Raw genomic sequence first — 55,475 nt, 5'->3', positions numbered from 1 at the left:
CGAGCGTCCGATCATCTTCCGGGTGACGCGTGATTTCGACGGCCGCAGTTTTGCCACGCGCAGGGTCATGGCGCTGCAGGGTGGGCAGCCGATCCTGGTGCTCGCGGCCTCGTTCCAGCATCAGGAGGAAGGGCTGCACCATCAGGACGTGATGCCGGACGTGCCGCCGCCCGAGGCGCTGGGATCGGAGTCCGAGGTGCAAAAGGAGTTGGCGGACGCGCTACCCGACCCGGTCCGCCGCTTTCTTGCCCAGCCGCGACCCATCGAGATGCGTCCGGTGGCGCCGGGCGATTGGCTGCGATCCGAGCCGCGGCCGCCGGTGCAGAACAGCTGGTTCCGGACGGTGGCTCCCCTGCCCGACGACCCGGCACTTCACCGCGCCGTCCTCGCCTATGCCAGCGACATGCTGCTGCTTGGCACGTCGATGATGCCGCACTCCGTGCGGCTGGGCGATCCGCGGATGCAGACCGCAAGCCTCGACCACGCGTTGTGGCTGCACGAGCCGTTCCGCTTCGACGACTGGCTGCTCTACTCGACGGACAGCCCCTGGGCCGGCAACGGCCGCGGGTTCACGCGCGGCCGGATCTTTACCCGTGACGGCCGGCTCATCGCCAGCACCGCGCAGGAGGGGCTGATCCGAAAGCGAAGCTGAGCGGCCAGTGGCGGAACGGGTATGGGCCCTAGGCGCCCGCCCGTTCCGCAAACTGCCATGCGTTTTCGGCCAGAGCCGCCGAATGGGCCGGGTCCTCCGGATGGCTGACGACAGCCAGGCGGAACAGCGTATAGGCAAGGTGCCAGTCGAGCGCAGTGCCCGCCTCCCGACCGCTCGCCCGGCAATAGCGGTCAACCACTTCGTCCGAAGTCGGGATGCCGTTCTCGGCGTCGGCGATCTCGTCCAACGACGGATGCGCTTCCGTTCCGCTCACCCAGCGCGCGAGAACATAGGCGAGATCGATGCGGGGATCTCCCAACCCCGCCTTGTCCCAGTCGAGCACCACTTCCACCGCGGCGCCTTCCCGCGCGAACATCAGGTTCTGGAGGCGGAAGTCGCCGTGGACGATTGCGGCCGGGGTGGGCTCAGGCAGCGCCTGCGGCAGCCAGGCCGCGAGCCGCGCAAGCGTCGGGGTTACGGTCGCGGCGTGCCTGCCGATCCAGTCTGCGACCTTCCAGTCGAGATCGCACTCGGTGTATCCGGCGGCGTCCAGCGCCAAGGGTGCAGGGTCGATCGCATGAAGCGCCGCAAGGGCATCGATCCAGGCATTGAAGTGCTCGCGCCGATGCGCCGCCGTCATGCCCGGGATCGTCTCGTCCCAGAGCGTGCGGCCTTCCGCCAGTTCCATCACGTAAAAGGGGCTGCCGATCACCTCAGGGTCGCTGCAGAGCGCCAGCGTTCGGGGAACGGGGTAGCCGGTCGGTCGCAGTGCCTGGAGCAGGCGGTACTCGCGGTCCAGCGGATGGCGCTCCTCGCCGCCGGGATGTGCCGGCCGGCGGCGAAGCACATAGCCGCGTTCGGGGGTGTCGAGGCGGTAGGTCGGGTTGCGTCGCCCCCCGGCGAACCGAACATAGGCGAGCGGTCCTTCAAAACCCTCGACCGTGTCCCGCAACCAGCGTTCCAGCGCCACGCCGTCAAGATCGTCGGCCGGGCGCGTCCCCAGCAACTGGGACGTGTCCTGGTTGCTCATGCCGAGCGCCCGTCAACGTCGCCGCAGCCCGGACGAATTCCGGGCGCGGGTGGCGTACCATAGGCCATTGCACTCTCCCCAATCATGGACGCAGTCGTTCTGCCGCGCCCACCGAGATTCATACGCACGCAGAGACAGGTCGTTCCGCCTGAGCAACGTCCGGGTTGTACCGCGTCCTAGCCCTGCCCATTTCCGACAACGACACCAAGGAGCCCCTGCCGATGATTCATCTCCACTATTGGCCTACCCCGAACGGTCACAAGGTCACGCTGTTCCTGGAGGAAGCGGAAGTGCCCTACACCATTCATCCGGTGAACATCGGCAAGGGAGAGCAGTTCGACCCGGACTTCCTGAAGATCGCGCCCAACAATCGTATGCCCGCGATCATCGATGACGAGCCGGCCGGCGGCGGCGAGTCGATCAGCGTCTTCGAATCCGGCGCGATCCTGCTGTACCTGGCGGAGAAGACCGGCCGCTTCCTCGGGCCGGACGTGCGTACGCGGGTCGAGCAGACGCAGTGGCTGATGTGGCAGATGGGCGGGCTTGGGCCGATGCTGGGCCAGAACCACCATTTCAACCGCTACGCACCCGAGAAAATCCCCTACGCGATCGACCGCTATGTCAAGGAAACCAGCCGCTTGTACGGCGTCCTTGATCGACGGCTGGACGGCCGCGAGTTCATCGCCGGCGACTATTCGATCGCCGACATGGCCGCCTATCCGTGGATCGTGCCGCATGAGGCGCAGGGCCAGAACCTGGCCGATTTCCCAAACGTCGAGCGCTGGTTCGAGGCGATCCGCAATCGTCCGGCGACCCAGCGCGCCTATGCGCTGGCGGAAACGGTGAACCCGGCCGCCGGCGAGATGAGTGAGGAGGCGCGTCGCCACCTGTTCGGCCAGTCCCCCGCACGCCCCTGATCAGGAGCAGCGCCGCCGAGACAATTTGCGACACTTTTTCGGTCGTTCGACACACCGATGCGACAGGGCGGAGCCATAAGGGCAACAGTCGCCGAGGCATGATGCCCCGGCAGGAAAAACAGAGGCTTTCGCATGAAGAAGTTTGTAATTGCGGCGGCGCTCGGCGCCTCCATGTTGGCCGGGGCTGCGTACGCTGCACCCCAGGATTCCGCAGCGCCCCGCCGCGCCAATCCGATGGCGATGATGGACGCCGACAAGGACGGCGTGATCACCCGCGCCGAAGCGCTTGCCGCGGCCGACCGCCAGTTCAACCGCATGGACCAGAACAAGGACGGCAAGCTCGAGGCGAGCGAGATGCGCCGTCCGCATCATCGCGGCCGCGGCGGCGCCGAGCGCGCAGCACCAACGGCGCCCACCGCGACGGATGGAAGGGCGACTGCCGGCAAGCGCATGCACCACCGCGGTGGTAAGGGTGGCCGAATGCTTGAGCGCGTCGACACCAACAAGGATGGTGTGATCAGCCGCGAGGAGTTCCGCGCAGCCGCGGCGGCGCGCTTTGAGCGGATGGACGCCAACCGCGACGGTCGCATCGACGCTGCCGAGCAGAGCGCCATGCGCGAGCGGATGAAGGCACGCGGCGCGCGCCACGCCCAGTCGGCAGCCCCGACGGGCACCAGCGCCAAATAACTCTCCCTGCCGGGCGGGCGTCCCCCCGCCCGGCATTCTCCCGCAGTTGTCGTCATGACGCGGGAGTGTGATAGGTCCCCGCCATGGCCGACATTCCCCATCTGCTGCTGGTCGACGACGAACGGTCGATCCGCGAGCCGCTCTCCCAGTATCTCACCAAACAGGGCTTCCGCGTGACCCAGGCGGGCGACGCCGAGGGCGCTCGCGCGCGCCTGGCCGCCTATGCGATCGACCTGGTCGTGCTCGACATCATGATGCCGGGCGAGGACGGCCTGTCGCTGTGCCGGCACATCCGCGAGACCAGCGAGACCCCCGTCATTCTCCTGACCGCCCGCGCCGAAGAGACCGACCGCATCGTCGGGCTTGAGATGGGCGCCGACGACTATGTCGTGAAGCCGTTTTCCCCGCGGGAACTCGCCGCACGGATCAAGGTCGTGCTGCGGCGGATGGCATCGGGCGGCGTGCGCCAGCATGCCCCGGAAAGCGGTTCGTTCGCCTTTGCCGGCTGGGTGCTCAAGAGCGGCGAACGCAGCCTCGTCGATCGCGAAGGCGTTTCCGTGCCCTTGTCGACGGGCGAGTACAATCTGCTCCACGCCCTGGTGACGCGGCCGCGCCAGGTGCTCACCCGCGACCAGTTGCTGGACCTGACCCAGGGACGCGAAGCGGCAGCGTTCGACCGCGCCATCGACAATCAGATCAGCCGCCTGCGCAAGAAGATCGAGACCGACGCCAAGAATCCCGAGATCATCAAGACCGTGTGGGGCGGCGGCTACACGCTGGCCAGCGAGGTAACGCGGCTTTGAGTAGGCTGTGGCCGCGCAGCCTGTCGGGGCAGATCGCACTGCTGGTCGCGATCGCGCTGTTCGTGGCGCAGGCGATCAACTTCGGCCTGCTGCTGCGGGAGCGGCGCGCCGTCCGCTTTGCGCAGGTGACGGTTCCCGCGGTTACCCGCATGGTGGACGCCGCCGAACGGCTGCGCAGCGGGCGACCGGCAACAGCGCACCAGCGCGCACGCGAGCGTCTTCGCTCGGTGCGACTGATGCCGTACGCCCCTCCGGCCCTCTCGACGATCGGCGACGACGAGTTCGAGAACGCCGTCCGCGCCGCTTTTGCCGATGCCGGCTTGCAGGTCGGGCAGATACAGACTGCGATCCGGCCGATCGACCCCGACAATCCCGCCCTCGCCCGGATGGACAGAGTCCATGCCGAGCGTTTGCGTCGGTTCGGGGCGATCCTGACGGTGGCCGCGGAGATCCCGGCCCAGGGGTGGCTGGTGCTGGAGACGCCGTGGCCCAACACCAACCAGCCACTCATCTGGCAACTGATTGCGCAGACGTTGATCCTTTACGGCTTCGTGCTGCTGCCGGTGCTGTGGATCGGGCGTCGCATTTCCAAGCCGCTGCGCGCGCTGGCGCAAGCCGCGCACGACTATCGCCCAGGATCGGCGGCCAATACCGTCGAGGAATCCGGGCCCGGCGACGTGCAGGCGGTGATCGCGGCGTTCAACGGGATGAGCATCCGCGTCAGCGGCATGCTCGAGGAAAAGGACCGGATGCTGGGCGCCATCGGCCATGACCTGCGCACGCCACTCGCAGCGCTGCGGGTCCGGATCGAGTCGGTCGAGGACGATTCCGATCGGGCGAAGATGGCCGAGACCATCGACGAGATGAACCGCACGCTGGAGGACATCCTGTCCCTCGCGCGTCTGGGACGTCCCAGCGAGGCGGAGACACAGGTCGATCTTGCGGCCCTGGTCGACGCGGTGGTCGAGGACTTCCGCGACCTGGGCGCAGACGTCACCTTCGAGGAATCGGAACGCCAGCGCATCCGCATCCGCCCGACGCTGATGCGGCGCGCGATCCGTAACCTGATCGAGAACGCGATCAAATATGCCGGGGGGGCGGAGGTACGGCTGGTTGCGGATGCGGCGCATATCCGCATCGAAGTCGCCGATCGCGGCCCCGGTATCCCGCACGAGCAGATCGCATTGGTGTTCCAGCCCTTCACCCGCCTTGAGACCTCCCGCAATCGGGAGACGGGCGGCATCGGACTGGGGCTGGCGCTCGCACAGGCAATCGTGCGGGACGCGGGCGGTGAGATCGCGCTCGCCAATCGCCAAGACGGCGGGCTGCTCGCGACCATCACCCTGCCGCGGGGGTGAGGCACGCCGCGGTGGCTATCCTTTCGCTTGCGGAACCAGCGCCGCTGCTGCGTACTTCTTCGCACATCCTTTCCGTGACAGGCGCCGCTGGATGATCAAGGTCGCAAGCTACAACATGCGAAAAGCCATCGGCACCGACCGCCGCCGGCGGCCGGAGCGCACGCTGGAAGTGCTGAACGAGATCGACGCCGATGTGATCGCGCTACAAGAGTGCGACCGCCGACTTGGCCAGCGCATGGGCGTCATTCCCGAGCACATGCTGGAAGAGCATACCGACTGGCGGGCAGTGCCGGTCGCGGCCCGTGCGCGGAGCATGGGCTGGCACGGCAACGCCCTGCTGGTGCGGAAGTCCGCGCAGGTGATCGACTGCGAGCGTGTGGAACTGCCCGCATTGGAACCGCGCGGCGCAGTATCCGCCGACGTCCGGACTGGCGGACTGCTGTTGCGCGTGGTCGGCATGCATCTGGACCTTTCCGGCCTTTGGCGACGCAAGCAGGCGGCCGCGGTCCTGAGCCATTGCGAGAGCGCCGCCCACCGGATGCCGACGGTGCTGATGGGCGACCTCAACGAATGGAGCGCCGCCTCTGGCTGTCTTCGCGACTTCGCAAGACACCATAGTTTCGCCGCTACCGGCCCCAGTTTCCACGCGCGCCGGCCGGTGGGGCGGCTGGACCGGATCATGGTCTCGCCCGAGCTCAAGATCGTGGATGCCGGCGTTCACGCGAGCGCGGCCGCGCGCACCGCATCCGATCACCTGCCGATCTGGGCGATCCTCGACCGAGCCTGAACTTTGCCTCTCCCTTGCCCGCGCGGCCCACCCCGCCTAAGCAAGCGGCGACCGCAAACCATAGGGGCTTGGCCATGCAATTCCTGAAAACCCTGTTCTGGGCGCTGCTCGTCGGGGTCGTGGTGGCCTTCAGCCTCAACAACATGACGATGGTGCCAGTACGGCTGTGGGGCAGCGTGGTGGCGGACGTGAACCTGCCGCTGCTGCTCGTCATCACCTTCCTGGCCGGCTTCCTGCCGGCTTATCTCTCGCTCGTCACCGTGCGCTGGCGGATGCGCCAGCGGATCGCCGCGACCGAGCGTGCGCTCGCCGATCTGCGTGCGGCGCAGGCGGCAGCCCCTGCCAAGCTCGCACCCGGCGATCTGCCGCTAGCGCCCGCAGCGCCGGTGGCCCCGGCACCGGCCGCGCCGGTGCCGGTTGAGACGCCCATCCAGACCGGGGGCACTTCCCCGACCGACAATGCGCTGGGCGAGCACCCCGTCCTGCCGACCTCGCTCTCCCAGGACCGTGCATGACTTCTCCGATCTACGTCGCGCTTGATACCCCGGAACTGGAACGCGCCAAGGCGCTGGCAAAGCGCGTGCATCGCCACGTCGGCGGCATCAAGCTGGGCCTGGAATTCTTCATGGCCAACGGCCGGCACGGCGTCCGCGAGATGGCGGAGATCGGCCTGCCGATCTTCCTGGACCTGAAGTTCCACGACATTCCCAACACGGTCGCCAAGGCGATCCAGGCGCTGGGCCCGCTCAATCCGGCGATCCTGACGGTGCACGCGGCCGGCGGGCGAGCGATGCTGGAAGACGCCAAGGCCGCCGCACCATCCGGCACCAAGGTGGTGGCGGTGACGATGCTGACCAGCCTGGACAGCGACGACCTGCGCTCGATCGGGCTGTCACCCGACCCCCATGAGCAGGTCGTGCGGCTGACCGAGCTCGCCAAGTCAGCGGGGGTCGACGGAATCGTCTGTTCGGGCGAGGAAGTTCGCGCTGCCCGCGCAGCCTGGCGCGACGGCTTCTTCGTCGTCCCGGGCGTGCGGCCTGCGCAGGGCAAGGTCGGCGACCAGAAGCGGGTCGTCACCCCGCGTGCGGCGCTCGATGGCGGCGCCTCGATCCTGGTGATCGGGCGTCCGATCACCCAGGCCGAGGACCCCGACGAGGCGGCACGCGCGATCGGCGGGACGCTCTAGGCGCTGCCCACGCACGATTGACTCTGCATGGGGGCGGCGCGCACACTGCCCCCATGTTGCTCGTCGTCCTGGCGCTTCTCGGGAGCCCGCAGAACTGCACGGAGGTGCAGCAGCAATGCCGTGCCTGCACCGTCGTTGCCGGGCGGCAGCAATGTTCCAACATCGGCATCGCGTGCCAGCCGGTGAAGCGGATCTGCCGCCCGGCCGACAAGACGGCCAAGCAAGAACCGGCGAAGGCGCGCCGGGAGCGTCCGGGGCAGCGCTGATCCGCTATTCGTGACGCAGGGCGTCGATCGGGTTGAGCGCAGCCGCCCGGCGTGCGGGGAAATAGCCGAATATGACGCCGATCGCGGCCGAAACGGCAAAGGCGGTCAGGTTGATCATGGGCTCGAAGGTCCATCCAAGCGTCATGAACGGCGCGATTACCGCCACCGCGATCTGAGCCAGGACCAGGCCGACCAGGCCACCGACGCAGGAAAGCACGACGGCCTCCACCAGGAACTGCATCTGCACCTCCTCCGCCAGGGCCCCGATGGCGAGCCGGATGCCGATTTCGCGCGTCCGCTCCGCCACCGACACCAGCATGATGTTCATGATGCCGATGCCGCCCACTCCCAGGCTGATGGCCGCCACCGCCGTCACGATGGCGGTCAGGAGCGTGGTCGTGCCCGCCAGCGCGTCCGATATCTGCTTGGGATCGAGGATGTTGAAGTTGTCGTCCTGACCCGGCACCAGGTTCCGCCGCTCGCGCAGAAGGCCGCTAAGTGATGCGGAGACGCGGTCCCTATCGAAGGCGGGATCGACCCCGACCAGCATGGCCTGGAAATTCGCGTCGCCGCGGAACCGCCGGCCGACCGTCTTGGGCGGCATGATGACGAAATCATCCTGATCACCGCCTCCAAAACCCGCCTGGCCCTTGCTGATGAGCAGGCCGACGACCTCGCAGGAAAAGCTGCCGGTGCGGAAGCGCTGTCCCACCGGGCTTTCGTCCCCGAACAGCTTGGTCCGCACGGTGTTGCCGATGATGCACACCGCTTTCCCGCCCTCTTCCTCGGCAGGGGTGAACATGCGGCCGTCCTCGAACGGCCAGGGCTGCACCGCGAAATAGGCGTGGTTCATGCCGAAGATGCTGGTCGACCAGTTGTTGCCACCACGAATGACGGTGGCTCTCGCCTGCGCCTGTCCGGCGACCGCCGTGACGCCCGCGACCTGGCGTTCGATGGCAAGGATATCCTGAGGGCGGAAGTCGGGAGGTCGTTGTCCGCCGCCGCCGCGGCCGAAGCCGGCACCCGGATGGACATGCAGCACGTTGGTGCCGAGGTTGGATATCTGCAGCTGCACCGCCGCAGATCCCGACTTGCCAAGCGTCACCATCGTCACGACCGCAGCAACGCCAATCACGATACCGATCGTGGTCAGGAAGGATCGCAATTTATGGCGGCGAAGGGAGCGAAACGCGAGGACGAGAGACGTCCCCGTCATCAACGGGTGCTGGTGAAAATGGCGGCTTGCGAGTCGAGCAGAACCATCGCGAGAGAATGCCCGCGATCGATCTCGCCGCCAAGATGGGGACCCGGCACTGCCTTTTCCCTCGCGCCGTCTAGCGTGCCAGTCTATCGCGCGGCCATGTCTCCTAGCGCCAAGATCTGCGGCCTCTCCACCCCTGCCACGCTGGACGCCGCCGTCGCGAGCGGGGCGAGCCATGTCGGCTTCGTCTTCTTCGCCCCCTCGCCCCGGAACGTCGGGTTGGAACTAGCGGCCGGGCTGGCAGCACGGGTGCCCGGACATGTACAGCGCGTCGGCGTGTTCGTGGATCCCGACGACGCGCTGCTCGACGCCGCTATATCGGCCGGGCGACTCGACTCGATCCAGCTTCACAAGACAGCGCCCGAGCGGGTGGCAGCAATCCGCAGCCGGCACCGTCGAGAAACCTGGGCCGCCGTGGCGGTGAAGACGCGCACGGACCTCATGGCGGCAGGACAATATGCCGGTGCCGCAGACCAGATCCTCTATGATGCCAAGACGCCGGAGGGTGCGGCGCTGCCGGGCGGCATGGGGCTGCGGTTCGACTGGACGCTGCTGGAAGGCTTTGCCCACCCGCTTCCCTGGGCCCTGTCGGGCGGGCTGGACCCGGCGAATGTCAGCGAGGCGATCGCGCGGACGGGCGCGCGCCTGGTCGATGTTTCCTCGGGCGTCGAAAGCGAGCCGGGGGTGAAGGACAGGGACAAGATCGCCGCCTTCCTGTCGGCAGTGGCGCGCGGCTGACGCTGCGCAGATCACAAAGGGGTTGAGGGCATTCCTGCCCCTGCTAAAGCCTGCGCCATGAACGCGCCCAACACCTACCGCGCCCAACCCGACGAACGCGGCCATTTCGGCCAGTTCGGCGGGCGGTATGTCGCCGAAACGCTGATGCCGCTGATCCTGGATCTGGAGCGCGAATATCGCGCGGCCAAGGCGGATCCGGCATTCCAGGCCCAGTTCGACGACCTGCTCGAGCATTATGTCGGGCGGCCGAGCCCGCTCTACTATGCCGAACGGCTCACAGAGACGCTGCGGGAGAACGCGGAGCCCGGCATGGGCGCACAGGTCTGGTTCAAGCGCGACGAGCTCAACCACACGGGCGCGCACAAGATCAACAATTGCATCGGCCAGATCCTGCTAGCGATGCGGATGGGCAAGACCCGCATCATCGCGGAAACCGGCGCAGGCCAGCATGGCGTCGCGACCGCGACCGTGTGCGCGCGCTTCGGCCTGCCCTGCACCATCTTCATGGGCGCCAAGGACGCCGAACGGCAGCAGCCCAACGTGTTCCGCATGAAGCTGCTTGGCGCGGAAGTGCGTCCGGTCGCAAGCGGCGCGGCAACGCTGAAGGACGCGATGAACGAGGCGCTTCGCGACTGGGTCGCGAACGTCCACGACACCTTCTACATCATCGGCACCGCCGCCGGCCCCCACCCCTATCCGGAGCTCGTTCGCGACTTCCAGTCGGTGATCGGGCGCGAGGCGCGTGCGCAGATGCTGTCGCGCATCAACCGCCTGCCCGACCTGCTGGTGGCAGCGATCGGCGGCGGCTCCAACGCGATCGGGCTGTTCCACCCGTTTCTCGACGACGCCGAAGTCGCGATGCTGGGCATCGAGGCGGCGGGCCACGGCCTGAACAAACAGCATGCCGCCAGCCTTGCGGGCGGCGCGCCGGGCATCCTGCATGGCAACAAGACCTACCTGCTGCAGGACGAGGACGGCCAGATCGCCGAGGCACACTCGATTTCCGCCGGGCTCGACTATCCCGGCATCGGCCCGGAGCATAGCTGGCTGCACGAGATCGGGCGCGTGCAATATGAGGCGGTGACGGACGTGGAAGCGCTCGATGCCTTCCAGCTGCTGTGCCGGACGGAGGGCATCATCCCCGCGCTCGAACCTTCGCACGCAATCGCAGCGGTGTCGCGCAAGGCACGGGAAATGCGCGAAGACCAGATCATCCTCGCCAATCTGTGCGGACGCGGCGACAAGGACATCTTCACCGTCGCAGAGGCGCTGGGAGTGGGGATTTGAGCCGGATCTCCGATACTTTCGCGCGGTGCCGCGACGAGGGTCGCGCTGCGCTGGTGACCTTCGTCACCGCCGGTGACCCGACCCCACAGGCGACGCCGGCGATCCTGGATGCGCTGGTCGCGGGTGGTGCCGACGTGATCGAGCTGGGCATGCCCTTCACCGATCCGATGGCGGACGGTCCGGCGATCCAGCTGGCGAATATCCGCAGCCTGGAAGCGGGTACGCGGACCGCCGACATCCTGACGATCGCGGGCGACTTCCGCGCGCGGCACCCGGGCGTGCCGCTGGTGCTGATGGGCTATGCCAACCCGATGGTCCGCCGCGGTGCCGAATGGTTTGCTGAAGCCGCAGCGGAAGCAGGGGTCGACGGGGTCATCTGCGTCGACATTCCGCCCGAGGAAGACGACAGCCTCGGCGTCGCCTTGCGCGCGCATGGGGTCGCCCCGATCCGTCTTGCGACGCCGACCACCGATGTGGCTCGCCTCCCCACGGTCCTGGATGGCGCGGATGGCTTCCTCTATTATGTCTCCGTTGCCGGCATCACCGGCAAGCAGCAGGCGGCCCAGACCTCGATCGAAGAGGCAGTGACGCGGCTGAAGCAATCGACCGAGCTGCCGATCGCGGTAGGCTTTGGTGTTCGTACGCCCGAACAGGCGGCCGCAATCGGCCGCGTTGCCGATGGCGTGGTGGTGGGATCGGCGATCGTCGAGATCGTCGGCGTTGGCGGCACGGATGCCGCCGAGCCTGTCCGCACCTATGTTCAGTCGCTCGCCGCCGCGCTGGCGAGCGCCCGGAAGGAACTTGCATGAGCTGGATTACCCGCGTTCGCAACGCGCTCCCCTTCGTCGCCCCGCGCCAGGTGCCCGATAATCTGTGGCACAAGTGCAAGGGTTGCGGTCAGATGGTCTTCACCAAGGAATTGGAGGAGAACCAGTATGTCTGCCCGATGTGCGACCATCACGAGCGCATCGGCCCGAAGGAGCGGTTCGCCTATCTGTTCGACGAGGACAGCTGCGAGGTGTTGCCGAGCCCGACTGTGCCCGAGGACCCGCTCAAGTTCCGCGATTCCAAGCGCTATGCCGACCGGCTGAAGGCCGCTCGCGCCAGCACCGGCGACAGTGATGCGTGGATCAACGCGCTCGGCACTATCGACGGTCACAAGGCCGTCGTGGGCGTGCAGAATTTCGGCTTCATGGGTGGCTCGATGGGCCAGGCCGTCGGCGAGGCGTTCATCGCCGGTGTCGAGAAGGCGATCGAGCAGAACTGCCCGTTCATCGTCTTCACCGCCTCCGGCGGCGCGCGCATGCAGGAGGGCATCCTGAGCCTGATGCAGATGCCGCGCACCACCGTGGCGATCGAGATGCTGCACGATGCGGGCCTGCCGTACATCGTCGTGCTGACCGACCCGACCTCGGGCGGCGTGATGGCAGCCTATGCGATGCTGGGCGACGTCCAGATCGCCGAGCCGCGCGCGACACTCGCCTTCACCGGCCGCCGCGTGATCGAGAGCACGATCCGCGAGAAGCTGCCGGACGATTTCCAGACGTCCGAATATTACCGCGACCACGGGCTTATCGACATGGTCACCCATCGCAAGGAACTGCGCAACACGCTGGCCGAGCTGATCGACTTCCTTTGCGCAGGCAACAAGCAGGCGGCGTGAGCTGCCCGGCACCGGCGCCTTCGCGGGGCCGGTGCCACTTCGCCCGCGACGGCACGGGCACACGGCGCTAAGGGCGCTGCCATGCCCGACCATGCCACCTCCGCCGACCCCGCCGTACAGCTGCAGCTCGACCGCCTGATGGCGCTCGGGCCCGGGGCCGATGTGCTGGGGCTCGACCGGATCACGCGGCTGCTGGCGCGGGTCGGAGACCCGCAGCTGCGGCTGCCGCCGGTGATCCATGTCGCGGGCACCAACGGCAAGGGTTCGACCTGTGCCTTCCTGCGCGCGGCGCTGGAGGCAGCGGGCAAGACCGCACATGTTTACACGAGCCCGCACCTGGTGCGCTTCAACGAGCGCATTCGCGTGGCGGGGCGCCTGATTAGCGACTCCGATTTGGCCGCCCTGCTCGCCGAAGTGCTGGACGCAGGTGCCGACATCGGCGCGAGCTTCTTTGAGGTGACCACCGCCGTCGCCTTCCTTGCCTTCGCCCGGACCCCTGCCGACGCGTGCATCATCGAGGTGGGCCTTGGCGGACGGCTCGACGCCACCAACGTCATCCCCGCTCCCGCCGCCACGGCCATCGCGCAGCTGGGCATCGATCACCAGGCGTTCCTTGGCGACACGGCGGAGGCGATTGCGCGGGAGAAGGCCGGTATCGCCAAGCCGGGCGTGCCGCTGGTGACCATGGCCTATTCCCCGACAGTCGCCGATGCCGTTTCCGCGGTAGCGGAGGCTGTAGGCGCGCCCTTGTTTCCGTGCGGGCACGATTGGTCTTTCACGGTCGAAGGCGGCCTGCTGCACTATTCCGATGCACGGGGCGGGATCTCCACGCCGCTCCCGGCGCTGGCCGGCCCGCACCAACCCACCAACCTGGCGCTCGCCATCGCGACGCTGCGTCACCAGGACGTGCTGCCTGTTCCGGATGCTGCCTATGCCGCAGCCGCACGCGATGCCCGCTGGCCGGCCCGGATGCAGCAGCTGGGCGACGGCCCCCTTCTGAGGCTGTTGCCGGCAGGCACCGAGCTCTGGCTGGACGGGGGCCATAATCCGGCCGCCGCCGATGCCATCGCCGACACTATCGAGCGGGCGGCGCTTGGCCGGCCCGTCCACCTGGTATTCGGCATGCTCGCCAACAAGGACGTCGTGGGGCTGCTGGCACCCTTTGCGCCCTTCACGGCCAGCCTGACCGCGGTACCCGTGCCGGGCCACGCCGATCACAGCCCGGCCGAACTGGCAGACGCGGCGAATCGCCTGGGCATCGCCGACACGGCGACAGCGCCCGAGGTGCCCACGGCGCTTCGAACGCTGGCCGCGCGCCTACAGAGCGGCGAGCCGGCAGTGGTGCTGGTGCTCGGCTCCCTCTATCTCGCCGGCACCGTTCTGGAGGGCAACGGCGAGCTGCCGGATTAGCGCGCCTTATTGAGATTGACTTGCATTAGTAGAGTTGCGACCCTGCTGCGACATTCCGCGGCAGGAGACTCGCATGACCACCGCCCAGCCTCGTCTGCTCTCGCTTTCCGAGATGCTGCCGCATGAACGGCCGCCTCAGCACCACCGCCTGTTGCTGCTGTACGGCATTCGCCGCACCGGCGCGCACGGGCTGAACGACGCAGCCACCGGTCATGCGTTCATGACGGCGTTCGGCAGCCACTTTCGGCGACCGCTGTTGCTGCTGCGTGCACTGATGGCGGAGCTGTCGAGCACCTCGGCCAACGCGATCCAGATCGCACCCTGCTGCTGCCCGCGCATGACTTCAGGAGAGGCGGCGCTGCTCGAGATCGTCTCATCGGTGGAGGACCAGCCGGAGCGCGCGACCTTGCTGCTCGCCGACCTGCTGGGAGTGCGGCATGCGGGCGGCCCGACTGCGACCGCCCACCTGCTCGCGCTGGCGTTTCGAGAGGGCGGGCAGCCGCTCGCCTAGGTAGCGGCCGGCTCCACGCCTTTTTCCGCGCCCGGCTGTCGGACCGTCTGGACCACGAAGCCCCGCTGCCACAGCAGCGCCAGCAAGAGCATGCCGGGGAGCGCGACGACCATGGTGAGCAGCCAGAAGCCGACCCAGCCGAGCGCGTCGGCGGCGATGCCGGCCGGAGCCGCCAGCCAAGTGCGACCCACTGCCGCAAACGACGACAGCAGCGCGAACTGGGTGGCGGTGTAGGCGAGGTTCGACAGGCCCGAGAGATACGTCACAAAGACGGTCAGGCCGATGCCGCTGGTCACCTGTTCGGTCGCAACCGCGATCGTCAGCCACGTCACGGAGTGGCCGTGCATCGCCAGAATCGCGAAGGTCAGGTTGCTGAGCATCATCAGGATGCCGGAGACGATCAGCGCGCGCCCCATGCCCAGCCACGCCATGAACGGGGCGGCGATAGCGGTGCCGACGATCAAGCCCCAGAAACCGACCACCTTGTTGATCGCGATGAACTCGGTGTCCGAAAAGCCGAGTTCCACGATCATCGGATTGAGCATTGCTTGTCCCATCGCGTCACCGAGCTTGTAGATCAGCACGAACAAGAGGATCAGCACGGCGCCGCGCCGCTGGAGGAACTCGCGGAAGGGGCCGATGACGGTGTCGCGAAGCCAATGCGCATGCCGTGCGGCGCGCGCCACGGTGGCGTCGTGACGACCGGGCCCGGCATAGAGCGCGCCGAGCATTGCCGGGACTACGCAGAAGGCGGTCAACCCGTACCCGAGTGCCCAGCCCAGCCCCCATCCCTCCGGCGAGGCGATGGCAATGGTCCCGACGCCGGCGATCAGGTTTCCGACGCGATAGCCGAACTGGTTGTTCGCGGTTCCGTAGGGCAGTTCCTCGTCCGACAGGATTTCGATGCGATAGGCATCGATGACGATATCCTGCGTAGCGGAGAGAAAGGCCGTGACGATCGCCCAGAAGGCGAAGATCCCCAGGTGCAGTTCCGGCTGGCTGGCGCCCAGCATCCACACGGACACGAACAGCAGCGCCTGGATGAAGAACAGCCAGGCGCGGCGCTGCCCGAACAGACCGGTCAGCACGGGCAGGCGCAGACGGTCGATGAGCGGCGCCCACAGGAACTTGAGCGTATAGGGTGTCGTCAGACCGATCGCGAAGCCGATGGTCTTCTTGTCGATGCCGACCTTGGCCAGCCAGAAACCCATGGTGCCGAGCAGCAGCGTCAGCGGAAAACCGCTCGCAATGCCCAGAAGGAACGCCACCAGCGGTTTGGGCCGAACATAGGGCGCCATCGCTGCCACACGGCGCCTGCCCCCCGTGCGCCCGCTCGCGACTTCACCCATTTCACATCCCTTGAAACGCCGCCCCGCAGCAAAGATCCGCACCCTAGCGTCGTCACCGCGGTTTTGAAGGGCACAGTTGCTTGGCTTAGGCTCGCTTGAGTTTGAGCGGGCGCAAAGTACGATTAGGCTCGTGTTCATCTGTGTTTCAGGATAGGCGGATATTCACGACGTCGCCCGAAAGGGCCTCGACCGTGACCCGTCGTCCCGCGTGTCTTACGGACAGCAAGCCAAGCACGCGGGACGTCGGGACTTCCCCTACAAGCTGATCTTTTCGCGAACGCATGCGATCGCCGCTGATGCCCCCGGTTCTTGCGAGAGCACGAAAGGGAGCGATCAGGCCGTCTTTGCAAACAGGCTGAGGCTTCCGGGCAGCTTGCGCGGGGTCTTTCCTCCGAGCATTGTTTCCAGCACCTCGATCGCGGCGAGCAGGTCCCGCTGCGGATAGGGTTTGGCAAGGCATCCTGCCGCGACTTCACGGGCGCCCTCCGGACAGGATCCGGTCACGAACAGCACCGGCACGCCGCGGCCATGGGCGGCGCGCGCCACGTCGATGCCACTGCCGTCGCTCAATGCCACGTCCACGAGGACGAGATCGACCGCGACGTCGCTGTTCACGACGGCGAGGCCTTCGCTCACCAGGTCGGTGGTGGCGACGATCTCATACCCGGAGTCTGCCAGCAGGTGTTCGGCATCGAACGCGACCAACGGCTCATCCTCGACCACGAGGATGCGCTGGATCCGCCTATTCTTCTTGCCAAACAACATCCGCCCCTCGCTTCCCTCGCCTCAGGCTCTGCCCTATAGCGTAGTAACACCCGAACCGATCGAACGATCACCGCCGTCGCAAGATTTCGTCGCGCAGGCGTAACAGGATAGCATTTTCCCATCGTGTCGACGTCCAAGACCAATGAACCGCAGCGAATCGCAAAGCTGCTTGCCCGCGCCGGCGTGGCCTCGCGCCGCGATGTCGAGCGGCTGATCGAAGCTGGCCGCGTGGCGCTGAACGGCGTGCCGCTGGATACCCCGGCCACGCTGCTCCACTCGCTGCACGGCATCACCGTCGACGGGGAGCCCGTGCAGGCGGCCGCCCCCACGCGGCTGTTCCGCTATCACAAGCCGCCGGGGGTGCTGACCGCGGCCCGCGATCCCATGGGCCGGCCCACGATCTACGACCGGATGCCGGCCGAGCTGCCACGGCTGATCCCGGTGGGGCGCCTCGACCTCAACACCGAAGGGCTGCTGCTGCTCACCACCGATGGTGAGCTCAAGCGCCAGCTGGAGCTTCCCGCAACCGGGGTCGAGCGGACCTATCGTGCGCGCGCCTATGGCGACGTCACCCAGGCGCAGCTCGAGGACCTGATGCTCGGCGTCGAGATCGAGGGCGTGCGCTACAGCCCGATCAACGCCAACATGGAACGGCGCACCGGCGCCAACATGTGGATCGAGATGACCCTGACCGAGGGCAAGAACCGCGAAGTGCGGCGCGTGCTCGAATATCTGGGCCTCCAGGTGTCGCGCCTGATCCGCACCCGCTACGGCCCGTTCCACCTGGAGGACTTGCCGATCGCGTCGGTGGACGAGATCCGCCAGCATGACCTGGTCGAATTCCGCAAGACGCTGGGCGGCCGACCGACCAGCCGCCCCGCGCCCGAGGGTGCGGACCCGGCTGCGCTGAAGGCTTGGCGCCGCGAGCCATCGCGCGACCGCACGGCACCGCGCCCGCGCCCGACTCCGGTCGGCTTCGAGGAGCGGCCACGCCGCGAGGTGCAGCCGCATCCGCAGGCGTTCCGCCGTACCCGTCCGGAAACCGACGAAGCAGCCGAGACGCCGCGTCGCAGCGGTTTTGGCAAGCGTCCGGATGCTGCCGGCCCGCGACGCCGGGACGGCGTGACGGGCCGCGCGGAAGGCCTCGGCCGCAAGGACGCCGCGCCGGGTCGCCGGGATGAGGCCGGCGCTGTTCGCAGCCCCCGCGGCCTGCGTGCCGCCGCCTTTGCCGAGCGCTCTGGCCGCAAGGCACCGCCGGAGCGCGGCGAGCGTCCCGCCGATGTCGGACGCGGCGACAAGCCGCGCCGGACGCTTTCCCCCACTGCCGGGGGCGATCGCCCTGTCCGCGACGACCGCCGCACCCCGCGTGGGGATCGGCCGGATCGTCCGCAGCGCAGCGAGGGCGCCCGCAAGGGATTTTCACGCGGGGACTCCGCCCCCTATGCACGCAGCGAGGGACCACGCGGTCCCCGCGCCGAAGGTGGACGCCCGCCTCGCGGCGACAGCGCCCGCCCTGCCCGGGCGGACGGGGCGCGCCCCGCGCGTGGCGATGGTCCGCGCAGCCCGCGCGTTGATGGGCCACGCGCGCCACGGGGCGACGCTCCCTGGGCTCCGCGCACCGATGCCGGTCGCGCGCCCCGTGCGGATGGCCCTCGCGGACCGCGCAACGACGGCCCGCGCGCGCCTCGACATGACGGTCCGCGCGCGCCGCGCAGCGATGGCCACCGGCCGCCGCGCGGCGACGGGCCCGCTCGTCCGCCCCGGGGTGGAAAACCGTCCGGACCGCCGAAGGGCCGCCGCTGATGCGCGTCATTGCGGGCCAGTGGCGCGGGCGTCCGCTCGCCGCGCCCAAGGGCGATGCGACCCGGCCCACGGCCGACCGCACGCGTGAGGCGCTGTTCTCGATGCTGCTGAGCCGCGTCGGCAGCTTCGAAGGGCTGGCCGTGGCCGATCTGTTCGCGGGGTCGGGTGCGCTGGGGCTGGAGGCGCTTTCGCGCGGCGCCGCGTCGTGCCTGTTCGTGGAGCAGGACCGTCACGCACTCGACTCGCTTCGCGCCAATGTCGAGAAGCTCGGCGCGCGCGGCGTGCAGGTGCGCGCACAGTCGGTGCTGGCGCTCGGACCCACGTCGACGCCGCTCGACCTGGTCATGATGGACCCGCCCTACGACAGCGGTGCCGGCTGGGTGGCGGCCGACAAGCTCGCCCGGCTTGGCTGGATCGGTCCTGCAACCTGGGTCAGCATCGAAACCGGTCGCGGCGAGACCGCCAATGCCGCCGGCTTTGTGATCGATGCGGAGCGGATCTACGGCAAGGCAAAGCTCACTTTGCTGCGGCGCGCGGAACCAGCCATAGACCCCCAAGACTGAACAGGCCAGCGACGGCGAGGTAGAGCCCCACCGGGGTGAGCCCGCCGTGCTGCGCCAGCGCCTCTGACGCGAGCGGGGTCACGGCACCGCCGATCACCCCGCCGACGTTGAACGCCATCGACGCCCCGGTGTAGCGGACGCGCGCCGGGAACAACGAAGGCAGCCACGCACCGAGCGGGCCATAGACGAAGCCCATCGCGAACAGCGCGATCGAAAGCCATCCGGTAATCGCGGGGATCGTGCCGCCACCCATCAGCGGCTGCATCAGCAGGCCGGCGGCGACGACGCCGGCGCAACCGAACACCAGCACGCGGCGGGTGCTGCTGCGGTCGGCCCACCACCCCGCAAGCGCGATGCCCGCGGCCATGAACAGGATCGCGAACAGCTGCATCGAGAGGAAGGTGTCGCGGGCGATGTTCAGCCGGGTGGTGCCGTGACCCAGCGCAAAGGCGGTGGCGACGTAATAGAGCGCGAAGCAGGCGACCGCACCGAAGGTACCGGCAAGCGTCGCGCGCAGGTGGTTGCGGAACAGCTCGGCGAGCGGGACGGACGCCGGTGCCTCATGCTCCAGCGCAGCGCGGAACTCGGGAGTCTCGGTGAGCTTCAGGCGAACCCAAAGGCCAAGGCCGACCAGCAGCGCGCTTGCGAGGAACGGCAGACGCCAGCCCCAGCTGCGGAACGCCGCCTCGTCGAGGCCAAGTCCCAGCAGCAGGAACAGGCCATTCGCGGCGAGGAAGCCGACCGGCGCACCGAGCTGCGGCACCGATCCAAAGCGGCCGGCCCATCCCTTTGGCGCATTCTCGACCGCCAGTAGCGCCGCCCCGCCCCATTCGCCGCCGAGGCCGAGGCCCTGGGCGAAGCGGAGAACGCACAGCAGCAGCGGTGCGAGGAGGCCGACCTGCGCATAGGTGGGCAGGAATGCAATCGCGAGCGTGGAACCGCCCATCAGCATCAACGAAGCCACCAGCGTCGACTTGCGTCCGAGCCGATCGCCGAAATGGCCGAATAACGCCGCGCCCAGCGGTCGCGCAAAGAAAGCGAGTCCGAGGCTGGCGTAGCTCAACATCAGCCGTGCCGACTCGGATTCGGCCGGGAAAAACAGGGTCGGGAACACCAGCGCCGCCGCGGTCGCGTAAATGTAGAAATCGTAGAATTCGACCGACGTACCGACCAGACTGGCGAGCAGGACGCGGCGGCTGGAGGGGCCGCCCTCTGCAGGAAGGACTGCGGCCGGGATTGGCACGGCGGCGGAAGAATGGGCGCTCATGGCGGCTGGTTGGCCGGGCCGTTGCGCTAGGTCAACGCCGGGCTGCATCTTTGCCGGGCTGCATCTTTATTCCGGAAGAAGCCTATTTGGCGCAGGATCGTGTCGGAGCCCGACTTGGTGGCTCACCCCGGCTGCGACCGCTGGCGGGGTGGTTCAAGCCTTGCCCCGGCGGGCTTCGTTCCCTAGCTGTTCGCGGATGAACGTGCCCCAGATGACCCCCTCGCCCCAGGATCCGCCGTACCTGCGGGGGCTGAATGAGCCGCAGCGCGATGCCGTGCTGACGACCGAGGGCCCGGTGCTGGTGCTGGCTGGCGCGGGCACGGGCAAGACGGCGGCACTGACCGCGCGGCTGGCGCACCTGCTCTATACGCGTAAGGCGTGGCCGTCCGAGATCCTGTCGGTAACCTTCACCAACAAGGCCGCGCGCGAGATGCGCGAACGCGTCGGCCGGCTGGTCGGCGACGCGGTGGAGGGGATGCCGTGGCTCGGCACCTTCCACGCGATCGGCGCCAAGATGCTGCGCCGCCATGCCGAGCTGGTCGGCTTGCAGTCCAACTTCACCATTCTGGACACCGACGACCAGTTGCGCCTGCTCAAGCAGCTGATCGTGGCGGCGAACATCGACGAGAAGCGGTTTCCCGCCCGGCAGTTGGCGGGCGTCATCGACAGCTGGAAGAACAAGGGGCTGACGCCCGCGGACGTCGACGCCGGCGAGAGCGAGCGCTTCGCGAACGGGCGCGGCGGCGAGCTGTACCAGCAGTATCAGGACCGACTGAAGGCAGTGAACGCCTGCGACTTCGGCGACCTGCTGCTTCATGTGCTGACGATCCTGCGCACCCACCGGGACGTGCTGGAGCAATATCAGCAGCGGTTCCGCTACATCATGGTGGACGAGTATCAGGACACCAACTCCGTCCAGTATCTGTGGCTGCGGCTGCTGGCGCAGGAGCGCAAGAACCTGTGCTGCGTGGGCGATGACGACCAGTCGATCTATTCCTGGCGCGGTGCGCAGGTGGAAAACATCCTGCGGTTCGAACGCGACTTCCCCGGCGCCAAGGTGATCCGGCTGGAGCAGAACTACCGGTCGACCCCGCACATCCTGGGTGCAGCCGGGGGCGTGATCGCCAACAACAGCGGCCGCCTGGGCAAGCAGCTGTGGACCGAGCTCGACGCGGGCGAGAAGGTGCGCGTCATCGGCGTCTGGGATGGCCCGGAGGAAGCCCGGCGGGTCGCGGACGAGATCGAGGGCTGCCGGCGCATCGGCAAGTCCTACAACGACGTCGCCATCCTGGTGCGCGCGCAGCACCAGACCCGCGAGTTCGAGGACCGGTTCATCGCGATCGGCCTCCCCTATCGCATTGTCGGCGGCCAGCGCTTCTACGAGCGGATGGAGATCCGCGACGCCATCGCCTATCTGCGCATCGTCAACCAACCGGCGGACGACCTGGCGTTCGAGCGGATCGTCAACGTCCCCAAGCGGGGGCTGGGCGACAAGGCGGTGGCGACCGTCCACCGCTATGCCCGCGCGACGGGCAGCCCGCTGATGACCGCAGCGGCTCGCATCCTCGATACCGATGAGTTGACCGGGGCCGCGCGCAAGTCGCTGGGCCGGCTGGTCGGCGACATCGCCCGTTGGCGCGACATGGCCCGCGACCTTCCCCATCCGGAGCTCGCCCGCCAGCTGCTGGACGAAAGCGGCTACACCGCGATGTGGCAGGCCGAGAAATCGGCCGAGGCTGCCGGCCGGCTGGAGAACCTCAACGAACTCGTCCGCGCCATGGAAGAATATGACAGCCTGGGCGCATTCCTGGAGCACGTCAGCCTGGTCATGGACAATGAGGCCGGCGCGCAGGAGCCGCAGGTCACCATCATGACGATCCACGCCGCCAAGGGCCTGGAATTCGACACCGTATTCCTCGCCGGCTGGGAGGAAGGATTGTTCCCGTCGCAGCGTTCGCTCGACGAGGGCGGGCTCGCGAGCCTGGAGGAGGAACGCCGCCTCGCCTATGTCGCGATCACGCGCGCGCGGCGGCTCGCGGTGATCCTGCATGCGGCCAACCGGCGCATCTATGGCCAGTGGACCTCCTCGCTGCCCAGCCGGTTCGTCGGCGAGCTGCCGCCCGAGCACATCGACCAGGAAACCACCATGGCCGGGGGCGAGAGCCTGTGGCGCGCCAACTGGTCGGAACGGGCCGATCCGTTTTCCGACGTCAGCCGAGGCACCGGCCGCGGCCCGGGATGGCAGCGTGCGGCAAGCAGCGGATCGAGCTTCACCCGGGACGCGCCGCGCGTGATCGAGAGCCGGGCGAGCGCGGTTAGTCTGGGCAACAAGGGCCGCAGCGACGTGAGCCTGGGCCTGCGCGTGTTCCACCAGAAGTTCGGCTATGGCACCATCGCCGCGATCGAGGGCAATAAGCTGGAGATCGATTTCGAGACTGCGGGTCGCAAACGGGTGCTCGACAGCTTCGTCACGATCGGCTGACGCGCAGGGCGACGCGAAAGACCCGTCTGCACGGCCGGTCGCGCGGGGAATGTGAACCAGCGCGGGTTCCTTGCGTTCAGGGGGCTGTTGCGATGCAACAAAACCGCCCGTTCATCGCCTGGAGCACGCATGCGACACCCGACCCGCCGTGAGATGATTGCCACCGCCGGCCTCGCCGCTCTTTTCGCCGGCCCGATGGCGGCAATGGCCCGCAAGGCGAAAGGACCGGGCGTGCCATTCTCCTGGGAAGCGTTGCAGGAGCGTGCCGCTGCGCTGGCGCGGCAGCCCTACAAGGCACCCGAGCGCGTGGCTGCGGCGGCAGCGATCGACTATGACGCGGTGGGATCGATCCGGTACCGGCCGGAAGAGACGCTTACCGGCGGCATCCGCCTGTTTCCGCTCGGCCGCTATGCACCGATGCCGGTCAAGATCAACATCGTCGAGAATGGCCAGGCCCATGCCGTCCCGTTCTCCCGTGACCTGTTCCAGGCGGTATCCGGCCATGCGCCGCCGCTTGGCATCGCCGGGTTCCGCGCGATGGTCCCGGGCAGGGAAAGCGACTGGATGGCATTCCAGGGCGCGTCCTATTTCCGCACGGCAGGGTCGCAGGACCAGTATGGCCTGTCCGCACGCGGCATCGCGATCAACACCGGCATCCCCGGTCGGGAGGAGTTTCCCGACTTCACCGAGTTCTGGATCGAGCGGACCGGCGCCGACGCCTATACCGTCTACGCGCTGCTGGACGGCCCCAGCGTCACCGGCGCCTATCGCATCGCCAGCCGCCACCAGAACGGCGTGCAGCAGGACGTGTCGGCGGTGCTTCACCTGCGCCGCGACGTCGAACGACTGGGCATCGCCCCGGCCACGAGCATGTTCTGGTACGGCGAAGGAAATCGCGGGGCCGCGGTCGACTGGCGCCCGGAAATCCATGACTCCGACGGGCTCGCTCTGCTGACCGGCAGCGGCGAGCGGATCTGGCGGCCGCTCGTCAACCCGCCGACGGAGACGCTCGACAGCTTTGCCGACAACAATCCACGCGGTTTCGGCCTTCTCCAGCGCGACCGCGACTTCGACCATTATCAGGACGACGGCGCCTTCTACGATCGACGGCCGAACCTGTGGGTAGAGCCCCGCGGGCAATGGGGCCGTGGCAGCGTGATGCTGTTCGCCTTCCCCACCGCCGCCGAGACGGTCGATAACATCGTTTCCTTCTGGGTGCCCGCAGAAGCGCCCAAGGCGGGCCAGAGGCTGCAGTTCGAATATGGCCTGCGCTGGGGGTCCGACGATCCGACGCTCGCCCAGCCCACCGCGCATGTGGTCGATAGCTGGACCGGGGTCGCCGGCCGGCCGGGCGACGCGCCGACCCCGGGCGCACGCAAGCTGGTCGTCGATTTCGAGGGCACGGCACTGGCGGGGCTCGATCGGTCGAGCGGCGTGTCCGCGGCGATCGACGTTACCCGTGGCAAGCTGATCGCCAGCGCCGCCTATCCGGTGGTCGGCCAGCGCAACCGCTGGCGCGTGACGGCGGATATCGCGCCGGAGGGTAAGGGCCCGGCCGACGTGCGGCTATTCCTGAAGCGCGGCAATCGCGCGCTGACCGAGACGCTGCTGTTCCCGGTGTTCCACGGGTGAAGCAGGCCGTACGCCTCCCGCATGAGGCCCCGATCGACATGCCGGTCCAGCGGTTCGATGGGCCGCCACCACCCCGCCGCGTCCCGGAACCCTGGTCGGGCCCCGACCAGGACCAGGGCGACGTCCTCGCGCGCCGGATCATCCTCGTCCTGCTGACGGCGATGCTGGCGACTGCCGCCTCGACGGCGCTCAAGGAGTCGCTCGTCGCCGACGGCTGGAGCATCACCGATGTGGTCCTGCTCGGCATCTTCTTCCCGCTGTTCGCACTCCTCTCGTTCGGCTTCATCAACGCCGCCGTCGGGTTTCTGCTGCTGATCACAGGCCTTCGTCCGGGTTTCATGCCGACCCCGCGCTGGGCCTCGCCGCTGAAGGGGCGAACCGCGATCCTGATGCCGGTCCACAACGAGGATGTGGACGCGGTCTATGGCCGCATCGCGCGCATGGCGGAGGGGATCGCCCAGGCCGGCATGGCGCCGGGCTTCGACTTCTTCATTCTGAGCGACTCCTCGCCCGAAGCCGAGGCGGAGGAGGTTGCCGCCTGGGAGAAGCTCGCGCGGCGGCTCGATTGCGCCGTCTATTACCGCCGCAGGGCCGAGAACATCGGCCGCAAGCCGGGCAACGTCGCAGAATGGATTCGGCGGTTCGGCGGTGCGTACGATTATATGCTGATGCTGGATGCAGACAGCCTGATGGGCGGCGACACCATCATCGGCATGGCCCAGGTGCTCGACCGGCGCCCGGCCGTGGCGCTGCTCCAGACGGTGCCGATGGTGATCGGCGCAAACACCCTGTTCCAGCGCTGGATGCAATTCGCCAGCCGGCTTTACGGCCCGATCTCCACCGCCGGCCTGGTGTGGTGGTCTGGCTCGGAGGCTACCTTCTGGGGTCATAACGCAATGATCCGGATCGAGGCATTTGCAGCCTGCTGCGGCCTCCCCGACTTGCCCGGCGGCCCCCCGTTCGGCGGCACGATCATGAGCCACGACATGGTCGAGGCCGCGTTGCTGCGGCGGCGGGGCTGGCGCGTGCACATGGTCCTGACGGACGAGACGTTCGAGGAATATCCCCCGACGCTGATCGACGCCGCCGTGCGCGACCGCCGTTGGGCGCAGGGCAACATCCAGCACCTGCGGCTGCTCGCGTCGTCGGGCTTCCACTGGATCAACCGGCTGCAGCTCCTGCTCGGCGCATCCGCCTATATCGCCTCGCCCCTGTGGCTGCTCCTCATCCTGACCTCCATCGTGCAGGCGTTGGTCGGCGAACCAAGCCTGCTCAACAGCGGCACTTCGGGCGCGGTGCTGGTGGTCACGTTGCTGCTGCTGTTCGGCCCCAAGCTGCTGAGCGTGATCTGGGCGGTGGCAGACCGGGAACGGCGGGTCGCGCTGGGCGGATGGCGCACGATCCTGCCCTCGGTGCTGCTCGACGTGCCGCTGTCGATGCTGGCGGCGCCTGCAATTGCACTCACCCAGACAATCGATCTCATCGGGATCGCGGCCGGCAAGCGTTCCGGCTGGGATCCGCAGAGCCGCGAGCGGGACGGCCTGCCGCTTCGGGAGATCCTGCCACGGTATCGCTGGCATCTGCTGCTGGGCGCCGTGCTGCTGCTGCTCTCGCCGCTGATGCCGGTCACGGCGCTGTGGCTGCTGCCAGTGACGGTCGGGCTACTGACGTCGCCGCTGCTGGTGCAGTGGACCGCGAGCGCACGGGCGGGCCGTTGGGCCGTGCGCCATGCGATCTTTGCCCCGCGCCGCCGTGAGCTAGGCACCGCGCCGCTTCCGGCCCAGCGAGCAGAGGCAGCGTAAGGCGGAACGCTGCACCATTCCGGCCGCTCGCGCGTTGCTGCAGGGATCACAGGGAGGCGGTTATGGAAATCACGACGTTGCCGAGTGGCCAGGTGCCGCCGACGGACAAGGACTGCATCAGCATCGTCGAGCGGGACGATGGCCTGTTCGAGCTTACCGGCGCGGCGCTGGTCGCGTGCCCCAACGGCGGCGAAGCGCAGTCGGTCGCCCTGATCGGACTGCCGCCTTTCAAGTCGCGCGAGGAAGCGGAAAACGTCGGGCTGGCCTGGGCGGCACAGCAGTGCGTCGACCACCTGTACGTGACCGACGTCGAGTATAGCATCGCCCGCTAAAGGCGGGCCGTCGTCTCGCGCAGCGCTCCACCAGGGGCGCCGCGCGAGCTTCCGATTAGCGGAAGAAGAGGAGATAGAGGATCAGCACTACCGGCAGCGGCACACCCAGCACCCACAGCAAACAACCGCGCTTCATCTGCGACATCCTATTTTGTTACGCGCAAACAACGTCCGGTATGCTGGATGGTTTCCGGACGTATCCGTAGACTTCTTGTCAGGACCATTACCAGTGAGGCCGAGGAAACATTCCAGCCAGAAGGAGTTATGACCCCGCCGCCAGCGTATCGGCGGCGATGAGGAGTATCTTTCATGCACAAGTTGCTCGCTGGCGCCATTGGCGCAGCTCTGGTGATGATCGCCCCGGCGGCCTCCGCACAGGCGCGGCACGATCCCGGCCCCCGTGCCAAGGCACAACAACAGCAGAGCCGCACCACCGTTCACCGGGTCACGCGGACCACCACCACGACCCGCGACAACCGCTACGGCAACTGGAACAACCGCTGGGGTGCTCGGCCGGGCCAGCCGGCAGCCGCATATCGCGGCCGACAGAATGACTGGTATCGCCACGCCCGCGCATGCCAGCAGCGCTACAGCAGCTACAACCCGCGCACCGACAGCTACACCGTCCGACGCGGCGTGACGCGCCGCTGCACGCTCTAGGCGACGACTGGAGCCGGGGCACAGGCTCCGGCTCCGCCCAATCGGAACCGCCCGGCCCGCCCGCCCGTTGGCGCCGCGAACATCAGGAGAGCCGCATGCCGACCCCGCAGGAGATCCAGACCCGCTTCTGGAAGGCACTCAAGTCCGACCGTACACTGATGCTGGGCATCGACGGGGTCGGCGACGGCCACGCACAGCCGATGACCGGCCAGACGGACGGCGATGTGGAGCACGGCCCGATCTGGTTCTTCACCACCAAGGACAACACGCTGGTGAAGGAAATGCGCGAGGGCACGCGCGCCACTGCGCACTTCGTTTCCAAGAACCATGAGGTCTTTGCCAGCATCCACGGCAACCTGGTCGTGGAAGAGAACCGGGCCATGATCGACCGCCTCTGGAACCGCTTTGCGGCAGCCTGGTACGAGGGTGGCAAGGATGACCCGAAGCTGGAGCTGATCCGATTGGATGCCGAGCATGCCAAGATCTGGCTGGATGAATCGAGCCTGTTCGCCGGCATCAAGATCCTGCTCGGCGTCGACCCCAAGGCGGACTACGCCGACAAGGTCGCCGACGTAACGCTCGGCTGAACCCGCACCCGGACCTGTCTCTCAACACCCCAGGAGTTGCCGATGCCGACCATCGAGACCCGTGACGGTACCAAGCTTTATGTGAAGGATTGGGGAAGCGGGCCCGCGGTCGTGCTGATCCACGGGTGGCCGCTGTCGTCGGACAGCTGGGACGCGCAGGCATTCGCACTCGCCAATGCCGGCTACCGTGTGATCGCCTATGATCGACGCGGCTTCGGCCGCTCCGAACAGCCATGGTCGGGGTATGACTATGACACGCTCTCGGACGATCTGGCGGACGTGATGGAGGCGTGCGGTGTCACCGCCGGTGCAACGCTGGTCGGCTTCTCGATGGGCGGCGGTGAGGTCGCACGGTACATGTCCCGGCACCGCGGCAAGGGCGTGGCCAAGGCGGCGCTCGTCGGATCGGTGGTGCCGTTCCTGCTCAAGACCGACGACAATCCGCACGGCGTTCCGCAGACGACGCTGGAAGACATGGCGACCCAGATGCAGGAGGACCGGCCGAAGTTCATGGCGAACTTCCTCGACCAGTTCTTTGGCGTGGGCTTCATCACCAGCCCCGTCAGCGAGGAGCGGCTGCACTGGGCCTGGAACCTGACCCAGCAAGCGGGGCTGAAGCCCACCCTCGCCTGCGCGGAGGCGTTCGCGTTTACCGATTTCCGCCCCGATCTGGCCGCGTTCACCGTGCCGACGCTAGTCATCCATGGCACGTCCGACGACACCGTTCCGATAGAGGCCACCGGCCGGGCCGCCGCCGCCGCAATCCCGGGCGCAAAGCTGATCGAGTATGACGGTGCGCCGCACGGCCTGTTCGCGACGGACCAGGACCGGCTGACCGAAGATCTGCTCGCGTTCCTGGGCACCCCTTCTATTGCGCCCGGCGGTACGACGACCCTTTGAACACTTGGCGCGGCGGCACCTTCCGCCGCGCCTCTTCCAGAACCGAGCGAAGCATGATTGCCGATGGCGCGACCCGCGCATAGAGCTCAGGCCATGGCTCCTGCCCCACACCCGTTCACAATCCACAACTTCCGCGCCTATTTCCTGGCCCGTCTTTCCACGACACTGGCGCAGATGGCGATGGTGATCGTAATCGGCTGGCAGGTCTATGACCTGGCCCGACGGACGATGGACGTAAAGGAATCGGCCTTCTACTTGGGGCTGATCGGCGTGGCGCAATTCCTGCCGCTGCTCGCCTTGTCGCTGGTGGCGGGCTGGGTCGCGGATCGGGTGGACCGGCGCTGGATCGCGCGCGGATCGGTCGCGATCGAGGCGGGCTGTGCCATCACGCTGGCGATCGCGAGCTATCACGACCACGTCACCCTGCCGATGCTGTTCTTCGTCGCGGCGCTGCTCGGCGTCGCGCGCGCATTCGCCGGCCCATCGCTTCAGGCGCTCGCACCCAATCTGGTGCCCAAGGCGGTGCTGCCGACCGCCATCGCCATGAGCGCGATCGCATGGCAGGCGGGCACGGTCCTGGGCCCGACGATGGGCGGCTATCTTTATGCCGCCAACCACTGGCTCCCCTACACAGTTTCCGCAGGCCTCCTCTGCTTCTCGTTCCTGATGCTGTCGCTGATCGGGCGCGTGCAGCACACCGCGGTCCGCAGTGTCGCCAACCCGTTCCGCCAGATGCTGGAGGGGCTGTCCTATGTCCGCCAGAACCGGCTGGTCCTGGGCGCGATTTCACTCGACCTGTTCGCGGTGCTGCTCGGCGGCGCGACCGCGATGCTGCCGGTCTATGCGCGCGACATCCTGCAGGTCGGCGCCGGCGGCCTGGGCCACCTGCGCGCGGCGCCGGCGCTTGGCGCGATCGCGGTTGCAATGTGGTTCTCGTGGCGACCGCTCACCACCAATGTCGGGGTCAAGATGCTGGTCGCGGTGGCGGTGTTCGGCCTCGCCACGGTAGCGTTCGGCCTCAGCGCCCCGATCATGCTTCCGATCTTCGGCGCGGCCGCCGTGGGCCATGACACCGCCCCGGCAGTGCTGCTGGCGCTGGCTGCGCTGTTCGTGCTGGGTGCCGCCGACATGGTGTCGGTCTATGTCCGCCAGTCGCTGATCCAGCTTTACACCCCCGACGACATGCGCGGCCGCGTGGGTGCGGTCTCCACGCTGTTCATTTCCGGGTCGAATGAGCTGGGGGAAGCGGAGTCTGGCTTCCTCGCTGCCGCCATCGGACCGATCGCGGCGGTTGTGGCCGGCGGCATCGGCGCCATATTGGTAACCGCATTGTGGGCGCGCATCTTTCCGGAACTTCGCAGGGCACGCACCTTCGATCCGCCGGAGACGCTCGAATTCACACCCGTCAAGGAGAAGGCAGTATGAAGGCCAACACGATCCTGGAGACGATCGGCAACACGCCGCACATCCGCGTCCAGCGGCTGTTCGGGGACGCCGAAGTGTGGATCAAGTCGGAGCGGTCGAACCCGGCCGGATCCATCAAGGATCGCATCGCGCTCGCGATGGTCGAAGCGGCCGAGGCATCGGGCGACCTCAAGCCCGGCGGCACGATCATCGAGCCGACCAGCGGCAACACCGGCGTCGGCCTGGCGATGGTCGCCGCGGTCAAGGGCTACAAGCTGGTCCTGGTCATGCCGGAAAGCATGTCGATCGAGCGCCGTCGCCTGATGCTCGCCTATGGCGCGACCTTCGACCTTACCCCGCGCGAAAAGGGCATGAAGGGCGCGATCGAGCGGGCGCATGAGCTCGCGGAGCAGACCCCGGGCGCCTGGATCCCGCAGCAGTTCGAGAATCCGGCGAACATCGACGTCCATGTCCGCACTACCGCACAGGAAATCCTGAGCGATTTTGCGGACACGCCGATCGACGTTCTGATTACCGGCGTCGGGACCGGCGGCCACATCACCGGCGTTGCCGAAACGCTCAAGAAGCAGTGGCCGCAGCTGAAGGTCTATGCGGTGGAGCCTGAGCTTTCGCCCGTGATTTCGGGTGGCCAGCCAGGCCCGCACCCCATCCAGGGCATCGGCGCGGGCTTCATCCCCGCCAACCTCCACACCCAGGCGATCGACGGCGTGATCAAGATCGACGCTGCCGTGGCCAAGGACATGGCGCGCCGTGCCGCCTCGGAAGAAGGCATGCTCGTCGGCATCTCGTCGGGCGCGACGCTCGCCGCGATCCTTCAGAAGCTGCCGGACCTGCCGAGCGGCGCGCGCGTGCTGGGATTCAACTACGACACCGGCGAGCGGTACCTGTCGGTGCCGGACTTCCTCCCGGAAAGCTGAGCCATCTCCACGCGTGTGTTCAGCGGCGCCGGTGCGCCTGATTCCTCAGGTGTGCGCGATGCGCCGCTGAGCACGGGGTCGCGTGTGCTCGACGGGATGCTGGGGATCGCGGCGCTTGCTGCGATCCTCGCCCCGGCATGGGTGGTGACCCACGCCCCGGCGATGCTCCCGCAGGAATCGCGGGCCGACTTGCAGCACGGCGCGAGGGCACGGGTACTGCCGCTGGCCGAACTGCCGACCGTCGAGCCGATCCGGTTTCAGGACATGACGCCCGATGAGGCGCGGGCGTTCAATGCCGGCATCCCGTTCGCCGGAGGGCCCAACCCCGCTTCCCGGGGGTTCCGCTTCGCAGGGTCGGAAGAAGATCGCGCCCGTGCGAGCGACTGCCTGGCGGCAGCCGTCCTCTATGAGGCGGGGGACGACCCGGAGGGGCAGCGCGCGGTGGCGCAGGTCGTGCTAAACCGCGTTCGCCATCCCGCATTTCCCAAGACCGTGTGCGGCGTCGTCTTCCAGGGATCGGAACGGAGCACCGGCTGCCAGTTCACCTTCACCTGTGACGGGGCGCTCAAGCGCTGGTACGCCGATCCCTATTGGGAGCGCGCCCGCAAGGTTGCGGACGCAGCACTGGCAGGGGCTGTCTACAAGCCGGTGGGGCACGCGACCCATTACCACACCGAATGGGTGGTGCCGTATTGGAGCTCCAGCCTCGACAAGATCACAGCGGTGCATACGCACCTGTTTTTCCGCTGGACGGGCTGGTGGGGGACGCCGCCGGCTTTCCGGTTCTCCGCCACGGGCACTGAGCCGCGGGTGACGCAGCTCGCCACGCATTTCGATGCGCACAAGCTGCCCGAGGCGCTCGCAGCCGAGGCGCAGGCGGTGGCGATGCAGAAGGCGATGGCGTTGCCGGAGTCGGCACTGCGCGCCTCTGTCGACGATCCCGACACCTTCCTGATCCATGTCGATCCCAAGGACGCCGCAACCTTCCCGTTGCTCGCCGAGCGGGCGTGCGGGGCGCGGCCCTATTGCAAGTTCATGGGCTGGACGGACGCGCGTGCCCTGCCCGCCAGTGCGCGAAACGCGCTGCCCCCGCAGCAACTCGCGTCGATGTCGTTCAGCTACCTGCGCGATCGCTCTCGCAACCTAGAGCGGGCACTGTGGAACTGCACGGAGTTCGAGCGGCCGAAGCCTCAGTGCATGCGCCGCACGCCGCAGCCGATCGCTGCTCCAACGCCCGTCGCGGTCGCGGAGGACGGGCCCGCTCCCCTTAGCGGTGTGCGGCGAAAGCCGGCCGCGAACCCGCCTGCTGCAGCGGCAGCGCCGATTGCCTCGACCGCGTCCTGAGCGGTTCTCGAGGCTCGCCTATCCGCCGCAGACGGCGCGACCGCGCGGATCGCGCAGGGCTGCGGTTTCGGAAACAACGTCGCTCATCCGTTCGACGCGCAGGCCGCTGAACGTGCCACGGGCGCTGCAGCGCTGGGCGCATTGCGGCGGCAGCTTGGCGGGGAAGATGATCCGCTCGCCCTCGATCCGCACTTCGACCTCGCACGCGTTGCCGAAGTTGACCTTGAGGCGATCGCCTGTGCGCTTCGCAGTTCCGCTCGCGCTGCAACCGAGGCGGCCGCCGTTGAGGACAAAGGCGCCGATTCTGAGGTCCTCCCCTTGCGGGACGAGGCAGAGCCGGTCGCCGCCGCGCTGGTAGAGGCCGGTGATCGAATCATCCTTCGGATCCCGCACCAGGCCGCGTTCGATCGCGACGGTCTCCAGATCCGGCGCCACGGTGTTTTGCGGATCGCCCTCGCTCGAGCAGGCAGCGAGCGCCAGCGCGAGCACGGCAACCGCGGCCTTCATTCGACGGCGACCAGGTGACCGTCCTCGATCCGGCGGAAGAAGCAGCTGCGCGCACCGGTGTGACACGCGGGGCCGGCAGGCTCGACGCGGAGCCAGAGTGCGTCCTGGTCGCAGTCGATGCGCACTTCCACCACCCGCATCACATGGCCGGAGGTTTCACCCTTTTTCCAAAGCCTGCCACGGCTCCGCGACCAGAAGGTCGCCTCTCCGCTCTCCAGCGTCGCCGCCAGCGCCTCTGCGTTCATGTGCGCGACCATCAGCGGTTCGCCGGTCCCGGCATCGGTGACGACCGCCGTGACGAGGCCCGCCGCATCATATTTGGGGTTCAGGGTGAGGCCGGTGTCGCGCGCGTCCATGGGGGTCGCTTACCGGCCGTCCGGAAGCCGGGCAATCGGCCTGGACGCACAATCTTCGTACAAAAGGGCGACAAGCGCGATTCCGATGCCTATATGGCGCTCGCATCTCAGCGAACCCCGTGGGGCCGATGTTTAGCACCAATCCATTCGACGATGACAAGCTGCGCGAAGAGTGCGGCATCTTTGGCGTTTCCGGCGCAGAGGGCGCGGCAGCACTGGTGGCCCTGGGCCTCCACGCGCTGCAGCACCGGGGGCAGGAAGCAGCCGGCATCTCCAGCTTCGACGGGGTGCAGTTCCACACGCACCGCGCAATGGGGCATGTCGCCGGCAACTTCGACCGGCCCGAGATCATCGAGGCGCTGCCCGGGCAAACCGCGGCCGGCCACGTCCGCTACTCCACTTCGGGCGAGACGGCGCTGCGCAACGTGCAGCCGCTCTATGCCGAGTTGGCGAGCGGTGGCTTCGCGATCGCGCATAACGGCAACATTTCCAACGCCCTGCGGCTCCGCAAGGACCTGGTGCGCAGCGGTTCGATCTTCCAGTCGACGTCCGATACCGAGGTGATCATCCACCTGGTCGCGACCTCGAACTACCGGACCCTGCTCGACCGCTTCATCGACGCGCTCAAGCAGGTCGAGGGCGCCTACTCCCTGATCTGCATGACGCCTGAAGGCATGATCGCCTGCCGCGACCCGCTGGGCATCCGCCCGCTGGTGATGGGCAATCTGGGCGACTCGGTGATCTTCGCTTCGGAAACGGTCGCACTGGACGTCGTCGGCGCGGAGTATGTCCGCGACGTCGAGCCGGGCGAGCTGGTGATCGTCAAGGGTACCGAGGTGCGCTCGATTCGCCCTTTCACCCCGAACGCGGCACGGCCCTGCATCTTCGAATATGTCTATTTCTCGCGGCCGGATTCCATCTCCGGTGGCAACTCCGTCTATTCGGTTCGCAAGGCAATCGGCGCGGAACTCGCGATCGAAAGCCCGGTCGATGCCGACCTGGTGATCCCGGTTCCGGATTCGGGCGTCCCCGCGGCGATCGGCTATGCGCAGCAGTCGGGCATTCCGTTCGAGCTGGGGATCATCCGCTCGCATTATGTCGGCCGCACCTTCATCCAGCCGGGGGACAAGGTCCGCCACCTCGGCGTGAAGCTGAAGCACAACGCGAACCGCAAGCTGATCGAAGGCAAGCGGATCGTGCTGATCGACGACTCGATCGTGCGCGGCACCACGTCGCTGAAGATCGTGCAGATGATGCGCGATGCCGGCGCTGCCGAAGTGCACATGCGCATCGCCAGCCCGCCGACGCGCCACAGCTGCTTCTATGGCGTCGACACGCCGGAACGGGCCAAGCTGCTGGCGGCAAAGCTCGATCTCGGCGGGATGACGGAATATATCCAGGCGGACAGCCTGGCGTTCGTGTCGATCGACGGCCTCTACAAGGCTCTGGGCGAAGCCGAGCGTGCGCCGGTACGGCCGAAATACTGCGACGCCTGCTTCACGGGCGACTATCCGACGCCGCTGACCGATCAGGACGAGACCCGCACGGTCGACCAGCTTGCGATGCTGGAGGAACGCGTCGGCTGATCGCCGACGCACCCTGCCCCTCCCCCGAACATTCTAGGACCTCCGATGACCGACAAGCCCCTTGCCGACCAGCTCGCGCTCGTGACGGGGGCGAGCCGGGGAATCGGGGCGGCGACGGCGCTGGCCCTCGCCGCAAAGGGCGCACATGTGGTGCTGGCCGCCCGCACGCCCGGCGGGCTCGAGGAGGTCGAGGAGGCCATCTACACGGCCGGCGGCAGTGCCACGATCGCACCGCTGGACCTTTCCGAACCGGACGGGGTTCCGCGACTGGCGGCGGCGATCGGCGAGCGCTGGAAGGCACTCGACATGCTGGTGCTGAACGCGGCGATGCTGGGATCCCTGGGGCCGGTGAATGCGATCGACTTCAAGGAAATGTCGAAGCTGTTCACGCTCAACGTGACGGCTCAGGCGGCGATGCTCGCAGGCTTCGGACCGATGCTGCGGCAGGCGAAAAACGCGCGCGTGGTGGGCCTCACCTCCAGCGTCGCACGCAAGCCGCGCGCCTATTGGGGGCTGTACGGGTCATCCAAGGCAGCGTTCGAGAACCTGCTCACCGCGTTTGGCGAAGAAGTCCGCCAGCTTACCGCCATCCGCACTGCGATCGTCGATCCGGGCGCCACCCGTACCAAGATGCGCGCGCGTGCCTATCCCGGGGAGGCGCCCGAGAGCGTCAAGCCGCCCGAGGTGGTTGCCGAGCGTATTGCGGCGCTGATGGTGTCGGGGTTCGAGACCGGGCACTTCGAACGCGTCGATTGAGCTTCGTGCTCCCGCTCTGCGCGGGAGTTCGGACCGCGATCTAGGCGTCCTTCACCAAGGTGACCTGGGCGACGTGGATGCCGCCACCGCGGAAGCCGCCCTCGCAGTACATTAGATAGTAGCGCCACAGGTTGGCGAACCCCGGCGGGAAGTTGCCCGGCAGGCTTCCCGCAGCCTGCGCCGCGTCGAAGGCAACGCGCCAGCGGCGCAGCGTCTCGGCATAATGCTGTCCAAAGCGGTGCTCGTCCTGCCAGCGTAAGCCCCGCGCCTCCGCCAGTGCGCGGAACCGCTCGGTCGACAGCAGCAGCCCGCCCGGGAAGATATACGCCTGGATGAAGTCGACGTTGCGGGCATAGGCGTCGAACATCGCGTCATCGATCGCGATATACTGGAGCGCGGCGCGGCCGCCGGGTTTCAGGCGCGCGGCGATCACGTCGAGATAGGCCGGCCAATATTCCTGGCCGACGGCTTCGACCATCTCGATACTGGCCACCGCGTCATAGCTGCCGGCCGCGTCGCGATAATCGGTGAGCGACACTTCGACGCCATCGAGCCCGGCTTGGGCGATCCGCTGCTCCACCAGCCGTTTCTGTTCCGACGACAGGGTGAGGCCGTGCACCCGGCGCCCGGCGCGGGCGGCGCGCTCTGCAAAGGAACCCCAGCCGCAGCCGATTTCGAGAATGTGGTCACCCGGCGCTGTGCCGGTCCGGTCGAGAATCGCCTGGAGCTTGCGGTCCTGTGCGACCTCCAGCGGCTCGCCTTCCTCGGCGAACAAGGCGCTCGAATAGGTCATGCTCGGGTCGAGCCAGGCACTGTAGAAGTCGTTGCCCAGATCATAGTGAAACTGGATGTTACGCCGGGCATTGGCGCGGTGATTGCGGCGGGACCAATGGACGAAGCGCCGGGCGGTCCCGGTAAGGCGCCCCGCCCGCCCGATGTTGCCGAGCGCGCGCCCGTTGCGCATGAACAGATCGAACAAGGGCACCGGGTCCGGGCTGGACCAGTCGCCGGCCACCCAGGCTTCGTACCAGCCGGCGGAACCGCCCGTCGCCAACCGCAGCATTGCGCGCCAGCGGTGGAGTCTCACAGCCGCGACCGGGCCGTCTCCGCGCCCGCCCAGCCGGACCGCGCTGCCATCCGGCAAGGTTGCCTCGATCGCCCCGTGCTCCAGCCCGTGGTCGATGCGGGAGAGCATGCGCCGGAACCCAGCCGCAAACCAGCTCAGCGGGTCCCAGCTCGGGACCGAAGCCGTCGGCAAAGAAGAGCGAGGCGCGTGCATGGAGCGATTACATGCATCTCCGTGCAGCGACCGCAAGTAGGGTGGTGACGTCAGATTCGTTCAGCGAAGACGCCGCCCAGCGTCAGGATGGAGGCGACGTGACGCTCCGACACCTCCATCGCGTCATCGCCATAGCCGCCACCCAGCGCACTCGCGAGCGGGATCCCGCGGTCGCGCGCCAGAGTCGCCATCCACCGGTCGCGCCGCACCAACCCCTGCCGGGTGAGCGCAAGCCGGCCGAGGCGGTCGCCGGAAAACGGGTCTACGCCCGCCTGATAGAGGATCAGGTCGGGCGCGAAGCTATTCACCAGCGGCACCAGCGTCTCCGCCAGCGTGGCGAGGTATTCTTCGTCCTCGACACCGTCGGGAAGGCCTATGTCGAGCGTCGAGCGCGCCTTTCGCACCGGGAAGTTCTTGTCGGCGTGGATCGAATAGGTGGCGAGCCCGGGGCGGCCGGCAAGGAGCGAGGCGGTGCCGTCGCCCTGATGAACGTCACAGTCGACGACGAGCACCCGGGCCGCCGCGCCCTCCTCCACAATCCGGTTGGCGGCGATGGCGAGGTCGTTGAAGATGCAGAAGCCCGCGCCGGTGTCGGCAAGCGCATGGTGACTGCCGCCCGCCGTATTCGCGGCAAATCCATGGGTGAGGGCCAGCCGCGCGGCAAGATAGGTGCCGCCCGGCACCGCCTGCGCACGCTGGGCCACCTCGGCAGTGACGGGGAAGCCGATCCTTCGCGTCTTCTCGGGCGGGACCGCCAGCTCGATGACCTCCCCGACATAGCCGTGCTCGTGGACGGCCTCGATCCAGTTCCGCGGCATCGGGTCCGGCTGGTGCCACTCGATGCCGGCGCCTTGCTGGCGCAGCAGATCCCGGACCAGACCGTTCTTGTTCCATTGATAGGTGCTGCGCGCCGGGGCGGGCGCGACATAGTCGGGATGGTGGACGACGCGGATCACGCTCCATAGGTAAGCGTCGCCCGCCTGGCCGCAACGCCGCGCATCCTGGGGAGATCACCGTGTCCCAAGTCTTTGTCCGACCCGACGTTCGCGCCTTCCTGGGCTATATCGAGAACATGCCGGGTCCGCGCATGTACGAGCTGACCCCGACAGCGGCCCGCGAGCAGTTCCACGCGATGAAGGATGTGGCGGACACGCCGGTGGGCGAAATCGCCGTGATGCGCGACCTGAGCATCCCGTCACCACAGGGCGAGCTGCGCGCGCGGCTGTACGATCCGCGACCCAGCCGTGAGCCGGGCCCAGTGGTCCTCTTCCTGCACGGCGGCGGCTTCGTCATCGGCAGCGTGGAGACCCATGCGAGCATTTGCGCCGAGATCGCGCGCATGCTCGACCTCCCGGTAGTGGCGCTCGAGTATCGGCTGGCACCGGAACATCCCTGGCCGGCAGCACCGGACGACGCCGAGGTGGCAGCGCGCTGGTTGGCCGATGGGCCCGCAGCCCTGGAGCGTGGCGTCACCAGCCTCGTTCTAGCCGGGGACAGCGCCGGTGGAGCGCTTACGATCGTCACCGCGATGGCATTGCGGGACCGCCCCGCGCGCGTCCCCGTCATTACCCAGTGGCCGATCTACCCGCTCACGGACACCACCCGGCCTTATCCGTCCTTCGCTGAGTTCGCCGATGGCTATCTGCTTACCCGCGAGTCGCTGGCCTGGTTCGGCGAGGCCTATCGCGCCGAGAACGCCAGCCTGCGCGCCTCGCCCCTGTTGGGCGAGATGACGGGCCTGCCGCCTGCGCTGGTGCTGACCGCGGGCCTCGATCCCCTGCGCGATCAGGGCCGCGCCTATGCCGCCGCCCTTGCCGGAGCCGGGGTCGCAGTGACGTATCGCGAGGCGCGCGGGAACATCCACGGCTTCCTCAACTTCCGCCGCGCGATCCCGTCGAGCCAGGGCGATCTTGCGAGCGCTCTGGTGGTGCTGCGCCAGATCATCGAGGAGGCCGAGGCCGAGCGCGTTCTGGCGCAGGCTGCCGGCTGAGCCCCTCGACTTGCTCCCCGCCGCACCGCTAGGAGACGGGCCATGAACGACAGCACCCTTCCCTATCGCCCCTGCGCCGGCGTCATGCTGATCAACCGCGACGGCCGCGTCTTCGTCGGCCAGCGGATCGACTCGACGCTGGAGGCCTGGCAGATGCCGCAGGGCGGGATCGACCCCGGCGAGGATGCTCTAGAGGCGGCCTTGCGCGAACTCCGCGAGGAAACGGGAGTTCGCCCGGACAAGGTCTCGCTCATCGGCGAGGCACCGGAGGAGCTTTACTACGACCTGCCCGAGGACATGATCGGCAAGATCTGGGGCGGCAAGTATCGCGGCCAGCGCCAGCGCTGGTTCGCCTTCCGGTTCGAAGGTGAAGAGCAGGACATCGACATCGCGACGCCGGAGCCCGAGTTCCGCGCGTGGCGCTGGGCCGAGCCCGACGAACTGCCCGATGCCATCGTCGGCTTCAAGCGCGCGCTGTACGAACGTCTGCTCGACCTGTTCGCCGAGCCGCTCGGGCGATCCCCCCGCTGACGCGACGGAGCGAGTCCGAAGGCGGTTCACCTCTCGCTGCAATGCAGCTAAGGATTCGGTGTGAATAAGGCCGTTCTGATCATTCTTGCGACCCCGATGCTGCTTGCCAACGCAGCAACGGCGGCTGCCGCCAAGAAAGACGCGCCGATCCCCGAGCAGCTCAAGATGATGCTCGACGCCGCGATGGCGTCGGGCAACGAGGGCGACGTCGCAACGCTGGTCAAATACTCACGGATTGCGGCGCCCGACAGCATTGATCTCGTGCGAGAGATCACCAACAAGTGGACGGACGATCGCGCTGCCAGGCGCACCCGCGAGTTGCAGGAGTCCTCGTTCTTCGCACTGGTGAAGGGCCGTGCGGAGCTCGGCGGCTACATGAGCTCGGGCAACAGCGACAATTTCGGTGCCACCGGCGTGCTCGACCTGTCGCGCGAAGGGTTCCGCTGGCGCCACAAGCTGCGCCTGCAGCTGGACTATCAAAAGGCGAATAACGTCACGAGCCGCGAATATTATCTCGCGGCCTATGAGCCCAACTACAAGGTCGACGACCGCCTCTATATCTATGGCTCGACCCAATATGAAAGCGACCGGTTCGTCGGCTATTACAACCGCTATTCGGCGTCTGCCGGAGCGGGCTACAGCGCGATCAAACGGCCCCGAATCACGCTCGACGTGGAGCTCGGCCCGGCCTTTCGGCATACAAACTTCACCGACGAGACGCTCGAAAGCAATCTCGCGGCTCGCGGCTCTATCGACTTTGACTGGCGTCTCAGCCGCTCGCTGACCCTGCGGCAGGACGCGTCCGCCTATATCGTCGCCAAGGCAAACAGCACGGCAAGCAGCACGACCGCGCTGGACGCGAAGCTGCTGGGGCCTTTGTCCGCGCAATTCTCCTATGCGGTGCGCTACGAAAGCAATCCGCCCGAAGGCAGCGTCACCACGGACACCACCACCCGGGCGTCGCTGGTCTATTCCTTCTAAGCGCGGTTCCTTCGCTGCCGGAACCACGCTAGCCTCCGGCGCATGAATGCTCTTTCAAGCACGGAAGCCGCCGTCGTCGAACGCGCGCGCGCTGCCCCGATGCTCGCACAACTGGAATCCTGGGTCGCGGTAAACAGCGGCACGCGTAATCTGGCCGGACTGGGCCGGATGGCGAAGCTTCTCGCCGATGCTTTTTCCACGCTGCCGGGCGGAATCGCGCTCATCAAGCCCGATCCCGTGCAGGCAGTCTCCGCCGACGGTCGGCTTCAGCCGATCGAACATGGCCGGCACCTGCTGCTGACGGTGCGCCCTCAGGCGCCGATCCAGCTGATGTTCGCCGGACACATGGACACCGTCTACGCGGTCGACCACCCCTTCCAGGCGATAAGGGTGCGGGAGGACGGCGCGCTCAACGGGCCCGGCGCCGCAGACATGAAAGGCGGGATCGCCGTCATGCTGGCCGCACTCAGCGCGATCGAGAGTTCGGGCTTTGCGGGGAGGCTCGGCTATCAGGTCCTGCTGAACTCCGACGAGGAAACCGGCTCGCTGTCATCGGCGCCGCTGATCGCGCGAGTGGCACGCGGCAAGGTGGCAGCCTTCGTCTACGAGCCATCGCTTGCCGACGGCACCTTGGCGGGCGCGCGGGGCGGGACCGGCAACTTCTCGCTGGCCGTAACAGGGCGCAGCGCGCACGCCGGCCGTAATCCCGAGGAAGGACGCAATGCCCTGGTCGCAGCATCCGAACTGGCGCTGCGGCTGGCGAGCGCGGCGGGGGACGGTCTGACCGTCAATCCCGCGCGGATCGACGGTGGCGGACCGAACAACGTCGTGCCGGAGCATGCGGTGCTTCGGGTAAACTTCCGCCCGGCCACTGCCGATGCTGCCGCCCGCGCCAGGGCGGCACTGGACGATGCCGCCGCCGAAGTGGCTGCCGGGCACGACGTGCACGTCGAGTGCCACGGCAGCTTTAACCGGCCGCCCAAGCCGATCGACGCTGCGGCGGAGCGGCTGTTTGGCTTGGTCCGCGACGCCGGGCAGAGCCTGGGGCTGACGATCGGCTGGCGCGCGACCGGCGGCGTCTGCGACGGCAACAACATCGCCGCCTGTGGCGTCCCCGTCGTGGACACCATGGGGGTGCGCGGCGGCGCCATTCATTCCGCAGACGAATTCATGCTGCCGGAGAGCCTTCCTGAGCGGGCGGCGCTGTCGGCGCTTTCCATCCTCCGGCTCGTCGAACGGGGGAGCGTATGAGCTTTCGCATCCGCGCTGCGCGCGACGAGGATTTGCAGCACCTGTACGAGATGGCGAAGCTGACGGGCGGCGGCTTCACCAACCTGCCTCCGGACAAGCCGGCGTTGCGTGCCAAGCTGGAGCGCAGCCATGCGGCCTTCGCGCGGGAAGAGGACACGCTGGGCGACGAGCTGTTCGTGCTGGTGCTGGAGAATGTCGACACCGGGGAGGTTCGGGGCACCTGCCAGATCTTCACCCAGGTCGGGCAGCATTGGCCCTTTTATTCCTATCGCGTGGCCACGCTTACCAAGCACAGCGAGGCGCTGCGCCGTACGTTTCGCGCCGAAATCCTGAACCTCGTCAACGACCTGGAGGGGGCAAGCGAGGTCGGCGGCCTGTTCCTGCATCCGAACGAGCGCGCAGGGGGCCTGGGGCTTCTGCTGGCACGCAGCCGCTACCTGTTCATCCGGGCGCATCGCCGGCGCTTTGCCGACCGCATCCTGGCGGAGCTGCGCGGGGTGATCGACGAGGCCGGTGGCTCGCCCTTCTGGGACGGCGTCGCCGGGCGTTTCTTCGGTATGAGCTTTCAGGAAGCGGACGAATTCAACGCGATCCACGGCAACCAGTTCATCGCCGACCTGATGCCCAAGCACCCGGTCTACACTGCGATGCTGCCGGAAAACGCGCGCGCGGTGGTGGGCCTGCCCCACCCCTCCGGACGCGCCGCGATGCGGATGCTGGAGCGTGAGGGTTTTCACTACGAGAACTACGTCGACATTTTCGACGGTGGGCCGACCATGACCGCGCGTACCGATCAGGTGGCGACCATCCGCAACGCCCGCGACGCGCGCGTGGCAGGGGTCAGCGATGGCGGGGAACCGATGCTGATCTCGACAGGGCGGCTCGACCATTTTCGGGTGGCAATGGGGCGGGTGCGCGCGACCGAGGACGGCGACGTGCTGTTGGATCCCGAAGCCGCGGGGCTGCTTGGCGTCGGGGCCGGGGACCGGGTGATATTGGTCGAGCGCGACTGATGGCGCTCCGCGAGATCAACTTCGACGGGATCATCGGCCCCAGCCACAATTATGCGGGGTTGAGCCCTGGCAATCTGGCCGCGACCCGCAACGCCGGGGCGGCTTCCCACCCACGCGCCGCCGCCCTGCAGGGCATCGCCAAGATGCGCGCGAACCTCGCGCTCGGGCTGGTGCAAGCAATTCTCCTCCCCCACCCGCGCCCGGATCACCGCTGGCTGAAGGCACTGGCGACCGACTATGCGGCAGCACCGCCGCACCTGAAGGCGCAGGCTTTGTCGGCCTCGGCGATGTGGGCCGCAAACGCCGCCACCGTTTCCCCGGCGCCCGACACCGGCGACGGGCGCTGTCACCTGAGCGTCGCCAACCTCGTCACGATGCCCCACCGCAGCCACGAATGGCCAGAGACGCTGGCGCAGCTCCAGCTTGCGTTTGCGCACGAGCATTTCGTCGTCCACCCCCCGGTGCCGCCGCCGTTCGGCGACGAGGGCGCCGCCAACCAGATGCGGCTGACCGCCAGCCACGGTGAAGCCGGGGTAGAGGTGTTCGTCTATGGGGTGACCGGCGGCCCCTTCCCCGCGCGCCAGCACCGCGATGCGTGCGAAGCGGTCGCGCGGGCGCATCGGCTGGACCCTGCACGCACCCTGTTCGTGCAGCAGTCGGAGGCCGCGATCGCGGCAGGCGCGTTTCACAACGACGTGGTTGCGGTGGCTAACGAACGCGTGCTGTTCGCGCACGAGCAGGCGTTTGCCGACCCGGCGGGCTTCTATGCGGATCTTCGCCGGCTGCTGCCGGAGGTGGAGATCGTCGAGGTTCCGGCCGCACAGGTATCGCTTCAGGATGCCATCGCCTCCTACCTCTTCAACGCGCAGCTGGTGACGCTGCCGGGTGGGGAGGCTGCGCTCATCCTGCCGGAGGAAGCGCGGGCGACGCCGTCCGTGTGGAACTGGCTGCAGGCGCATGTCGCCGGCAACGGACCCATCCGCCGGCTGGAGGTAGTGGACGTGCGCGAGTCCATGGCGAACGGCGGCGGCCCCGCCTGCCTGCGGCTGCGCGTCGTCGCCGACCCTGCCACCATCGATCCGCGCTTCCTGGTCGATGATGCCAAGCTCGACCGCATCGCTGAGGTGGTAAGCGCGCATTGGCCCGAGACCATTGCGCACGATGCCATCGGCGACATGGACCTGATCGGAAGGATCGAAGCAGCACGAGCGGAACTGCTGAAGGCCCTCGACCTTGTCGGGTTCATTGACAGGTAGCTACGTCCGGCGGTTGAATTTGGCGGTTTTCTACGGTTGGCACGCGCCTTGCTGATCATCGGGCATGTGGAACCGTGTCGGCCGCCTCTTCACGATCAAGACCAAGTTCGAGGCGTACCTCGTAATCTATGGCCTGGGTACCGGCGCAGTGGAGCGGGGGCTCCACTTCATGCAGCAATATCCCGGTGTCGGCGGGTTACTGCTGTTCGCCGCATGCCCGGTGGGCGTGATGATGGCGGGCGCGCGCATCCTCGATTCTATCGAGGCGAGCGCGGGCTAGGCCCTGCCGTGGGGGCGGCAGGGCCTAGCCAAATCAGGCGGCACGGGCCGCTTCGAACCCTTTGACCAGCGCCGCACCGCGGGTGCGCACGTCTTCGACGCTGCGGCCCGGCGCGTAGAGCGACGAGCCGATGCCGAAGCCGTTGGCGCCGGCCTTCAGATAAGGGCCCATGGTGTCGGGATCGATGCCGCCCACGGGGAACACCGGCACATGTTTGGGCAGCACCGCGCGCACCGCCTTCAGCCCGGTCGGCCCGGCGAGTTCGGCCGGGAACAGCTTGAGCCCGTCGGCACCTGCGGCAATGGCGCGGAACGCCTCGGTGGGGGTGAAGAAGGCGGGGAGCGATTGCAGGCCGGCGTCCTTGGTTGCGGCAATCACCTCGACGTCGCTGTTCGGCGAAATCACGATCCTGCCGCCAACGTCCGCGACACGCGCCACGTCGGCGACGGTGAGGACCGTGCCTGCGCCCACCAGCGCGCGATTACCCATGCGGTCGACGATCCTCCGGATGCTCTCGAAAGGCTCCGGTGAATTCAGGGGCACTTCCAGGCAGCGGAAGCCGACCTCGAACAGAGCGTCCGCAATCTCGGGTGCTTCGTCGGGGGTGAGGCCGCGAAGGATGGCGACGAGCGGCAATCCGCCCAACAGGGTCTCAAGCGTCACTTCAACAATCCTCCAATTCGCCACAAGCCTTGCGCCACCGCGTCCGCGCCATCGAGCACGCGCACGTCCGCGACACCGGCAAGCGCCAGCACCACCCGGTAGAGCGCGGCCAGTTCGGCCGAGCAGATCAGCATCACCCCGTCGCGCGCCCGCTCTCGCAGCGCCGCGACCTCCCCCCCGATCAACAAGCCGGAGAGGTAGCTCGCGACCGATTGCGGCGAGAGGCTGCCGAGCAGCACCTCGGCACGGGCAGAGAACAGCAGCGGCAGCGCGCCGGCGGGATCGTCGAGCGCACGCTGCGCGCCCAGTGCGAACGCCCCCTCGTCGGTCGCATCCCCTTCGGCAAGCTGGCCGAGCAGCGACTGGTTGCGCAACAGCGCGTACATCTCGCCGGTCATGACCGTCGTGAAGCCGGTGATGCGGCCCCCCTCGACCTGCGCCCATTTGCTATGGGTGCCCGGGAGCACGATCGTCCCATCGGCGATGTGGCTTCCGAGGATCTGGGTTTCCTCGCCCCGCATGACGTTGGCGACGCCGTTCGCGCTGCGGGCCGACAGGCCGGGAACGATGTAGCAGCGGACGGGCGCGTCCTCGACTCGAAGGGCGGCGCCGGCCAGATCCTCGGGATTGGCCGGACAGGGCAGATAGGCCGCCTCGTGCCAGCCGGCACGCGCCCCCACCATGCCGGCGAGGATCACCAGCGTGTCCGCTTCGATCCAGTCCTCCAGTGTCTCGGCCAGCACGCCCGCGAATTCCGGACGTTTCAACCGGGCGGCGCCGCGATGCGACTCCCGCCGATCCACCACCGCCCCGTCCGGCCCGAACCGATAGGCGCGCAGGTTGCTGGAACCCCAGTCGACTCCGATCAGCGCCATGGAGCCAGTCCTTCCATTCGCGAATGGCACTGTTCGGGCGCGGGTGCGTTGTCGGTCATGCCGGCTGAATTGGAACGCCGACCGGCAAATGTCGAGGGCGACCCGCCCCGGAGGCCGCTTGGCGGTCTAGATGGGTTGATCGAGCGCAAGGACGGGCGCAGGAGGCGTTCGCATAGCGCGCCTGGTGACCCGGGAGGTTCGGCGATGGAATGTGACGTACTGATCGTAGGCGGTGGCCCCGCCGGGCTTAGCCTGGCGCGGTCGCTGGCCGACTCGTCGCTACGGGTCATGGTGGTGGAGCGGCAGCCGGAGACCGCGATCGCCGTTCCAGGCTATGACGGGCGCGAGATCGCGCTGACCCATCGCTCGATCGCGACGCTGAAGGCACTGGGCGCCTGGCACCTGTTGCCGCCCGACGAGATTTCGCCCCTCAACGAAGCGCGCGTGCTTAATGGCGCCTCCCCTTTCGCCCTGTCGTTCGAGACGACGGGCCATGGCGGCGGGCCGCTCAGCCTGATGGTACCGAACCACCGCATCCGGGAAGCACTGTACCACTCCGTCCGCGACCAGCCGAACCTGACGCTGCTGACGGGAAGCGGTGTGTCCGCCGTGAAAACCGACGCTCGATCCGTCAGGGTCATGCTGGAGGACGGACGCTCGATCTCTGCGCGGCTGCTCGTGGCAGCCGACTCGCGTTTCTCGCGTGTGCGTGAATTGCTGGGCATCGACGCCGAGGTGAACCGGCTTGGGCGGTCGATGATGGTGTGCCGCGTCACCCATGAGGAGGATCATCATGGCGTCGCGACCGAGTGGTTCGATCACCATCAAACCGTGGCGATGCTCCCGCTCAACGGGCGTCGATCCTCGGCGGTGCTGACGCTACCGGCAGAAGCGATGAAGCGTGTCGCGGCGCTGGATGACGCAGCCCTGGGCGACGAGCTCACCCGCCGCTACCAGGGCAGGCTCGGCCGGATGCAGGTGGATGCGCCCGCGCACGTCTATCCGCTTGCGACCACCTATGCGCGCCACTTCGCAGCACCGCGCGCGGCGCTGATCGGCGATGCCGCAGTCGGCATGCACCCGGTAACTGCGCACGGCTTCAACCTCGGGCTCCAGAGCCAGGCGACGCTGGCGCGGCTCGTCCGGGAAGCCGCCGGAAGCGGCCAGGACATCGCCGCCGCGTCACTGCTGCGTCGCTACGAAATGACGCACCGGCTCGCGAGCCGCCCCCTTTATGCCGCCACCAATTTTCTGGTGCGGCTCTATACCGACGAGCGTCCCGGCGCGCGGCTTGCCCGCGACGCGACGCTTCGGGTCGGCAGCCGACTGCCGCTGGCCCGACGGGCAATCACCGCGATGCTCATGCAGCGCTGAACACACACCAGGAGATCCACGTTCCCATGGCCGATCGTATTGCGTGCCAGGCACTTCGTAGCAAAATCTGCACCGCCGCCGAGGCAGCGACTCACATCGCGTCCGGCAACACCGTGGGGATGAGCGGCTTCACCGGCTCGGGCTATCCGAAGGCCGTCCCGATGGCGCTTGCCGAGCGCATCGAGGCGGAGCAGGCGGCGGGGCACCCGTTCCAGGTGCGGATCTGGAGCGGCGCCTCTACTGGGCCGGAGCTCGACGGCGCCCTCGCAAAGGCAAACGGCATCGAGTTTCGCCTGCCGTACAATTCGGATCCGATCGCACGCGAGAAGATCAACTCGGGCCAGATGGAGTATTTCGACCTCCACCTCAGTCAGGTCGCGCCAATGGCGTGGGAGGGTTTCCTGGGACCGCTCGACGTGGCGGTCATTGAAGTCTCGGGCATCCGGGCCGACGGCGCGCTGATCCCCTCCTCCTCCGTCGGCAACAACAAGACCTGGATCGACCGCGCCGACAAGGTGATCCTTGAGGTCAACCGCTGGCAGGACGAGCGGTTCGACGGGGTCCATGACATCTATTACGGCACGGCGCTGCCCCCCGCGCGCGTGCCCATTCCCCTGCTGCGTCCCGACGACCGCATCGGCGAACCCTATTTCCGGTGTGATCCGAACAAGATCGTCGCGATCGTCGAAACGGACAAACCCGATCGCAACCTGCCGTTCACCCCGCCCGATGCAACCGCGGCCGCGATCGCAGGCCACCTCCTGGAATTCTTCGCGCATGAGGTTCGCCACGGGCGCCTTCCGGCATCGTTGCTGCCGATCCAGTCCGGCGTCGGCAACATCGCCAATGCGGTGCTGACCGGCCTGATCGACAGCCCCTTCCACGACATGACCGCCTACACCGAAGTCATCCAGGACGGCATGCTCGACCTGCTCGACAGCGGGCGGCTGCGCATGGCCTCGGCAACCGGCTTCTCGCTGAGCCCGGAGGCCGCCCTGCGGCTGAACGCCAACATGGGCGAGTATCGCCACAAGATGGTGTTGCGCCCGCAGGAAATCAGCAACCACCCCGAACTCGTCCGGCGGCTCGGCTGCCTGGCGATGAACGGGCTGATCGAGGCCGACATCTACGGCAACGTCAATTCCACCCACATCATGGGCTCGCGCATCCAGAACGGCATCGGCGGTTCGGGCGATTTCGCGCGCAACGCCTATATCTCGATCTTCATGACGCCATCGGTCGCGAAGGGCGGCGCCATCTCGGCAATCGTGCCGCAGGTGTCGCATGTCGACCACATCAACCAGGACGTGCAGGTGATCGTCACCGAGCAGGGCCTGGCCGACCTGCGCGGGCTCAGCCCCAAGCAGCGTGCGCGGCTGATCATCGAGAAGTGCGCGCATCCGGAGTATCGCCCGATGCTGGCCGATTACTTCGCCCGCGCACACAAGGGCAGCTACGGCCTCCATGCGCCTTCGCTGCCGGGAGAGGCGCTGTCCTGGCACCAGCGGTTCATGGACACCGGCTCGATGCGCCCCTGATCCAGCCGCGAGAACGGTTGCGCGAAATCAAGGCACCCCGTTCGCGGGGTGCCTAGACGCGACGCTGGTCCCAACGCCGCCTGGAGACATTTCATGACCGCCGCCCCGCCCGCCAGCAAGCCTGCGAGCCTGTACGACCGGATCGGCGGCATGGACGGGGTGCGGCTGGTCGTGGACCGCTTCTACGACCTGATGGAACACGAGCCAGAATATGCCGAGTTGCGCGCCATGCACGACGCGGACCTGCTGCCGGTGCGGGTGTCGCTCACCCAGTTCCTCGCCGCTTGGCTAGGCGGCCCGAGGGACTGGTTCGAGGCTCGGCCGGGCGCCTGCATCATGTCGCTGCACCGGGAAATGCCGATCGACCGCAAGACCGCCGGACAGTGGGTCCACGCGATGAGCCGGGCCCTTGCCGAGAACCGGGTAGAACCGGCGCTTGGCACGCAGATGCAGCAGTCCTTCCTGCGGATGGCGCATGCGATGATGCTGCGCGGCGAGTGACGATAGCCTGCCCCGCCACGGGTAACCTGTTTCAGGCTGGCTTGCGCGCGTCCTCGATGCCGCCTTCGTTCCAACGCAGCGCCTTCAGAACCGTATCGACGATCTGCGGGGCGTTGAGGCCCGCCTCGTCATATTGTTTCTCGGGCTTGTCCTGGTCCTGGAACACGTCCGGCAGGCGCATGGTGCGCAGCTTCAGCCCGGCGTCGATCAACCCCTCATCGCTCGCATAGGTAAGGACATGGGCACCAAGGCCGCCGATCGCGCCCTCTTCCACCGTCACCACGACTTCGTGGCTGGTGAGGAGGCGGCGGATCAGCGCCTGGTCGAGCGGCTTGGCAAAGCGAAGATCGGCGACGGTGGTGGAGAAGCCCTTGGCGTCGAGCTGGTCCGCAGCCTTCAGCGCCTCTTCCAGTCGCGTGCCGAGCGAGAGGATCGCAACCTTCTTGCCTTCGCGGACGATGCGGCCCTTGCCGATCTCCAGCCGCTCCGGCGTGGTCGGCAGCGGCAGGCCGACGCCGTTGCCGCGCGGGTAGCGCAGCGCGATCGGTCCATCGTCATACAGCGCGGCGGTGTGGGTCATGTGCACCAGCTCCACCTCGTCCGCGGCGGCCATCACCACCATGTTGGGGAGCGTGGCGAGATAGGTGACGTCGAAGCTGCCCGCGTGAGTCGCGCCGTCTGCGCCGACAAGGCCGGCGCGGTCGATGGCGAAGCGAACCGGCAGGTTCTGGATCGCGACGTCGTGGACCACCTGGTCATAGGCGCGCTGCAGGAAGGTCGAGTAGATCGCACAGAACGGGCGCATGCCCTGGGCGGCGAGTCCCGCCGCAAAGGTGACGGCGTGCTGCTCCGCGATGCCCACATCGAAGGACCGGTTGGGGAAGCGGGCCTGGAACTTGTCGAGGCCGGTGCCGGCCGGCATCGCCGCGGTGATCGCGCAGATCCGGTCGTCCCGTTCGCCCTCAGCCACCAGCGCCTGTGCAAAGACACTGGTGTAGCTCGGCGGGCCCGGAGGGGCCTTTGCCTGGGTGCCGGTGATGACGTCGAACTTCTGGACGCCGTGATACTTGTCCGCCGACGCCTCGGCCGGGGCATAGCCCTTGCCCTTTTGCGTGACGACGTGGAGCAGGATCGGACCCTCCTCGGCGTCGCGGATATTCTCCAGCACCGGGATCAGGTGGTCGAGGTTGTGGCCGTCGACCGGGCCGACGTAATAGAAGCCGAGCTCTTCAAACAGCGTGCCGCCCATCGTCATGCCGCGGGCGAACTCGTCCGTCTTGCGCGCTGCCGAATGGATCGGGCGCGGCAGGCGGCGTACGATCTTCTTGAGCGTCTCGCGCAGGCCAAGGAAGCCGCGGCTGGAGACGATGCGTGAGAGATAGGCAGAAAGCCCGCCGACCGGCGGCGCGATCGACATGTCGTTGTCGTTCAGGATCACGACCAGGCGATTTCCGGCCTGTTCGGCGTTGTTCATCGCCTCATAGGCCATGCCCGCCGACATCGAGCCGTCACCGATCACCGCAATCGCCTTGCCGGGGCGATCCGCAATCTTGTTAGCAATCGCGAAGCCGAGCGCGGCGGAAATCGAGGTCGAGCTATGGGCGGCGCCGAACGGGTCGTACTCGCTCTCGCTGCGCTTGGTGAAGCCGGAGAGGCCCCCGCCCTGACGCAGCGTGCGGATCCGGTCGCGACGGCCCGTCAGGATCTTGTGCGGATAGCACTGATGCCCAACGTCCCAGATCAGCCGATCCTCGGGCGTGTTGAAGACATAGTGGATGGCGGTCGTCAGCTCGACGACCCCCAGGCCGGAACCCAGATGACCGCCGGTCGTGCCGACCGCCGAGATGGTCTCCAGCCGCAGTTCGTCGGCCAACTGGCGCAGCTGGCCTGGCTTGAGGGTACGCAGGTCGGCGGGCGTGCGAACCGTATCCAGCAGCGGCGTATTGGGAACTTCTACCATCGGCCGGGCTTAGCGCGACGAACGGCCAGTGTCGATTGTCGGAAATCGAACCTTTCGCCCTAGCGGCAGTCGGCGCATTTTCCCCGGACTTCGATGACCGGGCGCACCGCGGCAAAGCCGGCATCGGCAGCTGCCGAACGGACCGTCCCGGTGATCTTGTCGTCGTCGATGTGGGTGGTCTGCCCGCAGCTGTCACACACCAGGAAGATGCAGTCGTGCAGGCAATCGGGATGCGCGTTGGCGACATAGGCGTTGGCGCTTTCCACCCGCCGCGCAAGGTTCGCATTCACGAACAGGTCCAGGATTCGATAGACGCTGTTGGGCGCGACGCGGCGACCCTCGGCCTGCGAAACCGCATCGGCGATGTCATAGGCGGAAGCCGGTTTCTCGAAGCCCGCCAGCACGGAGAAGATGCGCGCGCGCATCGCCGTCCATTGTTCGCCCGACCGGATCAGAGTCGCTTCCGCGACGCGCGACAGCGCCTCGCCCGAATGTTCATGATGGTCGTGCGCGGTCATGGCGGACAGGTAAGCTGCAGCCGGTCCCGCGGCAAGTGGCGTCAGGAGACCGCGCGGCGGTTGAGGTCGTGGCCCAGCGCCAGCAGTCCGACGCCGATCATGGTCCAGATCATCTCTCCCCCGCCATGCGGCAGGTGGAGCGCGCCCATCATCACGCCAAGGCCAAGGCCGCCGATCGCGGACGGCATCATATAGCCATGCGTCAGGACGCCCCGGCCCAGCGCGAGGGCGCCAAAGCCGATGGCGAGCATCAGGCCGACTTCGTGGAACAGCGGGTTCATCAGCGCGCCCGCCGCCGATGCGAACAGCCCCAGGAACAGCGCGCTCGCCAGGCAGTGCACGACGCACAGCCCGGACAGGCCGATCGCGAACCGATCGAGCACGCCGTCGCGCTGCAAGGAGATGCTGCTGGACATCGCCGATCAAATAGCTTCGACAGACACACGTTACAACATCACATTTGCATTTTTTCGACAAATTGCGTGTGCTTCTCGGCATCGACGCCGCGGGCGCGGCGGCCTAAGAACAGGCACATGGCCCACAGCCCTTCGATCGCGAACGACGTCGCAACGCCCCCCGCCCGCCACGCCCGGCCCGCGGCTATCGCCAACTGGCTGCTCGCGGTTGCCGCGCTGATCGTGGTGATGGTGGTGGTGGGCGGCATCACCCGGCTGACCGAGTCGGGGCTTTCCATCACGGAATGGAAGCCGCTGACCGGGATCATCCCGCCCCTCAATGCCGAGCAGTGGCAGGCCGAGTTCGACAATTACAAGCGCATCCCGGAATATCAGCAGCTCAACCAGGGCATGACGCTCGCCGGGTTCCAGGCAATCTTCTTCTGGGAATATCTCCATCGGCTGCTCGGCCGCGTGATCGGCGTCGCCTTTGCAGTGCCCCTGCTGTGGTTCGCCGCAAAGCGCGCGATCCCGCGCGGTTACGGCTGGCGGCTCGTGGCGCTTCTGGCGCTCGGAGGCCTGCAGGGCGCCATCGGCTGGTGGATGGTCACATCCGGACTGGTCGAGCGCACCGATGTCAGCCACTTCCGGCTTGCCGTCCACCTGCTCACCGCGCTGCTCATCCTGGCAGGTCTGATCTGGACCGCGCTGGACCTGCGCGACCTTGCTCGCGATACGCATGCGCGGCCGGCGCGGCTCACCGGCACGGCTGCGCTCGTCTCCCTCGTGCTCTTTGTGCAGCTGCTGTTCGGCGCGTTCGTCGCGGGCCTGAATGCAGGGCTCGTCACCAACGAGTGGCCGCTGATGAACGGCCGCTTCATCCCCGAAGGCATGTTCCAGTTCCGCTCCTTCGGTGACGCCCTGTTCAACGACCCTTATCTGATCCACTTCGTGCACCGCTGGTGGGCATGGGTGACGGTGGCAGCGCTGGTGGTGCTGGCCCGGCTTGCGAAACGCGCAGGCGATCGGCGGGCGTCGATTGCCATCCACACCACATTCGGCATCCAGATCCTGCTCGGCATCGCCACCGTGATGACGGACGTGAACATCGTGCTGGCCACGCTGCACCAGTTGTTCGGCGCCCTGGTAGTGGCGAGCGTCGCCTGGGGAGCCCATTCCGTTGGGCGTCAGCGCGCATGAGCGACATCACGCTCCTCCAGGCCACCTTCGCAGGCGCGGAGGAAGCAGAGCGGATCGGTCGCCTGATGGTCGAGGAAGGCCTCGCCGCCTGTGTCAACGTGCTGGCATCCTGCACGTCCATCTATCGCTGGAAGGACGCAATCGAGACCGAGATAGAGGTCACGGCGCTGTTCAAGACGCGACCGGAACTGGCCGAAGCGCTCGCCGCACGGATCGGCGAGCTACATAGCTACGAGCTTCCCGCCATCGAATGGTGGGGCGTCGAAACCACCCCCGAGGTCGCCGAATGGGTGGCGGAGCAAACCGTCGGAGAACAGGCCTAGGTATCACAATACCCGTCGGGAAAGCCGCAGTTCGCTTGACTTTCCGCGGGTCTTCGCCCATTCGGCCGCTCGTTCATGCCGCTCCTCATGGGGCGGTGTTGCATGGTGCAACGACCCAGCAAAGAGGTCTCAAGCCTATGAAGGCTCTGATGAAGACCACCAAGTCGGCCAAGCCGCACGAGGTGGAGAAGAAGTGGCATATCGTCGATGCCGAAGGCCTTGTGGTCGGTCGCGCAGCTTCGATCATCGCCAACGTCCTGCGCGGCAAGCACAAGACGAGCTTCACCCCGCACGTGGATTGCGGCGACAACGTCGTCGTCATCAACGCGGACAAGGTGCGGTTCACCGGCCGCAAGCTGACGCAGAAGATGTACTACAAGCACACGGGCTATGCCGGTGGGCTTAAGGAAGTGCGCGCGGACAAGATCCTCGAGGGTAATTTCCCGGAGCGCATTCTCGAAAAGGCGGTTGAGCGCATGATCCCGCGCGGCCCGCTTGGCCGTCAGCAGATGCGCAACCTGCGCATCTTCAAGGGCACCGAGCACCCGCACGAGGCCCAGAACCCCGAAGTCCTCGATATCGCGGGCATGAACCGCAAGAACAAGGTGGGTGCCTGATGTCCGACAATCGCCAGTCCCTGTCCGACCTGGGCAACCTGACCCAGCAGCCGGCGCCGCAGGGTGAGCAGGCAGCGCCTGCCGCCACCACCGAGGCGACCCAGGCTCCTGACGCAGCAGCTCCGGAGGCTCCGGCCCGTCCGACGATGCCGCTGCGCGCGCAGGAAATCGACCAGTACGGCCGCGCCTATGCAACCGGCCGCCGCAAGGACGCAGTTGCTCGCGTCTGGCTGAAGCCGGGTTCCGGCAAGATCACGATCAACGGTCGTGATCAGGAAGTCTATTTCGCACGTCCGACGCTGCGCCTCGTCATCAACCAGCCGTTCGGCGTTGCCGAGCGTGATGGCCAGTATGACGTGATCTGCACCGTCAAGGGCGGCGGTCTGTCCGGCCAGGCCGGCGCGGTGAAGCACGGCATCAGCCAGGCGATCACCCGCTATGAGCCGGTGCTGCGCGCACCGATCAAGGCTGCCGGATTCCTGACCCGCGACAGCCGCGCCGTCGAGCGTAAGAAGTACGGCAAGGCGAAGGCCCGTCGTAGCTTCCAGTTCTCGAAGCGCTAAGCGACCGACGCATTGCGTTACGAAGGGCGGTCCCGCAGGGGCCGCCCTTTTCGTTTGTGCGCGTGCGGCGCAGCCCGGGCACGGACCTGCCGTCCGGATCCCTGTTCACCCAACCTAGGCAACCGGCTCGTCGGCAACCTTCGCGTCGGTCACGCGATAGTCCGGCTCGCCCAGCCGGCGGACGATTGTCTCGAACTTGCCATCCTGAATGCGGATCTCGTTGAACGACGGCGGGTTGTCGCGGGTCCGGACGGACAGGGTGCCTGCGCCCACCAGCCGGATCGAGCGACCATTGACGACCTCTTCCACGTCGAACGGATCGTGGACATGGCCGGAAAGAACGGCGTCGGCACCCGCCGCCGCCAGGGCCTCCAGCGCCTTGCGACCATAGCGGGTCTTACCGGTCGATCGCGTCCCCGCCTCGATCAGCGGGTGGTGGGCGGCCACGAACACAAGATCCCCGTTGGGAACCGCGTCGAGCAGGCTGAGCGAGGTTTGAAGCGCGCGCTTCCCCACATAGCCCTTCGACCAGTTCAGGCGCATCTGGAAGCGCGCGGTCGTCTTCAGGGGAACCACCGTCAGGCCGCGGATGTCGAGCGGCTGCTCGATCACCTGTGCGAGCTTCTTGTAGCGGCGGTACGGCATCAGGAAGCGCGCGAACGGGTTGAAGTACGGCAGGTCGTGGTTGCCGACTTCCACCGTCGTGGGGCGCTGTAGCCCCTCCAGCCAGGCGGAGGCCTGTTCGAATTCGCGGCTCCTCGCCCGCATCGTCAGGTCA

Annotated in this window: 58 protein-coding genes (2 of these 58 running past the window's edge); 43 read left to right on the top strand and 15 right to left on the bottom strand. The window is 67.6% G+C overall.

The window, feature by feature from the left end:
• On the top strand, positions 1 to 652 hold the 3' portion of the coding sequence (locus QP045_RS08885; protein WP_422514622.1) for an acyl-CoA thioesterase. Its footprint begins 218 nt before the window's first position; 652 of the gene's 870 nt are visible here — the last part of the coding sequence; the start codon falls outside the window, past its left edge; the stop codon is at positions 650 to 652.
• Between the two features lie 28 nt (positions 653 to 680).
• Here QP045_RS08885 and QP045_RS08880 read toward each other — a convergent pair whose 3' ends face one another.
• On the bottom strand, positions 681 to 1,682 hold the full coding sequence (locus tag QP045_RS08880; protein ID WP_422514621.1) for a phosphotransferase family protein: 1,002 nt from the start codon (positions 1,680 to 1,682) through the stop codon (positions 681 to 683).
• A gap of 221 nt (positions 1,683 to 1,903) precedes the next feature.
• Here QP045_RS08880 and QP045_RS08875 point away from each other — a divergent pair, with 221 nt between their 5' ends.
• The 8 genes from QP045_RS08875 (at position 1,904) to QP045_RS08840 (ending at position 7,686) form a co-directional block, all read left to right on the top strand.
• Positions 1,904 to 2,599 (top strand): glutathione S-transferase N-terminal domain-containing protein, encoded by a 696-nt coding sequence (locus QP045_RS08875; RefSeq protein ID WP_422514620.1) that lies wholly within the window; start codon positions 1,904 to 1,906, stop codon positions 2,597 to 2,599.
• A 132-nt stretch (positions 2,600 to 2,731) separates the two neighbouring features.
• On the top strand, positions 2,732 to 3,286 hold the full coding sequence (locus QP045_RS08870) for a ca2+ sensor protein (RefSeq protein ID WP_422514619.1): 555 nt from the start codon (positions 2,732 to 2,734) through the stop codon (positions 3,284 to 3,286).
• Between the two features lie 83 nt (positions 3,287 to 3,369).
• On the top strand, positions 3,370 to 4,089 hold the full coding sequence (locus tag QP045_RS08865) for a response regulator (protein ID WP_422514618.1): 720 nt from the start codon (positions 3,370 to 3,372) through the stop codon (positions 4,087 to 4,089).
• A complete protein-coding gene (locus QP045_RS08860) occupies positions 4,086 to 5,447 on the top strand; it encodes a HAMP domain-containing sensor histidine kinase (protein WP_422514617.1) in 1,362 nt (453 codons plus the stop codon). The genes QP045_RS08865 and QP045_RS08860 overlap by 4 nt, the downstream gene beginning before the upstream one ends.
• A 91-nt stretch (positions 5,448 to 5,538) precedes the next feature.
• Positions 5,539 to 6,234, top strand: a complete 696-nt coding sequence (locus QP045_RS08855) for an endonuclease/exonuclease/phosphatase family protein (RefSeq protein WP_422514616.1) — start codon at positions 5,539 to 5,541, stop codon at positions 6,232 to 6,234.
• A 74-nt stretch (positions 6,235 to 6,308) separates the two neighbouring features.
• A complete protein-coding gene (locus QP045_RS08850; RefSeq protein ID WP_422514615.1) occupies positions 6,309 to 6,749 on the top strand; it encodes a LapA family protein in 441 nt (146 codons plus the stop codon).
• A complete protein-coding gene (gene pyrF / locus QP045_RS08845) occupies positions 6,746 to 7,420 on the top strand; it encodes an orotidine-5'-phosphate decarboxylase (protein ID WP_422514614.1) in 675 nt (224 codons plus the stop codon). Before QP045_RS08850 ends, pyrF begins: the two co-directional genes overlap by 4 nt.
• A 53-nt stretch (positions 7,421 to 7,473) precedes the next feature.
• The gene (locus QP045_RS08840; protein ID WP_422514613.1) at positions 7,474 to 7,686 is read left to right on the top strand and encodes a hypothetical protein; all 213 of its coding nucleotides are present in this window, start codon (positions 7,474 to 7,476) and stop codon (positions 7,684 to 7,686) included.
• A gap of 4 nt (positions 7,687 to 7,690) precedes the next feature.
• Here QP045_RS08840 and QP045_RS08835 read toward each other — a convergent pair whose 3' ends face one another.
• Positions 7,691 to 8,902: an ABC transporter permease gene (locus QP045_RS08835; RefSeq protein WP_422514612.1), complete on the bottom strand. Its 1,212-nt coding sequence runs from the start codon at positions 8,900 to 8,902 to the stop codon at positions 7,691 to 7,693.
• A gap of 144 nt (positions 8,903 to 9,046) precedes the next feature.
• Here QP045_RS08835 and QP045_RS08830 point away from each other — a divergent pair, with 144 nt between their 5' ends.
• The 6 genes from QP045_RS08830 (at position 9,047) to QP045_RS08805 (ending at position 14,556) form a co-directional block, all read left to right on the top strand.
• Positions 9,047 to 9,685, top strand: a complete 639-nt coding sequence (locus QP045_RS08830; protein ID WP_422514611.1) for a phosphoribosylanthranilate isomerase — start codon at positions 9,047 to 9,049, stop codon at positions 9,683 to 9,685.
• Between the two features lie 57 nt (positions 9,686 to 9,742).
• Positions 9,743 to 10,972, top strand: coding sequence for a tryptophan synthase subunit beta (gene trpB, locus QP045_RS08825; RefSeq protein WP_422514610.1), 1,230 nt, complete (start codon positions 9,743 to 9,745; stop codon positions 10,970 to 10,972).
• Positions 10,969 to 11,781, top strand: a complete 813-nt coding sequence (gene trpA / locus QP045_RS08820) for a tryptophan synthase subunit alpha (protein ID WP_422514609.1) — start codon at positions 10,969 to 10,971, stop codon at positions 11,779 to 11,781. The genes trpB and trpA overlap by 4 nt, the downstream gene beginning before the upstream one ends.
• Positions 11,778 to 12,635 carry an acetyl-CoA carboxylase, carboxyltransferase subunit beta gene (accD, locus tag QP045_RS08815; RefSeq protein ID WP_422514608.1) on the top strand — a complete coding sequence of 286 codons (858 nt, stop codon included), beginning with the start codon at positions 11,778 to 11,780 and terminating at the stop codon, positions 12,633 to 12,635. Before trpA ends, accD begins: the two co-directional genes overlap by 4 nt.
• A gap of 81 nt (positions 12,636 to 12,716) precedes the next feature.
• A complete protein-coding gene (locus QP045_RS08810) occupies positions 12,717 to 14,045 on the top strand; it encodes a bifunctional folylpolyglutamate synthase/dihydrofolate synthase (protein WP_422514607.1) in 1,329 nt (442 codons plus the stop codon).
• A 73-nt stretch (positions 14,046 to 14,118) separates the two neighbouring features.
• Entirely contained in the window at positions 14,119 to 14,556 is a 438-nt protein-coding gene (locus tag QP045_RS08805) for a DUF6628 family protein (protein ID WP_422514606.1), read from the top strand.
• Here the strand turns inward: QP045_RS08805 and QP045_RS08800 are convergent.
• Both QP045_RS08800 and QP045_RS08795 read right to left on the bottom strand, forming a co-directional pair.
• Positions 14,553 to 15,905: an AmpG family muropeptide MFS transporter gene (locus tag QP045_RS08800; protein WP_422514605.1), complete on the bottom strand. Its 1,353-nt coding sequence runs from the start codon at positions 15,903 to 15,905 to the stop codon at positions 14,553 to 14,555. The two genes, QP045_RS08805 and QP045_RS08800, sit on opposite strands and share 4 nt — an antisense overlap.
• Before the next feature lie 333 nt (positions 15,906 to 16,238).
• A complete protein-coding gene (locus QP045_RS08795) occupies positions 16,239 to 16,670 on the bottom strand; it encodes a response regulator (RefSeq protein ID WP_422514604.1) in 432 nt (143 codons plus the stop codon).
• 123 nt (positions 16,671 to 16,793) lie between these two features.
• Between QP045_RS08795 and QP045_RS08790 the strand changes: the two genes are divergently transcribed.
• Both QP045_RS08790 and rsmD read left to right on the top strand, forming a co-directional pair.
• Positions 16,794 to 18,473, top strand: coding sequence for a pseudouridine synthase (locus tag QP045_RS08790; protein WP_422514603.1), 1,680 nt, complete (start codon positions 16,794 to 16,796; stop codon positions 18,471 to 18,473).
• The gene (gene rsmD, locus QP045_RS08785) at positions 18,473 to 19,036 is read left to right on the top strand and encodes a 16S rRNA (guanine(966)-N(2))-methyltransferase RsmD (RefSeq protein ID WP_422514602.1); all 564 of its coding nucleotides are present in this window, start codon (positions 18,473 to 18,475) and stop codon (positions 19,034 to 19,036) included. Before QP045_RS08790 ends, rsmD begins: the two co-directional genes overlap by 1 nt.
• On the opposite strand, the gene QP045_RS08780 is transcribed toward rsmD, so the two are convergent.
• Complete coding sequence (locus tag QP045_RS08780) at positions 18,990 to 20,303, bottom strand: MFS transporter (protein WP_422514601.1); 1,314 nt, start codon at positions 20,301 to 20,303, stop codon at positions 18,990 to 18,992. The two genes, rsmD and QP045_RS08780, sit on opposite strands and share 47 nt — an antisense overlap.
• A 196-nt stretch (positions 20,304 to 20,499) precedes the next feature.
• Here QP045_RS08780 and QP045_RS08775 point away from each other — a divergent pair, with 196 nt between their 5' ends.
• From QP045_RS08775 to QP045_RS08730, 10 genes are all read left to right on the top strand, one after another.
• On the top strand, positions 20,500 to 22,785 hold the full coding sequence (locus QP045_RS08775) for an ATP-dependent helicase (protein WP_422514600.1): 2,286 nt from the start codon (positions 20,500 to 20,502) through the stop codon (positions 22,783 to 22,785).
• Between the two features lie 129 nt (positions 22,786 to 22,914).
• Positions 22,915 to 24,417, top strand: coding sequence for a glucan biosynthesis protein (locus QP045_RS08770; RefSeq protein ID WP_422514599.1), 1,503 nt, complete (start codon positions 22,915 to 22,917; stop codon positions 24,415 to 24,417).
• Positions 24,414 to 26,219 (top strand): glucans biosynthesis glucosyltransferase MdoH, encoded by a 1,806-nt coding sequence (gene mdoH / locus QP045_RS08765; RefSeq protein ID WP_422514598.1) that lies wholly within the window; start codon positions 24,414 to 24,416, stop codon positions 26,217 to 26,219. Before QP045_RS08770 ends, mdoH begins: the two co-directional genes overlap by 4 nt.
• A 62-nt stretch (positions 26,220 to 26,281) precedes the next feature.
• The gene (locus QP045_RS08760) at positions 26,282 to 26,551 is read left to right on the top strand and encodes a hypothetical protein (RefSeq protein ID WP_422514597.1); all 270 of its coding nucleotides are present in this window, start codon (positions 26,282 to 26,284) and stop codon (positions 26,549 to 26,551) included.
• Positions 26,552 to 26,860: 309 nt separating this feature from the next.
• Positions 26,861 to 27,211: a hypothetical protein gene (locus QP045_RS08755; protein WP_422514596.1), complete on the top strand. Its 351-nt coding sequence runs from the start codon at positions 26,861 to 26,863 to the stop codon at positions 27,209 to 27,211.
• Positions 27,212 to 27,306: 95 nt separating this feature from the next.
• Complete coding sequence (locus QP045_RS08750; RefSeq protein WP_422514595.1) at positions 27,307 to 27,798, top strand: pyridoxamine 5'-phosphate oxidase family protein; 492 nt, start codon at positions 27,307 to 27,309, stop codon at positions 27,796 to 27,798.
• A gap of 42 nt (positions 27,799 to 27,840) precedes the next feature.
• Positions 27,841 to 28,698 carry an alpha/beta fold hydrolase gene (locus QP045_RS08745; protein WP_422514594.1) on the top strand — a complete coding sequence of 286 codons (858 nt, stop codon included), beginning with the start codon at positions 27,841 to 27,843 and terminating at the stop codon, positions 28,696 to 28,698.
• Positions 28,699 to 28,791: 93 nt separating this feature from the next.
• Positions 28,792 to 30,123, top strand: coding sequence for an MFS transporter (locus QP045_RS08740; protein WP_422514593.1), 1,332 nt, complete (start codon positions 28,792 to 28,794; stop codon positions 30,121 to 30,123).
• Positions 30,120 to 31,040 (top strand): cysteine synthase A, encoded by a 921-nt coding sequence (gene cysK, locus QP045_RS08735; protein ID WP_422514592.1) that lies wholly within the window; start codon positions 30,120 to 30,122, stop codon positions 31,038 to 31,040. Before QP045_RS08740 ends, cysK begins: the two co-directional genes overlap by 4 nt.
• An 84-nt stretch (positions 31,041 to 31,124) precedes the next feature.
• Positions 31,125 to 32,384 (top strand): cell wall hydrolase, encoded by a 1,260-nt coding sequence (locus QP045_RS08730; protein WP_422514591.1) that lies wholly within the window; start codon positions 31,125 to 31,127, stop codon positions 32,382 to 32,384.
• An 18-nt stretch (positions 32,385 to 32,402) separates the two neighbouring features.
• Here QP045_RS08730 and QP045_RS08725 read toward each other — a convergent pair whose 3' ends face one another.
• The gene (locus QP045_RS08725; RefSeq protein ID WP_422514590.1) at positions 32,403 to 32,873 is read right to left on the bottom strand and encodes a hypothetical protein; all 471 of its coding nucleotides are present in this window, start codon (positions 32,871 to 32,873) and stop codon (positions 32,403 to 32,405) included.
• Between the two features lie 14 nt (positions 32,874 to 32,887).
• The gene (gene hisI, locus QP045_RS08720) at positions 32,888 to 33,247 is read right to left on the bottom strand and encodes a phosphoribosyl-AMP cyclohydrolase (RefSeq protein ID WP_422514589.1); all 360 of its coding nucleotides are present in this window, start codon (positions 33,245 to 33,247) and stop codon (positions 32,888 to 32,890) included.
• A 128-nt stretch (positions 33,248 to 33,375) separates the two neighbouring features.
• On the opposite strand from hisI, the gene purF reads away from it, so the two are divergent.
• Together purF and QP045_RS08710 are read left to right on the top strand one after the other, a co-directional pair.
• Positions 33,376 to 34,833 (top strand): amidophosphoribosyltransferase, encoded by a 1,458-nt coding sequence (gene purF, locus QP045_RS08715; RefSeq protein WP_422514588.1) that lies wholly within the window; start codon positions 33,376 to 33,378, stop codon positions 34,831 to 34,833.
• Between the two features lie 45 nt (positions 34,834 to 34,878).
• Positions 34,879 to 35,589, top strand: a complete 711-nt coding sequence (locus QP045_RS08710) for an SDR family NAD(P)-dependent oxidoreductase (RefSeq protein WP_422514587.1) — start codon at positions 34,879 to 34,881, stop codon at positions 35,587 to 35,589.
• Between the two features lie 40 nt (positions 35,590 to 35,629).
• Here QP045_RS08710 and QP045_RS08705 read toward each other — a convergent pair whose 3' ends face one another.
• Both QP045_RS08705 and QP045_RS08700 read right to left on the bottom strand, forming a co-directional pair.
• Positions 35,630 to 36,868, bottom strand: a complete 1,239-nt coding sequence (locus tag QP045_RS08705; RefSeq protein WP_422514586.1) for a class I SAM-dependent methyltransferase — start codon at positions 36,866 to 36,868, stop codon at positions 35,630 to 35,632.
• Between the two features lie 50 nt (positions 36,869 to 36,918).
• Positions 36,919 to 37,824 carry a histone deacetylase gene (locus QP045_RS08700; RefSeq protein ID WP_422514585.1) on the bottom strand — a complete coding sequence of 302 codons (906 nt, stop codon included), beginning with the start codon at positions 37,822 to 37,824 and terminating at the stop codon, positions 36,919 to 36,921.
• 59 nt (positions 37,825 to 37,883) lie between these two features.
• On the opposite strand from QP045_RS08700, the gene QP045_RS08695 reads away from it, so the two are divergent.
• The 7 genes from QP045_RS08695 to QP045_RS08665 all read left to right on the top strand — a co-directional run bounded on the left by QP045_RS08695 (position 37,884) and on the right by QP045_RS08665 (position 44,170).
• Positions 37,884 to 38,858 carry an alpha/beta hydrolase gene (locus tag QP045_RS08695; RefSeq protein ID WP_422514584.1) on the top strand — a complete coding sequence of 325 codons (975 nt, stop codon included), beginning with the start codon at positions 37,884 to 37,886 and terminating at the stop codon, positions 38,856 to 38,858.
• A gap of 42 nt (positions 38,859 to 38,900) precedes the next feature.
• A complete protein-coding gene (locus tag QP045_RS08690; protein ID WP_422514583.1) occupies positions 38,901 to 39,389 on the top strand; it encodes an RNA pyrophosphohydrolase in 489 nt (162 codons plus the stop codon).
• Between the two features lie 60 nt (positions 39,390 to 39,449).
• Entirely contained in the window at positions 39,450 to 40,370 is a 921-nt protein-coding gene (locus tag QP045_RS08685) for a DUF481 domain-containing protein (RefSeq protein ID WP_422514582.1), read from the top strand.
• Positions 40,371 to 40,412: 42 nt separating this feature from the next.
• The gene (locus tag QP045_RS08680) at positions 40,413 to 41,621 is read left to right on the top strand and encodes a hydrolase (protein ID WP_422514581.1); all 1,209 of its coding nucleotides are present in this window, start codon (positions 40,413 to 40,415) and stop codon (positions 41,619 to 41,621) included.
• On the top strand, positions 41,618 to 42,634 hold the full coding sequence (locus QP045_RS08675; RefSeq protein WP_422514580.1) for an arginine N-succinyltransferase: 1,017 nt from the start codon (positions 41,618 to 41,620) through the stop codon (positions 42,632 to 42,634). Before QP045_RS08680 ends, QP045_RS08675 begins: the two co-directional genes overlap by 4 nt.
• Complete coding sequence (locus QP045_RS08670; protein WP_422514579.1) at positions 42,634 to 43,890, top strand: N-succinylarginine dihydrolase; 1,257 nt, start codon at positions 42,634 to 42,636, stop codon at positions 43,888 to 43,890. Before QP045_RS08675 ends, QP045_RS08670 begins: the two co-directional genes overlap by 1 nt.
• A 64-nt stretch (positions 43,891 to 43,954) precedes the next feature.
• Positions 43,955 to 44,170: a hypothetical protein gene (locus tag QP045_RS08665; protein ID WP_422514578.1), complete on the top strand. Its 216-nt coding sequence runs from the start codon at positions 43,955 to 43,957 to the stop codon at positions 44,168 to 44,170.
• 33 nt (positions 44,171 to 44,203) lie between these two features.
• On the opposite strand, the gene QP045_RS08660 is transcribed toward QP045_RS08665, so the two are convergent.
• Both QP045_RS08660 and QP045_RS08655 read right to left on the bottom strand, forming a co-directional pair.
• On the bottom strand, positions 44,204 to 44,806 hold the full coding sequence (locus QP045_RS08660; RefSeq protein WP_422514577.1) for a 2-dehydro-3-deoxy-6-phosphogalactonate aldolase: 603 nt from the start codon (positions 44,804 to 44,806) through the stop codon (positions 44,204 to 44,206).
• Between the two features lie 23 nt (positions 44,807 to 44,829).
• Positions 44,830 to 45,708 (bottom strand): 2-dehydro-3-deoxygalactonokinase, encoded by an 879-nt coding sequence (locus QP045_RS08655; protein ID WP_422514576.1) that lies wholly within the window; start codon positions 45,706 to 45,708, stop codon positions 44,830 to 44,832.
• Between the two features lie 204 nt (positions 45,709 to 45,912).
• Between QP045_RS08655 and ubiM the strand changes: the two genes are divergently transcribed.
• From ubiM to QP045_RS08640, 3 genes are all read left to right on the top strand, one after another.
• Complete coding sequence (gene ubiM, locus QP045_RS08650; protein WP_422514575.1) at positions 45,913 to 47,082, top strand: 5-demethoxyubiquinol-8 5-hydroxylase UbiM; 1,170 nt, start codon at positions 45,913 to 45,915, stop codon at positions 47,080 to 47,082.
• A 26-nt stretch (positions 47,083 to 47,108) separates the two neighbouring features.
• Positions 47,109 to 48,620, top strand: a complete 1,512-nt coding sequence (locus tag QP045_RS08645; protein WP_422514574.1) for an acetyl-CoA hydrolase/transferase family protein — start codon at positions 47,109 to 47,111, stop codon at positions 48,618 to 48,620.
• A 93-nt stretch (positions 48,621 to 48,713) separates the two neighbouring features.
• Positions 48,714 to 49,121 (top strand): group II truncated hemoglobin, encoded by a 408-nt coding sequence (locus QP045_RS08640; protein ID WP_422514573.1) that lies wholly within the window; start codon positions 48,714 to 48,716, stop codon positions 49,119 to 49,121.
• A 31-nt stretch (positions 49,122 to 49,152) separates the two neighbouring features.
• Here QP045_RS08640 and dxs read toward each other — a convergent pair whose 3' ends face one another.
• From dxs to QP045_RS08625, 3 genes are read right to left on the bottom strand one after another with little or no spacing between them, the layout of a single operon-like run.
• A complete protein-coding gene (gene dxs / locus QP045_RS08635; RefSeq protein ID WP_422514572.1) occupies positions 49,153 to 51,081 on the bottom strand; it encodes a 1-deoxy-D-xylulose-5-phosphate synthase in 1,929 nt (642 codons plus the stop codon).
• A gap of 59 nt (positions 51,082 to 51,140) precedes the next feature.
• Positions 51,141 to 51,599, bottom strand: coding sequence for a Fur family transcriptional regulator (locus QP045_RS08630; protein WP_422514571.1), 459 nt, complete (start codon positions 51,597 to 51,599; stop codon positions 51,141 to 51,143).
• A gap of 41 nt (positions 51,600 to 51,640) precedes the next feature.
• Complete coding sequence (locus QP045_RS08625) at positions 51,641 to 52,015, bottom strand: MerC domain-containing protein (protein ID WP_422514570.1); 375 nt, start codon at positions 52,013 to 52,015, stop codon at positions 51,641 to 51,643.
• Positions 52,016 to 52,132: 117 nt separating this feature from the next.
• On the opposite strand from QP045_RS08625, the gene QP045_RS08620 reads away from it, so the two are divergent.
• The 4 genes from QP045_RS08620 to rpsI all read left to right on the top strand — a co-directional run bounded on the left by QP045_RS08620 (position 52,133) and on the right by rpsI (position 54,697).
• Positions 52,133 to 53,194 carry a COX15/CtaA family protein gene (locus QP045_RS08620; RefSeq protein ID WP_422514569.1) on the top strand — a complete coding sequence of 354 codons (1,062 nt, stop codon included), beginning with the start codon at positions 52,133 to 52,135 and terminating at the stop codon, positions 53,192 to 53,194.
• The gene (gene cutA / locus QP045_RS08615; RefSeq protein ID WP_422514568.1) at positions 53,191 to 53,517 is read left to right on the top strand and encodes a divalent-cation tolerance protein CutA; all 327 of its coding nucleotides are present in this window, start codon (positions 53,191 to 53,193) and stop codon (positions 53,515 to 53,517) included. Before QP045_RS08620 ends, cutA begins: the two co-directional genes overlap by 4 nt.
• A gap of 137 nt (positions 53,518 to 53,654) precedes the next feature.
• Complete coding sequence (gene rplM, locus QP045_RS08610) at positions 53,655 to 54,134, top strand: 50S ribosomal protein L13 (protein WP_422514567.1); 480 nt, start codon at positions 53,655 to 53,657, stop codon at positions 54,132 to 54,134.
• The gene (gene rpsI, locus QP045_RS08605; RefSeq protein ID WP_422514566.1) at positions 54,134 to 54,697 is read left to right on the top strand and encodes a 30S ribosomal protein S9; all 564 of its coding nucleotides are present in this window, start codon (positions 54,134 to 54,136) and stop codon (positions 54,695 to 54,697) included. Before rplM ends, rpsI begins: the two co-directional genes overlap by 1 nt.
• Before the next feature lie 114 nt (positions 54,698 to 54,811).
• Here rpsI and QP045_RS08600 read toward each other — a convergent pair whose 3' ends face one another.
• A protein-coding gene (locus QP045_RS08600; RefSeq protein WP_422514565.1) for a metallophosphoesterase family protein crosses the window boundary here: on the bottom strand, positions 54,812 to 55,475 show its 3' portion. The gene runs 116 nt beyond the window's last position; the window shows 664 of its 780 coding nt (coding positions 117–780); its start codon lies off the right edge, out of view; its stop codon occupies positions 54,812 to 54,814.

Source organism: Sphingomonas sp. 3-13AW, assembly GCF_049311085.1.
GTDB lineage: Bacteria > Pseudomonadota > Alphaproteobacteria > Sphingomonadales > Sphingomonadaceae > Sphingomonas.
The sequence above is the reverse complement of the archived record's forward strand: the minus strand, read 5'-3'. Positions and strand labels throughout refer to the sequence as shown.

Bases quoted from the DNA above. Each gene is read 5' to 3' on its own strand.
- QP045_RS08880 (WP_422514621.1), bottom strand. From the start codon at position 1,682: ATGAGCAACCAGGACACGTCCCAGTTGCTGGGGACGCGCCCGGCCGAC.
- QP045_RS08875 (WP_422514620.1), top strand. From the start codon at position 1,904: ATGATTCATCTCCACTATTGGCCTACCCCGAACGGTCACAAGGTCACG.
- QP045_RS08870 (WP_422514619.1), top strand. From the start codon at position 2,732: ATGAAGAAGTTTGTAATTGCGGCGGCGCTCGGCGCCTCCATGTTGGCC.
- QP045_RS08865 (WP_422514618.1), top strand. From the start codon at position 3,370: ATGGCCGACATTCCCCATCTGCTGCTGGTCGACGACGAACGGTCGATC.
- QP045_RS08855 (WP_422514616.1), top strand. From the start codon at position 5,539: ATGATCAAGGTCGCAAGCTACAACATGCGAAAAGCCATCGGCACCGAC.
- QP045_RS08850 (WP_422514615.1), top strand. From the start codon at position 6,309: ATGCAATTCCTGAAAACCCTGTTCTGGGCGCTGCTCGTCGGGGTCGTG.
- pyrF (WP_422514614.1), top strand. From the start codon at position 6,746: ATGACTTCTCCGATCTACGTCGCGCTTGATACCCCGGAACTGGAACGC.
- QP045_RS08840 (WP_422514613.1), top strand. From the start codon at position 7,474: ATGTTGCTCGTCGTCCTGGCGCTTCTCGGGAGCCCGCAGAACTGCACG.
- QP045_RS08835 (WP_422514612.1), bottom strand. From the start codon at position 8,902: ATGACGGGGACGTCTCTCGTCCTCGCGTTTCGCTCCCTTCGCCGCCAT.
- QP045_RS08830 (WP_422514611.1), top strand. From the start codon at position 9,047: ATGTCTCCTAGCGCCAAGATCTGCGGCCTCTCCACCCCTGCCACGCTG.
- trpB (WP_422514610.1), top strand. From the start codon at position 9,743: ATGAACGCGCCCAACACCTACCGCGCCCAACCCGACGAACGCGGCCAT.
- accD (WP_422514608.1), top strand. From the start codon at position 11,778: ATGAGCTGGATTACCCGCGTTCGCAACGCGCTCCCCTTCGTCGCCCCG.
- QP045_RS08810 (WP_422514607.1), top strand. From the start codon at position 12,717: ATGCCCGACCATGCCACCTCCGCCGACCCCGCCGTACAGCTGCAGCTC.
- QP045_RS08805 (WP_422514606.1), top strand. From the start codon at position 14,119: ATGACCACCGCCCAGCCTCGTCTGCTCTCGCTTTCCGAGATGCTGCCG.
- QP045_RS08800 (WP_422514605.1), bottom strand. From the start codon at position 15,905: ATGGGTGAAGTCGCGAGCGGGCGCACGGGGGGCAGGCGCCGTGTGGCA.
- QP045_RS08795 (WP_422514604.1), bottom strand. From the start codon at position 16,670: ATGTTGTTTGGCAAGAAGAATAGGCGGATCCAGCGCATCCTCGTGGTC.
- rsmD (WP_422514602.1), top strand. From the start codon at position 18,473: ATGCGCGTCATTGCGGGCCAGTGGCGCGGGCGTCCGCTCGCCGCGCCC.
- QP045_RS08780 (WP_422514601.1), bottom strand. From the start codon at position 20,303: ATGAGCGCCCATTCTTCCGCCGCCGTGCCAATCCCGGCCGCAGTCCTT.
- QP045_RS08775 (WP_422514600.1), top strand. From the start codon at position 20,500: ATGAACGTGCCCCAGATGACCCCCTCGCCCCAGGATCCGCCGTACCTG.
- QP045_RS08770 (WP_422514599.1), top strand. From the start codon at position 22,915: ATGCGACACCCGACCCGCCGTGAGATGATTGCCACCGCCGGCCTCGCC.
- QP045_RS08760 (WP_422514597.1), top strand. From the start codon at position 26,282: ATGGAAATCACGACGTTGCCGAGTGGCCAGGTGCCGCCGACGGACAAG.
- QP045_RS08755 (WP_422514596.1), top strand. From the start codon at position 26,861: ATGCACAAGTTGCTCGCTGGCGCCATTGGCGCAGCTCTGGTGATGATC.
- QP045_RS08750 (WP_422514595.1), top strand. From the start codon at position 27,307: ATGCCGACCCCGCAGGAGATCCAGACCCGCTTCTGGAAGGCACTCAAG.
- QP045_RS08745 (WP_422514594.1), top strand. From the start codon at position 27,841: ATGCCGACCATCGAGACCCGTGACGGTACCAAGCTTTATGTGAAGGAT.
- QP045_RS08740 (WP_422514593.1), top strand. From the start codon at position 28,792: ATGGCTCCTGCCCCACACCCGTTCACAATCCACAACTTCCGCGCCTAT.
- cysK (WP_422514592.1), top strand. From the start codon at position 30,120: ATGAAGGCCAACACGATCCTGGAGACGATCGGCAACACGCCGCACATC.
- hisI (WP_422514589.1), bottom strand. From the start codon at position 33,247: ATGGACGCGCGCGACACCGGCCTCACCCTGAACCCCAAATATGATGCG.
- purF (WP_422514588.1), top strand. From the start codon at position 33,376: ATGTTTAGCACCAATCCATTCGACGATGACAAGCTGCGCGAAGAGTGC.
- QP045_RS08710 (WP_422514587.1), top strand. From the start codon at position 34,879: ATGACCGACAAGCCCCTTGCCGACCAGCTCGCGCTCGTGACGGGGGCG.
- QP045_RS08705 (WP_422514586.1), bottom strand. From the start codon at position 36,868: ATGCACGCGCCTCGCTCTTCTTTGCCGACGGCTTCGGTCCCGAGCTGG.
- QP045_RS08690 (WP_422514583.1), top strand. From the start codon at position 38,901: ATGAACGACAGCACCCTTCCCTATCGCCCCTGCGCCGGCGTCATGCTG.
- QP045_RS08680 (WP_422514581.1), top strand. From the start codon at position 40,413: ATGAATGCTCTTTCAAGCACGGAAGCCGCCGTCGTCGAACGCGCGCGC.
- QP045_RS08675 (WP_422514580.1), top strand. From the start codon at position 41,618: ATGAGCTTTCGCATCCGCGCTGCGCGCGACGAGGATTTGCAGCACCTG.
- QP045_RS08670 (WP_422514579.1), top strand. From the start codon at position 42,634: ATGGCGCTCCGCGAGATCAACTTCGACGGGATCATCGGCCCCAGCCAC.
- QP045_RS08665 (WP_422514578.1), top strand. From the start codon at position 43,955: ATGTGGAACCGTGTCGGCCGCCTCTTCACGATCAAGACCAAGTTCGAG.
- QP045_RS08655 (WP_422514576.1), bottom strand. From the start codon at position 45,708: ATGGCGCTGATCGGAGTCGACTGGGGTTCCAGCAACCTGCGCGCCTAT.
- ubiM (WP_422514575.1), top strand. From the start codon at position 45,913: ATGGAATGTGACGTACTGATCGTAGGCGGTGGCCCCGCCGGGCTTAGC.
- QP045_RS08645 (WP_422514574.1), top strand. From the start codon at position 47,109: ATGGCCGATCGTATTGCGTGCCAGGCACTTCGTAGCAAAATCTGCACC.
- QP045_RS08640 (WP_422514573.1), top strand. From the start codon at position 48,714: ATGACCGCCGCCCCGCCCGCCAGCAAGCCTGCGAGCCTGTACGACCGG.
- dxs (WP_422514572.1), bottom strand. From the start codon at position 51,081: ATGGTAGAAGTTCCCAATACGCCGCTGCTGGATACGGTTCGCACGCCC.
- QP045_RS08630 (WP_422514571.1), bottom strand. From the start codon at position 51,599: ATGACCGCGCACGACCATCATGAACATTCGGGCGAGGCGCTGTCGCGC.
- QP045_RS08625 (WP_422514570.1), bottom strand. From the start codon at position 52,015: ATGTCCAGCAGCATCTCCTTGCAGCGCGACGGCGTGCTCGATCGGTTC.
- QP045_RS08620 (WP_422514569.1), top strand. From the start codon at position 52,133: ATGGCCCACAGCCCTTCGATCGCGAACGACGTCGCAACGCCCCCCGCC.
- cutA (WP_422514568.1), top strand. From the start codon at position 53,191: ATGAGCGACATCACGCTCCTCCAGGCCACCTTCGCAGGCGCGGAGGAA.
- rplM (WP_422514567.1), top strand. From the start codon at position 53,655: ATGAAGGCTCTGATGAAGACCACCAAGTCGGCCAAGCCGCACGAGGTG.
- rpsI (WP_422514566.1), top strand. From the start codon at position 54,134: ATGTCCGACAATCGCCAGTCCCTGTCCGACCTGGGCAACCTGACCCAG.